This is a genomic window from Chitinophaga nivalis (genome assembly GCF_025989125.1).
Classification (GTDB): domain Bacteria; phylum Bacteroidota; class Bacteroidia; order Chitinophagales; family Chitinophagaceae; genus Chitinophaga; species Chitinophaga nivalis.
This window is the reverse complement of record NZ_JAPDNR010000001.1, coordinates 1320329-1377999: the sequence shown is the minus strand read 5'-3', so window position 1 is coordinate 1377999 and position 57671 is coordinate 1320329. Positions and strand designations below refer to the sequence as shown.

Genomic DNA, 57671 nt, shown 5'->3' with positions numbered 1-57671 from the left:
ATGCTGCTTCATTTCCTAGTAATTATATTTTTCTTTCCAAAGCTGTTTCAGATAACGGCGCAGCTCATCTTCCCGGGCATTGCTGCCAGGATTATAAAAGCGCGTGCCTTTGATCGCATCCGGCAGAAATTCCTGCTCAACAAAGTTATTGGTATAATCATGCGCATAGGCATACCCCTTGCTGTATCCCATCTCCTTCATCATTTTCGTAGGGGCGTTCCTGATATGCATCGGCACCGGCAGATCACCCGTTTTGGCAACGGTAGCCTGGGCCATATTGATCGCCATATAGGAAGCATTGCTTTTAGCAGAAGAAGCCAGATACGTCACACACTGCGACAGGATAATCCGGGATTCCGGATAACCGATCAGGTTCACGGCCTGAAAACAGTTGGTAGCCAGCAACAACGCATTGGGATTGGCATTGCCGATATCTTCGGAGGCCAGTATCACCAGCCGGCGGGCAATGAATTTTACATCCTCTCCGCCATCAATCATACGGGCAAGCCAGTATACCGCAGCATTGGGATCGCTTCCCCTGATAGATTTGATAAAGGCTGATATGATATCATAGTGTTGTTCGCCGCTTTTATCGTAAATGGCTACACGCTGTTGTGCAATATCCATTACTTTCTGATCGGTAATCACCACCGGATCTTCCTGTAAAGTACCTACTACCAGCTCAAACAGGTTCAACAGCTTACGGGCATCTCCCCCTGAAATATTAAAGAGGGCAGTTGTTTCTTCCAGGGTAATATTTTTGGAACGCAGCCAGGCGTCCCGTTCCATCGCCTGCTGCAGCAACTGCATCAGCTGGTCGTTGCCCAGTGGTTTCAACACATATACCTGACTACGCGACAATACCGCGGCATTCACTTCAAACGAAGGGTTTTCCGTAGTAGCGCCGATGAGGGTGATAATACCTTTTTCCACGGCGCCCAGTAAGGCATCCTGCTGGGATTTATTGAACCGGTGGATTTCATCGATGAACAATACGGCGTGTCCCTGTTTACGGGCCATTTCTATTACTTCCCGTACTTCTTTTACCCCCGCAGCGATGGCGCTGAGGGTATAAAAAGGTACCTGCAGGGTATGTGCAATAATATTGGCAATGGTTGTTTTACCAACACCGGGAGGACCCCACAAAATCATGGAGGGTATTTTCCCCTGCTGGAGGGCTTTCCGTAAGATGCTGTCTTTACCTGTAAGATGTTCCTGCCCCACCAGTTCATCCAACGTTACCGGTCTTAACCGCTCTGCTAATGGTTGCATATGCTTTAATTATTCGTTATTTGCCCGGCACTACAGGAATGTCGCCGTTATTGCTGGCTGCCGGATGATTGATCCGGTCCATTTTCAGCGCCATGATACCTTTGATGGATCGGGCGCGGGTAATCGCTAAGGACGCCTTAGTACCGGTAAACAATTCATGTACCGTTGCTTCAAATAATTCCAGCCAACGGTCAAAAAAGGCCGGCTCCAATGGTATCAGCTTATTCAGCCGGAAATGAGGTTCCATGGCATTGCGGCCATAGTTGTGGCTGTCCAGCAACAGGCTTTCCCAGAAGTTATACATAATGGGCAGGTGGTGCGACCAGTCTACCCGGGCAATGTCATTAAAAATAAACCCGATGAGGTTATCTTGTTGTACTTTTTCATAAAAACTATCCACTAACAGGATCACATCTTCCCTGTTGGCAATCTCCCGCTGTACCATAGCTGTGCTTTATTTTAGTGCTGGTCCTGGTCCCTGCCTTCCTTGTTTTGCTGCCATTGGCGCAGAAAGCGGAAAGAAAGGGTCGCATTCAATATCAGTAATATCCCTGTCAGCAAGCAAATGACACCGATGGTTTTGATGATCGGCCCCTGGATGATCGTCTGCTGATCTGTTGGCATTTCCTTCGCAGCTTCCGCAATCATTTCCGGCGTAGCGGCTACACAGGCGAGGCCACCAAACAGCATTACCAGGGCAAATGCCATGACAATGGTACCCATAATCCGGATCCCGCCCGGCGTGTTTTCTTTCAGCGGCATGTCCGGCATCAGTAAGCTCCGCTGCAGGTATAACGACAGTACACTATGAATAAAACAAGCGCCCCAACTCATAAATGACAAGAGCAAAACGGTGTTGGCCCCGATAAACAATACCGTAGAAAGGCCCATAAATGCAAAAAAGCCTGATACTATTAACGTAATTGCCGTAGTTATCCTGTACAATTTAAACCTGAAATTCATTCAACGCGTGTTTTATAGGCTACAAACCTACCTAATTATTTAGAGATTCGATACCACAACTATACAGAATTTGCACCACCGGTTGCCGCTCATAAAAAAGGGTTAACATAAGCTGACCTGTTTTCCATAACTTTAAATACTAAACCTGTTTTAAATATGGATAAAACAAATGCGGTAAAACTACCGTTGCTGGCTGCCATGATCACCTTTGCAGCGTGCAATTCCAACAACTCCCCGCAACAACAGGCTGCGGATTCAACCAAAGTTCCGGCATTTAACCTGGCCGACATCGACTCCAGCTTCAAAGCGTGCGATGACTTCGATAATTATGTAAACGGTAACTGGCGGAAAAACAATCCCGTTCCTTCCACAGAAAGCCGCTGGGGCGCTTTTGGTATCCTGGATAAAGAAAACAAGGAAGTACGCCTGAAAGGCATCATTGCTGAAATCACCAGCAAAAAAGACCTGAAAAGCGGTACAGAAGAGCAACAAATCGCAGACTACTACACTTCTTACCTCGATACTGCGACTATTGAGCAACGCGGTATTACGCCCCTGCAACCTTACCTCGACAAGATCAACGGGATTAAAACCCTCGCTGACTGGGCAAGCGTAACAGGCGAACTCCAGAAGATTGGCGTATCCAGCTTCACCGGATTTGGTGCAGACGCAGATGCCAAAGACAGCAAAATGAATGTGCTGTACCAGGGCCAGGATGGACTGAGCCTCGGCGAAAAAAGCTATTATGAAAGACAAGATTCTGCTACCAAAAATGTACGCAGCGAATTTGTCACCCACGTTGATAAAATGTTTAGTCTGGCAGGTTTCCAGGATGCCAATCCCGGTAAAACCATCCTCGACTTCGAAACCAAACTGGCGAAACTCCAGTTATCCAATGTAGAGCTGCGCGACCCGGTTAAAAACTACAACAGGGCTGCTTACGGCGAACTGAAAAAACTGGCGCCGGACTTCGATTGGGATGCCTTTACGCAAAAACAGGATATCAAAACCGATACCCTCGTACTCCAGAACAAAGCATACCTGACCAATGCCAGCAAACTGGTAAAAAGTACGCCACTGGAAACCCTGAAAACCTTCACCAGGTTCCAACTGCTGAGCACTGCTGCTCCTTATCTCCCGAAAGCCTTTGAATCAGAAAATTTCCATTTCTTCGGTACCGTAATGACCGGTAAAAAAGTGCAGAAAACCCGTATTGAACGTGCGATCCGCTCTACCGATAATCAACTGGGTATGCCACTGGGCAAACTGTTCGCAAAGAAATACTTCCCGGAAAGCAGCAAACAGAAAGTTTCCGAGATGATCGAAAACGTGCGTAAAGTTTATGGCGAAAGAATCGATAAACTCTCCTGGATGAGCGATTCTACCAAACAAATGGCACATAAAAAACTGGCTTCCTTTACCTATAAAATCGGGTATCCTGATAAATGGAAAGATTATTCTTCCATTACCATCGATAAAGGCAAACTGCTGGAAAACGCCGTTGCTGCCAGCTTATATCACCACAAAGAAAATGTTGAAAAAATTGGCAAACCGGTTGATAAAAGCGAATGGGGTATGACACCTCAGACAGTGAATGCTTACTACAACCCGTTGAACAACGAAGTAGTATTCCCTGCAGGTATCCTCCAGCCTCCTTTCTACAATGCCAATGCGGATGACGCGATCAACTACGGTGGTATCATCGCAGTAATCGGTCACGAATTCTCTCATGGTTTTGATGATCAGGGTTCTCAGTTCGATGCAGACGGTAACCTGAAAAACTGGTGGACTAAGTCTGACCGCGACAACTTCGAGAAACTGGCTAAACGCTATATCGATTACTTCAGCAGCATTGAAGCAGCTCCTGGCTTTAAAATCAATGGTGCCCTCACTATCGGTGAAAACATTGCCGATCTGGGTGGTTTAACCCTGGCATACTATGCACTGGTTAAATCTTTCGAAGGTAAAGGCGAACCTAAACCTATTGATGGATTCACCTGGCAGCAGCGTTTCTTCCTGGGCTGGGCACAGGTTTGGCACGGTAGCATTACCGACGCCGGTCTGCGCAATCAGATCCAGACAGATCCACACTCTCCGGCAAGATTCCGTATCAACGGTCCGCTGCCTCACCTGAAAGAGTTTGAAGCCGCCTGGGGTTGTGCTCCTGGCAGCAAGATGGTACTGCCTGATTCTGCCAAAATCGTTATCTGGTAATAACGGGTAATCATCCCTGATAAATAAAAAAAGCCGGCCTGGAAATGATGAATTTCCGGGCCGGCTTTTTTAACACCTTCATTTCATACTTTTACAGCGCTTTTTATATTAATCATATTCAATAAAAAATATATTTTATGGGACAGTTGTTTAAACAATACCAGAAAGAATTAAGGAATATATTGATACTGGCGCTGCTGATAGCATTATCTTCTTATCTGCCGCAACTCCTGCATTTTGCCAAAACCTTTGCGGGCACCATGGTATGTATGGGCATTATCTGCGGATACATCCTGGGGATGAGCCTGAAAGTCTATTACCGCATTGTCGTGATGCGCATCAAACAGGAGACCGCCCTGTAATTACCCGTATTATAAAAACCATTCATGATGAAACATATATTCCTCGCAGCGGGAGCTGTACTGTTATTTGCCTGTGGCCAGACCGGAAAGCCGGCTGCATCTCAGGAAGCGCCAGCCGCAGACACCACGCAGGCAGTTGCTGCTGTCAGCGACAAATTCCCGGACCCGGTATGTGGCATGCCTTACGACACCAGCTATAAAGAGTCTATGGTATTTCACGGCGACACCCTTCATTTCTGCTCCGTTACCTGTAAGGATGTATTCAGCAAGGCGCCGGAAAAATTCATGGCTAAACTGAAGCACTAAATATCCCGTTTCGCTTTCGTTTATACTTTAACGTTATAACCTGTATCTACAAAAAAAAGCCGTCCCGGAAAAATCCGGGACGGTGTAAATACAGCTTATGAAATCTACGTTAAAAAACTATTTGTTGGCGAATTTAGTCCAGCCTTTGAACCAGGTATCACCTGCAGCTGCAGCACCTACGTAAGTAGTAGTGGTAAATGCACCGCCACTCAGTTTATCTTTGGTGAAGTCAGCACCGGTCAGTAACGGAGAACCAGTAGCAGGAGTTGGATCAAAAGTAGTATAACCCGTGTTGGTCAGCAGTGCTTCGTTGGAATTCACCAGTATTCTGTTAGCAAATACAGCAGTATTCAACCAGGTCAGCAAATTGAAATTTTCATTTTTACCTGGTGTAATAACAGTTGGGCAACCAGCGATTACGTTGTTTTTATATTGCAGTGCAGTAGAAGCTGCCAGGCTTTCTGAACCCGTTCCGTCAATGAACAAGCCTACAGGCCATCCGATAAATACAGAGTTGAATACAGAGAGGCTGCTGTTTCTTCTGATGTGTGCACCTCTTTTAAATGGATCAGCAGGTTTTGCTGCGTTTACCAGTGGTCCTACGATGGTCATGTTGCTGAATACCGCAGAAGTCTGTGGTGTTTTTTCAGAACCATCCGCATCGTTGTCAGATTCAAAACCGTTGGAAGCACCACTTGGTCCGAAGTCTGCGATGGCGGCATCACGCAGGGAAATACCAAACTGGATTTTTCCGGAGAAACCGTTATCAGTATCGAAATCATCATCTGTACCACGGTAAGCGATGAGGTGTTTACAGTTTACGCTACCACCAAACCACTCAAAGGAATCATCACCGGAGTGACTTACCTGTACATAATCAATTGTAGTACCGGAACCAACACTACCGAAAGTCAGACCATTGATCTCATCATTGGTAGCGAAAGCAATACCTGGGTATTCAATACGTACATACTTCATGATACCGGAGTTATCATCCGATTTTTTACCACCGTGTAAGCCATATCCGGTAGCGGTTTCATTCACACCACCTTCGATAGCCTGTAAACCGGCGATACCATCTTTAACACCGTTGGTGAGTGCATTACCCAGCAGGATCACACCACCCCAGTCACCACTGTTCGGTGTAGCCTCGTTGGAAGTAAATACGATTGGTTCAGCAGCAGTACCCTGTGCATCAATTTTACCATTTCTGGTAATGATCAGTGTACCCTTACCGGATTTTAATCCTTTAATCGTAACACCTGGCTCTATTTTAATAGTAGCACCGTTCAGTACAAAGGTAAATTCTGCCAGAATGTAAACTTTGCCTTTTTTCAGTACAGTGTTTGAAGTAATCAGTTTAGGCAGTGTAGCAGGAGCTTCCTGGTACTCGCTGTTGTTGGTAGTTCTTTCAACTGTTGCTTTTGTCATGTCAGTCGTAGTGTTACCATTGGGATTCGGCGTAGGCGTAGTGTTACCGTTATCATCACTCTTGCTGCAAGATGCGATCACTACAGACAAAAACATTAAAGGAAACAAAATTTTTTTCATGTCAGATGGATTGAGTGCAATTTTTAAACTTAATTGTTAGCTGAATATTAACTAATTACGAGACTAAAATTTATAAGAGAAGGACAGGTTTACGTTGGTGCCGGTTTTAGTGCTTATTCTCAGGAAATCACTGTTTTTGTCATATTTTCCATTATCGTTGATATCCTGATAAAAGTTAGCAGACTGATTGAGTATATCGCTTACCGTGAGTTTGATTTCTCCTTTGCGGAAGATGCGTTGAGACACCATGAAATCGAGCAGTGAACGCGGTGCTTCGTATACATCCGGTTCTGTATCATTACCCACAATAAATATTCTTCTGCCGATACGGTTAAATAATACATTCGCTACAGTACCGGTGGATTCTTTCTCAAATTGCAGCCCTGCGTTAATCACGTAAGGTGACTGCCCCTGCATAGGACGTGACTTCAACACTTTTTCCTTTTCAAACGATACTTTGTTGTAGATATAGGAAATGTTGGAGAACACTGTGAAACAATGCCAGAATCCGGCGTTGCGGCTGCTCAGGAAATCCAGGTTCTTTCTGAATTCCACTTCTGCTCCGGCGCTGCTGGCTTTCGGTGCATTCAGGTAGGTTAATCCTACAGAACCGGCGCCGCTGTTATAGAATCTTTCAATCGGTGATTCAAAATATTTGTAGAAAGCACCTACCGTAAATACTTCACCGGAACGTGGATACAGTTCATAGCGCAGATCCAGGTTGGTTACCTTACTTCTTTTCAGATTGGTGTTACCGGATTCGGTAGCCATCAGATCGAAGTTGTAGAAGGCAAAAGGCGCCTGCTCACGGAACTCTGGTCTGATTACGGTTTGTGATGCACTTAAACGGATATTTGTTTTTGCATTCAACAGGTAAGCCAGATTCACGGATGGCATTACATCTGTTACCGTGGTTTTATTGTTTTTCTCTCCGTTCTGTTTATACTTAATCGTCTGATCAAAATTTTCTACACGCACCCCCCATACAATACGCCATTTATCACGGATGCTGTTGTCGAACTGTAAGTAGCCGGCATTCAGCAATGCGTTGGCGCGATAAGCATCTGGTTCGTTGGTGATTTCATCCAGACGTAATAAACGTGGAGTGAAATTTTCCTGTGAAAACAGTTTGTCCGGTGTTAAACGAATAAGCTCACGGGCATATGGATCACTGGCATCAAATAAGGTATAACCTAGTGCACGTGGTGCAAAATCACGGTCTTTGCTTTGAATCAGGTAGCCCAGTTTAATTTGTTGCTGCTGGTTACCGATTTTCACAAAACGGCTCATATCAACGCTTCCGCCATAAATATTGTCGTTCAGTTTGGAAAAGAAACGGCCGGAACCTGTGATGGTAGCAGAACCGCCGGAAGAGATGTTAGCATAAAAGTCATTCTTTCCGGATGCACTGTTGTAGCTCAGTCTGCGCAGATCCGGTACATCCTGGCGCATGTTGGTATAGCTACCATTCCATTTGATTTTCACTTTTGCTTTTTCCCAGAAATGATCACCGGTTAACTGAGACGTATAAATTTTATTGCTGTTAAAGCCCAGCTCGTAGGATCGTACATCAGCTTCTGCAGGAATATCATCACCGGTACGTACCGTAGTGGAAACAGTAGAGTTTACACTGTACAGGTTTTTAAAACTGAGTTTATTTTTTCCGAACTGATAAGACAGGTTCGCCAGTCCACCCCACAATACATTCTGCGTGGATTTTTTATCATAATAGTTATAGATCCTGGTACCATCGTTATCAAAGTCCGAACGGTACGTATCATTATTACGGTTATTGCGGTTGTAGCTTAAAGAGAATACCGCACCAAAGCGACGGCCTTCTTTGCCTTTATTGATACCGCCGGCCAGCTGAAAGTTGGAGTTCAGCGGGGCACTTTTCGTAGTAGTTTCCCAGATGTTGGGGAATGATTTGGAGGCAGCCAGTTTCTGTTCTGTACTTAAAGCGTCGTATGCTGTTTTAGAACCGGGGAAGCCGGCAGGCAGCGCTCTGGTACCGTCGTCATAACCGAGCCAGTCTCTGTTACCACCTTTGTAGGTATAAAAATCCTTTCCGGCAGACTGGGTATTGAAACCAGTACCCGCCATCACTGTCAGGAAGTTTTCGGAAGGAATATCTTTAGTATTTACCTGTACCAGACCACCGGCAAATTCGCCGGGTAATTCAGGAACAGCAGCTTTATTGATCACAATATTTTCTACGATATTGGAGGGGAACAGGTCGAAGGAAAATGATTTCCGGTCTGGTTCCGTGCTGGATAATAAGGCACCGTTAACGGTAGCCTGGTTGTATCTGTCTGCAAGTCCGCGTACCACCAGGTATTTACCGTCCTGCATGGAAGCGCCGGATACTCTTTTCAGTACTTCGCCGGTATTTCTATCCGGAGATTTACGGATGGCTTCAGCGGAAACTACCTGTGCTACAGTGTTTGTATTTTTTTGGAGGGTGAGGAGCGAGTTGATGGTTTCTTGTTTGGCAGTACCTGAAATCACTACTTCTTTCAGGCTTTTGGAGCTGCGTTCTTCCATGACGATATCGAGGTAGGTAGGTTTACCGGTAGTTACAATTACCTCTGCTACAGACTTGGTCTGATAGCCCATGAATTTGAATTCCAGGGTGTAGCTGCCTGGTTGTACGGATAAAGTATAACGGCCTTCGACATCGGTTACGGCGCCTTTACCGGCTCCGGTGATCATGACAGTTAACCCGATGAGTGGCTCTCCTGATTTTTTATCTGTTACTTTACCTGTTATTTTAGATGGATCTCCTGCGAGTGCTGCATTTCCGATCAATAATAATACTAATACCCAAAGTTGTGCTGGTAGGTTGCGTTTCACGTACAATCTGATTTTGCGTTAATACGGTTTTAATTCCGTTTTAATGTTGGGTGCAAAACTATCAGCACGGAATTACCGCAGTGTTACCACAGTATTACCAGAATGTTAATTGTTAAAAAATCTTTATTGAATTGTTAACTGGGATGACTATACGAAAATTGGTTAGCGTACGGACATAGGCGAAAGGATAGCAGTAAAGGGTGAATAAAAAGCAGTGGGTGTTGATCAGGAACCGGTTTGCCACATATTCTGGGGTGGCAGCTGGCGGTTGTTGATCAGCATATCCAGGGAGATGTCCAGCTGAGGATTGCGGTCTTCATTTCTGACAGGTCGCATACCGGCAAGCTGGAAAAGGTGCTGGCTTTTATTCATAAACGGTTTATGGTCCTTATTGCAAAGTTCCAGGGTGAAGTTGAAGCGTTCTTCCACTTCTTCTTCAAATTCGCGCAGGCTCATGGTTTCATCAATAGGGAATTCCACCAGCGTGTCTTCCTCAAAGCCAGCTTCCTTCAGGGTATCGAAGGTATTGGCGAGTGAGTTGCGTACATAAACGGCTACATTGCAAAACAACAACCGTTGTACCTGCATTTGCAACAAGGAAATTGTCATCAATGGATGTAACTTCAAAATTTTCATCGGATACTAGTCTTCATTTCCAAATGTGTCAATATGGTCACACTTCATTATTTATCCAGCAAACTTAGCAGTCTACCTTTAATTTAATATTAAGCACTTGTTATGATTTTGTGAAAATAATATTAAACTAAAATTACATACCTCTGCCGGAAGGTATTAAATCAGGAGTTATCAGGGTGCAGGGAAGGTAATAATGCGGGTAGGGTCCCAATCGAGGGAAGCATCGTCTTCGTCTTCAGCCAGTACTATTTTGGTTTTCGTCACAGGGTGTTGGTACAGGGCCCATTGCTGGTTGGTATATTCCAGGGAGGTAAGGCTTTCTACCCAATCGCCGGAATTGAGATAGGTAACGGTTTTATCGCCCACCTGCATTTCCTTGATCAGGGGTTGATGGATATGACCACAGCATACCACATCAAATCCTTTATCCACGGCTATTTCCGCCACGGTTTGTTCAAAATCGGAAATAAATTTCACGGCAGACTTCACGCCTTGTTTCACTTTTTTGGAAAAAGACATCTTTTCTCTTCCCAACCCTTCCAGGAGGTGATTGACGAGGCGGTTCAGGATAATGAGGAGGTCGTAGCCTTTTCCACCCAGCTTGGCGAGCCATTTGGAGTTTTTCATGGTTACGTCGTACACATCGCCGTGGAAGAACCAATGGCGTTTGCCATCTACTTCCAGTACCAGCTTGTTATCGATCATGAAGTTGCCCAGTTCGAAGCCGGCGTATTTACGCAGGGCTTCATCATGGTTACCGGTCAGGTAATACACCTCTGTACCTTTACCGATCATCTTCAATATTTTCCTGATTACCTTGGTGTGGGCTTTGGGGAAATAACGTTTACTGAATTGCCAGATATCAATAATATCCCCGTTCAATACCATTATCCGGGGATTGATACTGTCCAGGTATTGAATCAGTTCTTTTGCGTGACAGCCGTAAATCCCCAGGTGTATATCGGAGATCACGACTATATCTAATGGGCGTTTTTCAGACATCAATTGCTAGTATATACAGGATGTAGGTTCCTGTTTCATGATTATTATTTTCAATACAAAGGAAAAATCGCTATATTACTTTTATATTAATCCAGTGTTAAGGAATTATTAATTCGCGTTTTTTACTGGCTCCGATAGATTCAGAAGGCTATTTTTGCGGCAAATTTCTAAACTCAAACGTATGGGAGGCTTCAATTCCTTTGTAAAATTATTCATGCCGAAAGACCGGGTATTTTATTCTTTGTTTGAAGATGTGGCTTCCAATCTTGTAGAAATGGCAACTGTTCTGAACGAACTGGTCGCCACTACTGATCTGGCTGTAAGAAAAGATAAAGTGCATCTGATAGAGAGGCTGGAACACAAAAATGACGACTATACCCACCGTATATTTGTAGAATTAGGCCAGAACTTCATCACGCCTTTTGACCGCGAAGACATTCACTACCTGGCTGCTACCCTGGATGACGTAGCTGATTATATCCATGGCTCCGCTAAGAGGATGGATCTCTACAAAGTTCACTACATCAACGACAGCATCCGCAAGCTGGCTGAGCTGATTCTCCTGGGTGTAATGGAACTCCACAAAGCTATTCCGGAACTGCGCAACATGCAGAACATGCGGGTGATTACAGATGCCTGTGTAAAAATCAACAGCCTGGAAAACCACGCAGATGATATCTATGACAGAGCAATCGCTGACCTGTTTGATACCGAACAGAATGCAGCGGAACTGATTAAAATGCGGGAGATCTACCAGGCACTGGAAATCGCTACTGATAAGTGCGAAGACTGCGCCAATGTGATTGAAACCATTATTATCAAATACTCCTGATAAAGGGGAATCTGTTTAGAACACGTAATTCTCCTGGAATCATGACTTTACTTGTAATCATCATCATACTGGCGTTCATCTTTGACTATATCAACGGGTTTCATGATGCCGCCAACTCCATTGCCACCATCGTTTCCACCAAAGTACTTACGCCCTTTCAGGCAGTACTGTGGGCCGCTGTTTTTAACTTTGCCGCTTTTTTCATTGCCAAATATGTAGTGGGAGAATTTAAAGTTGCCAACTCCGTAGCCAACTCCGTATTCGAGCAGTTCATTACCCTGAAGGTAATCCTGTGCGGTCTGGTAGCGGCTATTTCCTGGAACCTCTTTACCTGGTGGCTGGGTATTCCGTCCAGTTCTTCCCATACCCTGATTGGTGGGTTTATCGGAGCGGCTGTAACAGCTTCCGGTTCACTGGATGTTATTAACTATCATAAAGTATTACCTACCGTATACTTCATTGTACTGGCCCCGCTGATCGGGATGGTGGTTGCTTTCATCATCACACTCATTATTGTGAATGTATGCCGCAAAGCCAACCCCTACCGGGCAGAAAGCTGGTTCAAACGCCTGCAGCTGGCATCTTCCGCTGCACTGAGCCTTGGCCACGGCAGTAACGATGCCCAGAAAGTAATGGGTATCATCTCTGCAGCCATGGTAGCAGCCGGTCATATTCCCAACATCAAGGCGATGCCCGACTGGATTCCGCTGGCCTGCTTTACCTGTATCGCATTAGGTACAATGAGCGGCGGCTGGAAGATCGTTAAAACAATGGGTACCCGTATCACCAAAGTAACACCGCTGGAAGGTGTGGCAGCGGAAACCTCCGGTGCCGTTACCCTGTTCCTCACCGAACACCTGGGTATCCCGGCCAGTACCACGCACGTAATTACCGGTGCCATCATGGGTGTGGGTGCTACGAAAAGGTTGTCTGCCGTACGCTGGGGTGTAACCGTAAGCCTATTATGGGCATGGGTATTAACCATTCCTATCAGCGGACTGCTGGCAGCGATCACTTACTTCATCGTGAGCCTCTTTATCTGATAATAAGATATACTGACATCATTTAACAGCTCTCCGTGCTACACGGGGAGCTTTTTTTTTATAAAAAATAGGGCCGCTATCCCAGATGCCCTATTTTTGTGCGGTTTATATTGAAAAACAAATTGGTGACCTATTAAAAGTGATCACAGGAAAAATGAAAGGAATTATCCTCGCCGGTGGCTCCGGCACCCGATTACACCCCATTACGTATGCGATCAGCAAACAAATCATGCCGGTGTATGATAAGCCCATGATCTATTATCCGCTGTCTACGCTGATGCTGGCAGGGATAAGAGAGATCCTGATCATTTCCACGCCACATGACCTGCCTGCTTTTCAACGACTGTTTGGAGATGGCAGCCAATTAGGCCTGCAACTCAGCTATGCGGAACAACCACTGCCCAACGGGCTGGCACAGGCTTTTGTGATTGGTGAAAAATTCATAGGAAAAGATAGTGTAGCCCTGGTGCTGGGAGATAATATATTTTACGGTGCCGGTTTAGGGACCCAGCTGGCCAACAATACCGCACCTGATGGCGGTATCGTATATGCCTACCAGGTATCCGACCCGGAAAGATATGGAGTAGTGGAGTTTGCAGACGATAATACCGTGCTTTCAATTGAAGAGAAACCCACACAGCCTAAATCCAACTTTGCGGTACCAGGCTTGTATTTCTACGACAACAGCGTGGTGGAAATCGCCAAAAATCTGGAACCCAGCCCACGCGGTGAATATGAAATCACCGACGTAAACAAAGAATATTTGCGCCGCGGAAAATTAAAAGTTTCTATCTTACCACGCGGAACAGCATGGCTGGATACCGGCACATTCGACTCCCTGATGCAGGCATCGCAGTTTGTACAGGTCATCGAACAACGACAGGGTATCAAAGTGGCTTGTATCGAGGAAATAGCATACCGTAAGAAATTTATCAGTGCCGCACAACTGAAAGAATTAGCCAAACCTTTGCTGAAAAGCGGCTACGGAGACTATCTGGAAACTGTGCTGCAGCAAAAATTGATCTGACATATAAAAAATCGTAAATCTGAAATATCATGAAGGTTCTTGTTACCGGTGGTTGTGGCTATATTGGCGCGCATACTATTGTAGATCTAATCAATCATGGCTTTGATGTCGTGTCTGTTGACAGCAACATCAGAAGCAGCACTCAGCTATTGGATGGTGTTGAAAAGATAACCGGGAAAAAGATCCGTAATTACAAAGTAGACCTTTGTAACCTGGAAGATACCCATGCGGTTTTTCATGAAAACAGGGACATTGTGGGAGTTATCCACTTCGCTGCACTGAAAACCGTTCCCGAATCAGTAGCTGATCCACTGATGTATTTTCACAACAACCTGACATCATTGATCAATGTGCTGAAATGCATCAAAGAATTTAATGTTCCCAACTTTGTATTCTCTTCTTCCTGCTCTGTATATGGTAATACCAAAGCCTTACCGGTAGTGGAAGAAACACCGCTGGGCGAAGCCCAGTCACCGTATGCCCGCACCAAACAAATGGGCGAGCAGATTATTGAAGATTACAGCAGGGTAAACGATACCCAATCCATACTGCTGCGTTACTTCAACCCGGTAGGCGCACACCCTTCCGCACTGATTGGAGAACTGCCACTGGGCCGACCAGATAACCTGGTACCGGTGATCACGCAGACTGCAATCGGAAAAATTCCTTCACTGACCGTTTTCGGGGCCGATTATGATACCCGTGATGGTTCCTGCGTACGCGATTACATCCATGTAACCGATATCGCCAATGCACATACCAAAGCTTTACAATACCTGATAGAAAACCGCAATGACCAGAACTGCGAAGTATTCAATCTGGGCACCGGTAACGGCGTAACCGTGCTGGAAGCGATTAAGGCATTTGAAAAAATATCCGGTGTAAAAGTAAACTATACCTTAGGGCCACGCCGCGACGGTGACGTGATTGCTATTTATGCCAATAACACCCGCGCCAAAGAAAAACTGGGATGGGAGCCTCAAATCGGTATTGAAGATTGTATGCGCACGGCGTGGCAGTGGGAGGTGAGCCTTCGTAATAAGGTACTGAGCAACTAGAATCGTCACTTTAAATAGTTACTTTTACGCTTCAATTTTAAATTAACCACTATGGTAAAAGATATTCAACCACTCAATGAAAAAGAAACCCGTGCAGGGTTTGGAGAGGGCATATTGGAAGCTGGCCGTAGAAATCCTAATGTAGTAGCACTCACAGCAGATTTGCTGGGTTCTATGAAACTGCAGGCTTTTATTAAAGAGTTTCCGGACCGTTTTGTACAGGTAGGTATTGCTGAAGCTAATATGATGGGGGTTGCAGCCGGTTTAACCATCGGCGGTAAAATTCCGTACACCACTACTTTCGCCAACTTTTCTACCGGAAGGGTATATGACCAGATCCGTCAGTCTATTGCCTACTCCAATAAGAATGTGAAAATATGCGCTTCCCACGCAGGTCTGACCCTGGGTGAAGATGGCGCTACTCACCAGATACTGGAAGATATCGGTATGATGAAAATGCTGCCTGGCATGGCAGTGGTAGTTCCTTGCGACTTTAACCAGACCAAAGCTGCCACCATTGCTATTGCAGACCATGAAGGCCCGGTATACCTCCGCTTCGGCCGTCCGAAATGGCCTAATTTCACACCGGAAGACCAAAAATTCGAACTGGGTAAAGCACAGATCCTTCATGAAGGTACTGACATCACCCTGTTTGCCTGTGGTCACCTCGTGTGGATTGCCATTGAAGCCGGTAAAGTACTGGAAGAAAGAGGCTACAGCGTTGAAATCATCAACATACACACCATTAAACCACTGGACGAAGCAGCAGTAATTGCTTCCCTGACCAAAACCGGTTGTGCTGTGACTGCTGAAGAACATAACGTACTGGGTGGCCTGGGCGACAGCATCGCACAGGTAGCAGCCCGTCACGTACCCGTGCCTATTGAATATGTAGGTACCAATGATACCTTCGGTGAAAGTGGTACACCCAAAGAACTGCTGAAAAAATACGGTCTTGATACAGATCATATCGTAGCAGCAGCAGAGAAAGCCATTCAGCGCAAAAAGAAAGCCTGATCATCACTTTACCCATAAAGCCATGGAAGCGAAACCATCTGCCCCGTAACGGCCGGTCCGTTCGCTTCCATGTTGCTCTCCCACTCCCTATCTGTCTCCCCATTAAACCTTCTCCCAAACAAGCAGTCATAACAGGGGGTTTTTACCTAATTTCATTTCCATAAAAACCTGTCAAGAACCATTTAACCTATGGCCGTTTCACAGGACGATAAAGCTTTACTGGCATTATTTCATCTCCCGGAGACCAGGGAAAAGGGATTTACATTGATTATCCGAAAGTACCAGGAACGCCTGTACTGGCACATCCGCAGGTTGGTAATTGACCATGAAGATGCCAATGATGTACTCCAGAACGTATTCATCAAAGTGTGGAAAAACCTGGAAAATTTTCGGGAAGATGCCCAACTCTTTACCTGGCTGTATAAAATAGCTACCAACGAATGCCTGACATTCCTGGAACAACAAAAACGGAAGCAGGCAGTCTCCCTCTCTGATGTAGCGTCAGGTCTCAATAATAAATTAAAGGCAGATGCTTTATTCGATGCGAATAAACTGGAATGGAAATTACAACAGGCCATCCTGGCATTACCGGATAAACAACGCATCGTTTTTAACCTTCGTTATTACGATGAAATGCCATACGAAGAAATGAGCCGGGTACTGGATACCTCAGAAGGAGCACTTAAAGCATCCTATCATCACGCTGTAAAAAAAATAGAAGAATTTATCCGTAATAGCTAAACCACGTGTTAATAGCTGATCATTTTAATCTGTTTTTAAAGATTTTTATTAAAAGATTAAAATCTCATTAAACTATTAAATCCTGTTACTGTCTAAAAAACAGTGTATGAACAAACGAGAGGACATAGCAAATGAATTGCGCCGGATAATACCGGATGTACATTGGCCAGCATATACTCCATATACTGCGCCGGTGGGCTATTTTGAGCATTTCCCTGAAACGGTTATCACACAAATCCGTTCTCAGGAAAGCCCGGCATCTGCATTACCTCCTGTCACGCCACAGCTGTTTACCACACCTGCCGGTTACTTTGATGCTTTACCGGCAACAGTACTGCAACGCGTTCGTACACTGGAAGCAACACCAGCAGCAGAACTGACCGAACTATCACCTTTCCTGGCTACCTTATCACGCCAGACACCTTTTTCCATACCGGAAGGATATTTTGAGACATTACCGGTTCCACTCCATGCAGCCTCACCCACACTCCGGGTACACCACCGGAAACGGAATGGCTGGATAAAATGGGCAGCAGCAGCCTGTTTAAGCATATTTGCAGGTACCAGTACACTCCTGTTTCTGGAACATGAGCACACCAACAGTATTGAAAAACAGCTCGAAACAGTCAGTGACCAGGAAATCGTTAATTACCTGCAAACGCATACAGACGCTTTTGATAATGAAGCTATTTTTACTACAATAGCAAATACTGGTATAGCTCCATTATTGTCTCATCCACTGCATGAAGATGTGCCGCTGGAAGCTATAGAAACATACCTGCAACAATCCGATTTACCAAAAGAGGTGTTACCTCATCAGTAATCATAGATGAAACGTTATCGCATTATATGGATTGCCTTGTTAGTTTTGTGTACTGCCTCACGTACCAGCAGCGCACAACAACAAACAGTGGCTGCCGATGAAGCAAAAGAAAAAATTAAAGCCATTCAGATCAAATATCTGGCGCAGAAGCTGGACCTCACTGCAGAGGAAGCCCAAAAATTCTGGCCGGTATACGATAATTATACCCGTGAAGTAGAACTCCTGATCGCAGAACGGCACCAGCGAAAACAACAGGAAAAAATTTCCGGGCCGGATGCAGACAATATTGCCCGGACCAATATGGATAAGGAACTCGACTACGAGAAGAAAATGCTGGATATCCGCTCCCGCTACACCAGCGAATTTCAACGGGTACTACCTGGCAGAAAAGCAGGTATGGTATTTAAAAGCGAACGGGAATTCCGCAGTATCATGCTAAACCATCTCAGAAATCAACGGCTCAACCGGATCAGGCCAGGGATGAGCCCCGGCACTGATACCAGAAAACAATACTAAACCTATTGCGGCATAGGAGGCGCTGTGACCCGCCATGGCGAAGTAGTAATAGACTCCAGAAAAGCAATGACCGCATCCCGCTCTTCTTTATTCAGGCCCAGTTTTTTTATCAATGGATCCGTTTTCGGGAACAAGGTATCCTGCTCCTGACCCGGCCGGGGTTTGGGCTGCGCCATACCGGCATTGTATAAATTCAATACCCCTTCCATATTATCAAACAAACCATTGTGAAACCAGGGGCGGGTACGCATAACATCCCGTAAACCCGGCGTCTTGAACTTGCCTACATCCGCCGCTCTTTTGGTGATATTATACATCCCCAGATCTTCATACTTCCGGCCATAATAGGTAAGTCCCAGGTTGTGAAAATCACCATCTGTAAACAACGGTCCATAATGGCAATTCATGCAACGCGCCTTGGTCCGGAAAACATGTAATCCCAGTATCTGCTGATCATTCAGGCGTTTTTTATCTCCCGCCAGGAAATAATCAAAATCACTTTTCCGGCTTACCAGGGTTTGCTGATACACAGCCAATGCCCGGGTTATTCTCTCCTGCGATATCTGCGGATCACCAAAAGCTTTTTTGAACAATACGGCATACCCTTTTATTTCCTTCAATTCTGCCGGCAGGGTAGCAATTTCCTGGTGCATTTCTATCATAGAACCAATAGGTCCTAATGCCTGTTCTTCCAAACTGGCCGCACGGCCATCCCAGAAAAGTTTTTTGAATACCCACACATTATTCAGGGTAGGGGCGTTGCGGGTATTGGAAGCATGGTCGTGCCCGATGGATACTCTCCGGCCATCTGTCCAGTGCATATCCGGCGCGTGACAGCTGGAACAGGAAATCTGGTTGGAGCCGGATAAACGCGGATCAAAAAACAATGTCTTTCCCAGCTGTACCACACCTTTCAGGGAATCATTATTTTCTGAAACAGGCGCGTCCGGCAGGATGCCCATTTCCGTATAGGCGACACCGTTATCAATGGTTGGTTTGGGCCATTCTCCTACCGGTCTTTCATAGAACGTACGCAGGGAATCCAGGTAGCTACCGGAACTGCCTGCGGGCGTTTCCTTAAATGAAAATATAATCACCGCTGCCGACACCACGGCAACTGCTTTTCCCACATGCTTCATATTATCAGAAATAGAGATTAAAACTACACGAAACTCCCAAACGATGGCCATTCACCAACCGGTCATTCATCAAAGGATGATCGGGCACCTGCAGCGCTTTGGTATACTGTACACCCGCTGTAACACCGGTATTAAACTGCTTCAGCAACCTGCCGGTAATATAGGTAAAATTAGCCCGCACTGCTGCCAGCGTACTACCGGCATAATAATAATCAGGATACACTACGCCCTGTGTAAATGGCCTCGGGGACGATTCCAATGTCGGGTCCGGTGCGGTTAACTTATTGTCTAACGGCAATTGTACCGATGGCCAGATATGTACTGCAAAGCGGTCGTGATACCTGTTATGGGTATATACCCCCGCATGTAATTGCGGCAACACGTAGCTATAGTTCGTGATATGCGATCTGGTTACATCTTTACGCTGTGTATTATCATACGTCAGCAGGAAGCCCAGCTCCGGTTGCCAACGGCTTTCTTTTCGCCACAGGTGTTCATAACCGGCATATACATTCCGGTGATGAAACCGGTAGCTGCTACCATTCAACGTGGTATTACGGTCTTTACCATTATCCTGTGTCATACCGGCATATACCTGCCGGGAACTGTTCCTTTTTTGTTGTTGCAGCAACAGGGAAAAAACGGTTTTATCTTGCTGATAAGTAGCAAAAAGGGTATCGGTTGCGGAGCCCGGCCGGTTAAACAGGTTAGTGATATGCGTAACAGTATAATCGAGGTTCGCTTTTATCGTCCAATCTTTCCACTGCCCGGCATAATAGCCGCCAATACCGGAATATTCCTTTTCTCTTTTGAAAGCTTCTTTCATTTGCTGGATACCGGCATATCCCTGTACCATGTAATTAATACGATCCGGATAAAAGGATCCTGTTTCAAACATGCCATTTTTGTAGGCCACTTGCGTGCGTTCGTCGCCATAACCTATTAATGCAGCTACACCTACCGTATGACGGGCGCTGCGCCAGGTAATACCCGGGCGGGCCTGTAACCGGAACTCATTGACTGCAGGCCGCGGATCTACTGATCCGGTGGCCGTATTATAATAATAATTCAGGTCGGTACCTATATACAGCTTCTCACGGATAAGGCTATACGCTACGATACCGCCAATATTATAGTTGGCACGTTCAAATACGCCTGCTTTAGGGGTGGCATAATAATACGGTGTGCCATCATCTATTCCGTCTCCCCGCATATTCCATTGCAGGCTATCTTCCCAGTTGCGGCTGAAAGCAAAATTACCCTGCAGCCGGAAACGGCCGAGGGTACGTACTCCCTGCGTATACAACGAGGCAATTGTGGTCGTTTGGGCCACCTGTACGGGACGTAAGCCTCCACTGATATTTTCTACCCGTAAACCTATTTCTGCTGCCTGACGTATATCCGACGCCGTTAGTTGCGTCATATTCCCTGAAATAAAATCCAGTTGCCGGACAGACTGCCGGTATAAAAACAGGGAATCGGCAGCATCCCCGTTTTGAGCGGAAACTGCTGCCGGCGCCAGTAATAACAATACTAATATTTTCCTGATCACACTATTCATGCGCTTTCACTAATCTTTAAATGCTTTTTTGGAGGCATCCGCTCTATCCAGAAATCCGAAATCATTGGCGGAGTTGTTGGTATCCTGCAGCGTTCTGCGGCCATTCACCACCTTCGCTGTTTTGCGGATGAGCGACTGGGAAGAATAACTACCGGCAGGTACAAAGGTCTCGCTGGCGTCTACGGCATCGATCATACGTTTAGGCATTTTTTTGCTGGGTACCGCTTGCTGCAATCCAATCCCGTCAATCACCCAGGAAACCGGAATCTGATTGAATTTACGGGTTTCGGCCGTTACTGTTTTCTCGTCCGGGGAAGGGTATTTTTTCCAGCTAACATGAGTTTCTGCCGTTCTGAAAATCACCACGCCATCGCGGCCATTGTTGTCGATCACAAAATCACGGTGACCACCCCGGTCTATCACATCCGCATTAGGCGCCGGCATATCCAGGTCGGTAGCCAGCGGATTGATACCCGGCTGATTACCCAGGTAAATTTCCAGGTCTGCCTGGCTCAGGTCTACCGTCAGGGAAGGATCCTGTACACTGTAAGGTTTGCCGTTGATATCTACAAAAGGTGTTTTATGGTTCAGGGCTGTTTGCGCAATGATAAAGCTGGCACCCGGCTGCACCGGGAAACGGTTACCAGCAGCATTGCTGGGCACCCGATACACAGAAGCCATGTATACATAATTGGTATTGGCACCGGCATCACTCATCCCAATAGACTTCAGCCAGTTCCACTGACCGGAAGGCAGATAGAAACCTTTGGTTTGATCCAGCGTCGCCAGGGGAGTGTTCACCCCTTCCACCAGGCCAAAATACAGACTATCTGCATATAATACTTTATTGGAATTGTTATACAGCTCAATGAACTGATCCCGCTGTACTGCACCTTTTTTGGTATCAGAGCCGGCATAATACACCTGTTTAATCATCCAATCCCCTACACGGGCTGCTTTCAGCTGCAGATCTACTTTCAGATCCGCAACCAGCCGCTGACTGGTCAGACTCACGTTAAAGGTTACACTGTTTTCTACAGCGATACCGGTTTTTTCTTTATAAACCGCAGCAGCTATTTCCTGCGTAGCCACAATATCATAGGAGCCCGGATACAAGCTGTTAAAAACAACTACCCCGGCCGCATTGGCAACGCCGGTATATTCTTCCCGGTTACTTACATTTACAATCTTCACCTTTGCATTGGCTACTTCAAAACCATAAGGCTGCGTTTCTGCATCATATTGTACCTGTACCTGTAATGATACCGGCTGTACATCAGCACCCTGATCTTTTTTACAGGAAGCTACCAGGCCTACGATACCTGCCAGTAAAAATAATTGTAGCAATCTCATATCTTCTTTTGTTTTAAATAGTATTAAAATTTGATGGACATCTCAGCCCCTACATTCACCGGGCTATTATATACTCTCAGGATGCGGCTATCTTCAAAATAATGTTTGGGCTGCAGGTTCAGGAAGTTATAGGCATACACGGAAAAGCGGATCTTTTGCCGGATTTCCTTGGCTACCCGTAACGACATGTTGCTATATACAAAAGGTAACCGTTGCCGGTTATCAGACCCGGTGCGGCGGGTCAGGTGACCATAATCCGGATTAGCCGGATCAAAATGGGCAATCGGGAAAATGGTACCGGTAGCATCTACATAAGCATGTGGATAATTACTACCATTGGTAAAGTCTTTCGCATTCTGCCAGTATATATCTGCAGAAAGCGTGATCAGGAAGCCCAGCTGCGGAATATGGGTATCTGCAGATAGCTTGGTGGTCAATGACCAGCTCTTGTTACTGTCATTATCATAAATACCAAACCAGGCTTTTTTCCCCTGGTCGATGCTACTCTCGCTGGCGGCTACCATCAACGTACCTTCTTTTCTGTAGGTACCGGAACTATAGGAAGTACTCAGGTTAAAGCTGGTGAGTATGGCTTTAATCTTCGGGGTGGAAATAAACCACTCTGCCCCAAAAGTACGGTCAGACAGGTTATTCGTGAGTTGTATCCGCGACAGATTCAGGTATGTTCTGCTTTTATTTGTCGGGAAATACACAGGTTTCTGCCCGGGTATCCGCTGATAATCATATACCGGTAATGTCTCCGGAGAAAATAAAGACTGCTCTCCAAATCCATCTGTATTGTTCTTAAAGTATACAAAAACGGAAGAGCTAAACCCATGCTTGCTGTAGCTCACACCCGCTTCTACCTGCGCCGATTTTGCCGGCTTCATATTACGGTTGTCCGGTATTTCCTTCCGGGTATATACGAGGTACATACTTTCTCTCACATCTCCCGCATAGGCATTTACCAATGGAATATCATAATATACCGGCGCCGGATAACGGTGCGCCATGGTAGGTGACTTGGAAGCAATACCATACGCCATATTCACGCGCCAGTGCTTATCCAGCTGATAAGACGCATTGATACGGGGTTGTAAGGACGCGAATCCATTCTGTAAATCATACCGCATCCCGGCCTGTACCCGCAATTCTTTTCCCAGCAGGGGTATCAGCATGTTATCTTCTGCATAGAATCCGTAGTTAATAAGACTTGGTAACAGGTTAAAGTCATACGGCCGTTCATTTTTATATCCCTGATTGACAAAACGGGGACGGGTAGGATCAATAACAATCCCTTTTCCATTATTGCCGGTAACATTCACATTCACCCCGGCACTTACGCCATGCCGGATACGTCCGGTCATCCATTCATTAGACAGCTGCAGGCTACCGCTAAAGCTGGACGGGCGGCCTATAATATGATCCAGCGCCAGGTAATTACCGGGTATATAATAGCCTTCATAAATACCGGTGGTATCTTTATCTGCCATTGCTTTAGGAGCGCCATTCAGGTAAAGTTGCCGGTAAGACTCCTGATACGAGCGGTCATAGCTCATGGTGAAGGAAATGTTTTTCAGCCACGGTTGATTCACTTCCACTGCCATCCGGTTGCTGAACGCAATACGACGGTCTTTGGAATAGGTACGCTCCTGTGCATTATCATCCGGGTCCTGTTTGGCATTATCGATCTTGGTGCCGTAGTCCAGGGAGAACGTATTTTTAATGCCTTTGGCCAGGTAGGTGGTCCACATCAGACCAGCAGTCACCCGGCTGAATATTTTCATTTTATCGCGTGGGTCCTGGTTGCTGTACAAGTAATTGACATTGACGTTTAATGCGCCCAGCTTAGGTCCCAGGCTATAACCTTTAGAAAGGGAAGTATTGACGGAACTGCCGTTGAAGCGCATGCTGTACCGGTAATCTGTTTTACCCGCCTGCCGGTTTACAATGATGGCGCCATCCGTGATCTCGCCGTATTTGGCAGCAGCTACACCGGATATCACTTCAATGCTTTCAATGTTATCAGCCGGAATATCGCGCAGGTCGATGCCGCTGAAAGCCACATCATAACTCGGGTTACCTGCAAAAGGGTCTTTGTGGTTGGTTAACAAGGAACCGCCCATACCCCACTGGCTGGCACTGCGGCTCTGCATATTACCATCATTGGAACGACGTACCCCATCTACAATAATGGCTACCCCCAATGAGTTGTTGCGGGCAAACTGGTCGGTACTTTCACTCCGGAGGGTAATCTGTTGTTTATATTGTAAGTCGGGTGGCGCCATGGTTTTACCCGGCAACGTACGTAACACGTCGGCCAGGCTATAAGCTTGGATTTGTTCAATGGCCTCCCGGTCGTATACAATAGAAGAGTTGGAATTGGTATTATTTTTCCGCGTAGCAGTTACCTGCAACATACTGAGCGACAAACTCAGCTCCTGCATCATAAAGAAAAGCGGCGCCGGCTGTGATACGGCTACAGTGGTGTCGATTGATTTTTTCCCTACATAAGTAATCCGCAGGGATACCGTTTTTGCATATATACTGTCCACCCGCAGGTGAAAACCACCGGCAGCATTGGTATAGGTGACCTGCTCCAGATCCGGCAAGGCTACCGTAGCAAAAGCAATAGGTCTGCCCCGCAGATCTACCACCTTCCCCTGCAGCCATTGTTCTCTTTGTTGGGCGCTACCTAATACAGGAAATAACAATAATAAGAATACGTACAGTCTATACTTCAAAACACAATAATAAACTTACCAGAAATCACAGGTAAATTTGCATAGGATAGTAACACTCCTGTATCATTGTCAGGAGAATACAAAAGTAAGGAAGGCCAGACCGGGCGGTTTTTCGATTCGGGAAAAAGATTTACGGAATAGGGAATAAAAGCGGGCTATTTGTAATGCGCCCGTACTTCCTGGATTTCACCGGCTGCATTGAGCACCATCATTTCTGCACTCAGCCGGTTGCCTACACTTTTATAATACAATACCACAGAGCTTACCCCTTCCAGGATATGATACAACTCAAAATGCAGCTCCGGATATACCGTGAGGGCCCGGCTGAAATAGGCCCGCAAGGCTGTTTTACCATGAATACAACCGGAAGGGTCATTATTCACCTGTTGAATAAAAGGGGAGTAGAATACCACGTCATCGGCGTAGTGCGATAAAATGTCATCGAGTTGGTGGCTGTTCCAGGCGTCGAGCCAGGCCTGGCCAAAGGCAGTCAGATTTTCCATTTTTTTTTACTGCAAAATAGCCGTTTGCCAGGAGCAGTTATTTGCTGAAAAGATCACTTTCGCTTTTCCGCCATTGCAGGGGTGTTAACAGAAAACTTTTCCGGAACAGGCGGTAAAAGTGGGTTATATCTTCAAATCCGGTACTGTAGGCTATTTCCGGCACCGTCATCTCTGTGGTACGTAACAGAAAACCTGCCAGCTGCAATCTTTTTTCCCATATCCAGTGCATCGGGCTGCAGTTGTATACCTTTCTGAAACGGCGTTTCAGGGTGGCCGTACTCATATGGCCCATAGCCGCTACTTCTTCCAGCAACCGCACTTCCGGCAGGCAGGAGCTGAGTGTTTCCATGACCTGGGGCAGGGGATACCGGCTGTTTTTAGCCAGCATGGCGCCCACATGTGCACCAGCAGGACTGTGCATCATTAATTTCCACAATTGTGTAATAACGGCAGGATGATCGGGAGCGGAGGCGCCGGCATCCCGGAAGTGTTGCAGCAGGGAGCGGGTAAACGGATGCCATTCCTGGCGGGCGGGTAGTATCAGCGCTGCTTTTACGCCGGCGGCATTGTCATCGTAGTTGCGTGGCGGGCCATAGGCCGCGATGTTGTCTGGTATGACCAGATTGATGCTGCTGTAATGTTGTTGCGGGCAGAGAATTTCAGAACAAATCAGCGAGCCGGCGGGTATCAGGAATACGTCGCCGGCCCGCAGGTGATGTACCTTGTTGCCATCGTACATCCGTTTTTCACCCCGCACCACCAGGTTCAGGATGGTTTGAGGTACATATAACTGATGTGCGGCAGCCTGCAGGTAACGGCTATACGCTGCCCAGCTGTGGTGCTGCTCCTGCCAGGTGGTTACCTGGTGTTGTCCGGGCAGCGACCAGTTATCGTACCGGGTATACATGGTTTACAATCAGAATTGTGTAAACGGTGTTTTGGTATCATGGTAGAAGAGGAATGTCCAGCCGGCTTCCTTACCGCGTTCCATGAATTCCTGGCGCAGCTCCATACTGCGTTTGCCATCATAGTCGTATTTGGCGGCAAAGCGGCTCTTCATCTGGGATATCTGGGGGGCTACGTCTCCACCGAAGAATACTTTATCTTCTCCGTCATCAATCAGGAATACCTGGTGATAAGGGCAGTGGCCGCCGGTCAGTTCGTAATGAATATAGCCGTCGATCGTACCGTTGCCGGTAGTGAAGATGACATTATCCCGTTGCTGTAATAATACAATATCTTCTGCGTGATAGGATTTACCGGCATGCTCCATGGCATACAGCATTTCCTCATTATTCACATAATAGGTAGCGTTGGGAAAAGTGAGGGTGCGTTCGCGGGTGATCGGGTCTTCCGCCGATACACCGCCGGAGTGATCTTTATGCAGATGGCTCATCAGCACCTTGGTGATTTCCATGGGATTAATACCATGGTCTATCAGGTGTTGGTGAATCTGTAATACGCCGTCCGGGTTACGGAAACCCAGACCGGTATCCAGCAAAATATAGTCCCGGTCGGTGATGACCAGAAACGGCTGTATTTCTACCAGTAACGAGCCATGCGGACGATCCTGCATGCTGTCTGTTCCTGGTTTGAAAGGAATGAATTGTTTGGTCCCGTCTACGGTAAATGACCCTTCTGATAATGGAATAATACGTGCCATGATGCAAAGATAGTATATGCTATCTTAATACCATTTGCCTGTCGGCATCCAGGCGGAGCATAATAAATATCAGCATGGTAAAGGTCATCAGGGAGGACCCGCCATAGCTCACCAATGGCAGGGGAATCCCGATTACGGGCGCCAGACCGATGGTCATGGCAATATTAATGGCCAGGTGAAAGAAGATAATACTGGCCACCCCATAGGCATACACCCGTGTAAAGGTCGATCGCTGTCGTTCGGCCACAAAGATGATCCGTAAGAGCAGGGCTACATAGATGCCCAGGAAAAGTACACTGCCGAAGAAGCCAAAATCTTCTCCGATGGTACAGAAGATAAAGTCTGTACTTTGTTCCGGCACAAAGTCGTAGCGGGTTTGGGTACCTTTCAGGTATCCTTTGCCCCAGAAACCACCGGAGCCAATCGCAATCATACTTTGACGGGTATTATAAGTTGCTTTCGGATCATTTTCTTTTCCCAGCATTACTTCAATACGACGTACCTGGTAGTCTTTCAGCACTTTGGTAAACGCAAAAGGCACGATGAACATCACAAAGAGCGAGCAAAAGGCATATACGCCCAGTATCACCAATAACCGGGAACGCTTTCGTTTTATTTCCCGCCGGCTGAAATAGATAACAATGGCGGTAATCACCGTAAAGATGGAAAACAGGATAATCTTATCTACCAGCAGGGCCGATAATACCAGTACAATAGCGGAAAAGGCAATCACCAGCAATACACCAGGTAGTCCTTCGCGGAACATCACCAGGAAGAAAGAGAAATACACCAGCGCCAGTCCTGTTTCATCCTGCAGGATGATAATACCTGCCGGTATCAGGGCGATGGCGGCGGCTATGAGCCGGGATCGTAATTTATTGAAGTCTGTTTCCTGCGAGGAGAGGTATTTGGCCAGGGCGAGGTTGGTACACAGCTTGGTCAGCTCTGCGGGCTGAAACTGGAAACCGCCTATCACCAGCCATGAATGCGACCCTTTTACATCCTTCCCGATACCGAGTACCAGCAGCAGCAGGAGCAAACCGCCGGCATACATGAGGTTGGAGGTGGCCGTAAAGAACTTACTGTCGGTCAGCCAGATCACCGATGCCAGTACAATAGAGATACCGAACCACATCATCTGACGGGAATAGTTCTTACTCACATGGATGATATCCTGCCATACGTTATCATCCCCACGGTATTCCGCAGCGAAAATAGACATGATGCCAATAATCACCAATGCGAGATACAGGCCTACTATAGGCCAGTCAATCCCTTGTGTCAGTTTGGCTTGTGCGCGGTTCATTATCGGTTTATTCGTTTATTGGTTAAGGCTTTTTCTGTTTGATAGACGCAGCTCTGTTCAATGAGTCGAGGTGTGATTTCGCCAGCATAGCCGGGTCAATAGTCACCGTTTCTATCACCGTCTTCATCTGTGCCTGCCGTTTTACGGAAAGGGTATCTTTCAGGTACTTCTCCATCATAATACCCGCAATCGGGCCGGCGTAGCGGGCACCGTATCCGGAGTTTTCCACAATTACGGCGATGGCTATACGTGCATTCTCCGCAGGGGCAAAGGCCACAAACATCGCGTGGTTCTTGAGTTTGGTTCTCACTCCGTTTACAAAACCATAGTTTTCTGCCGTACCTGTTTTACCACCCACTTTGACGCCTTCTATCTGCGCAACACGGCCGGTACCGCTTTCCACCACATCGGTCATCCCGTTGATTACCGCACGGTAAGCTGTATCGGAAATGTGTGCCACATCGTGTTTTACTTTGTATTTATCCAGCAGACGGGTATCGTCGTTATCGATACTGCTGACAAAATGCGGAATATAGTAGGAACCGCGGTTCGCCACAATACACATCGCATTGGCCATTTGCAGCGGCGTCAGGAGCAGCTCTCCCTGACCGATGCCCAGAAATACGGAAGTACAGGAGTTCCAGCTTCCTTTATAACGGTTGTCGTAGTATTTTTTATCCGGCACCAATCCTCTTCCTTCACTGGGGATATCGATACCTATCCGGTGTCCGAAGCCGAAGTTATTCATATAGTCGGCCCATTTCTGCATACCACCTACCTTGATACCTCCAAACTTGCCGGCATCTACACTCAACCGGTATACATGCGAGAAGTAGGAGTTACAGGAGTGGGATAATGCCAGCCGCAGATTAGCGGCGTGTCCTGCATCGTGGTGCTCGCACTTGATAGGGCGGTTACAACCATAGTAGGCACCGCCGCAGGGGTAACCAAAGCTCGGCGTGATAACGCCTTCGTCCAGGCCTACCAGGGCAATCATCGGCTTGAAGGTAGATCCCGGCGGATACATCGCCTGAATAGCACGGTTAAATAACGGTTTGGTCGTATCTACATATAATTTGCTGAAGTTGGCACTGCGATAGGAACCTGTCAGCAGGTTCGGGTCGAAGCTGGGGCCACTCACCATAGCCAGGATGCCGCCTGTTTGCGGATCGATGGCAACGATACTGCCGCTTTTTCCCTTCATCAGTTTTTCACCCAGTTGCTGCAGTTCTATATCCAGGGAGAGGCGGAGGTTTTTACCTGCTACTGCGGCGCTGTCAAACTCTCCGTTTTCGTAGGCGCCCTGCGGCCGGTTCAGGTTATCTTTTACCAGATATTGAATACCCCGTTTTCCCATCAACACCGATTCATATGTTTTCTCCAGACCGGTGAAACCCAGGTAATCACCGGAGTTGTAGGAAAAATAGGCAGAATCTTTCAGCATACCGGGGGAGATTTCCGCGATATACCCCAGGATGTTGGCCGCTGCCGCATAAGGATAGGAGCGGATCTGACGGGGTACCAGTTCAAAGCCGGGTTGAAACAGGTACATACTTTCCTGCAGCTGCCCAAATACATCAGGCGCCAGCAGGGGAGCAAAAACAGATTGTCTTACCCGGCCATTTTTCACGATGGCGTTGATAATCCGTTTTCGAAATTCTTCTTTATCTATTTTCAGAATATTACACAGATAGAGGGTATCTATATTTTTAGCACTGGCGGGGGTTACTACCAGGTCATATAATACATCGTTGCCGAGGATACTGCGGTTTTGCCGGTCGAAGATAATACCCCGGCTGGGATATACTACCTTACGGAGCACAGCATTGGCATCCGCCAGCTTGGCGTATTTCTTTTCCACAATCTGTAAGAAGAATAACCGGGTGATGATCAACACCACCATCCCAAGTATAATCAACTGTATAACTCTTTTCCTGGGCTGATTAAATACAGACATGCTATTAAGGACGGATATATTTTAAGATACAAACCTACACTAAAATTACTTCAGGCAGTAAGCCGGGTCATACCTGTTCAGGTACTTACCGGCAATTCCCTTAACGGACCTGTATTACTTTTTTGAAAAGAAAAGTAATTCATAGAGCACGATGAGAAAAAGACTGGCAAGGGTGGACAGGAGTATTTTTAACAACAGGTACAGCGGGTTGGCAAACCCAAATACTTCCAGTGTAAAAAAAACAGTATGGTGAAGAAATACCAGGATCGCTGCGTAAATCAGGAACTGTGATACTCCCATGCTGGTCATAGAAGGCGTTTTCTGGGTAGTTTCAAAACCACCCTGCGGAGAAAGCACATTGATAATAAACGGGCGCAAATAAGCAATCAATACACAGGCAGCAGCGTGCATACCCATGGTATTCATAAACATATCCAGCGAAAGGCCCATGAGCAGGCCCATTAACATGAGTACCGGGCGCGGCAGGTTAAAGGGCAGCGCCAGTATAAACAGCATATACAGATATGGACTCACCAGCTGGTGCAGGAGTACTTCATTGAGTACAAACACCTGAATCAGCAGCAGGAGTACAAAACGGATAATATTTCTTAACAGTATACTCATTTAATCAACTTATACGTTGAATCCTCTAATCGTTGTTGTTCTTCCTTCAGCAGGTTTTCTATCACATACACATATTGCAGGTTGAAGAAATTGGTCGCCAATTTCAACCGGATCGTGTAGGAAGTACTGGCCTTATCACCCACTGTGATCCCATCTACATAACCAATGGGAATGTTTTCGGGGAACAGGGCAGAGAAACCGCTGGTTACCACGGTATCACCTTTGTTTACCTTCGCACTTTTGGGAATATCCTTCAGCAGGGCATAGCCGGCATTATCGCCGTCCCAGTGTACCGATCCCATTTCCTTGCTTTGACCCAGACGGGCGCTGATGGATACGGAGTTGGATTTGGACAGCATGGATAATACAACGGAGTAGTTATCACTCACGCTTCTTACCACGCCTACCACACCATTGGTGCTGATAACGCCCATATTGGGGCGGATTCCCTGCAGGCTGCCGCGGTGTATGGTAATATAGTTAACCGGTTTATTCAGTGTATTGTTGATCACTTTTGCCGCAAAGTATTCATAGCGGCGGATTTCAGTACCGATTACCTTGTGAGCGGTGTCATCGCTGTATTTGCGGATGGTATCTGTTCTGAAACCGTTGGTAGTGATCATGCTGTCGAAGCTGGTACGCAGCGCATTGTGCAGGCGCATATTTTCAGCGACCAGGCTGTCATTGGTGGCTTTCAGGTGAAAGTAGTATTGTACATTGTTATACTTGTCGTATAACCTGCCACTGATATTATTGGCGGAGTTAACGTAGGCTGTTCGCTGGAAGTTATTATTCTGGAATACCAATACAATACAAATCACTTCCAGCAGCAGAAATAAGAAGAAGTTAAAATATCGCCTAAAGAAAATGATTAGATTTCGCACAAGCGCGCACTATTTAGAAAATGGATATTCAGATATTTTGCTGTTGGGGAATGGCCGGTAGGGCTGTTCCTGCCCGGCAAAATATCTGAATAACTAAATAAGTTTATTGCATCAGGAACGGATATTTACCCACATGTTTCAACGCAATGCCTGTACCTCTAACCACCGCACGTAACGGATCGTCTGCTACATGAACAGGCAGTTTGATTTTCTGGGCAAGGCGTTTATCCAGTCCGCGCAGCAGTGCACCACCACCGGTCAGGTATAAACCGCGTCTGTAAATATCTGATGCCAGTTCCGGCGGCGTGGTTTCCAACGCTTTCAGGATGGCTTCCTCAATTTTGAAGATAGATTTATCCAGGGCTTCGGCGATTTCCTGATAAGATACCATGATCTGTTTCGGGATACCTGTTACCAGGTCACGACCATTAACCGGGATGTCATCCGGTGGGTTATCCAGTTCTTTCAGGGCAGAGCCGATATGGATTTTAATTTGTTCTGCGGTTCTTTCCCCAATCAGGAGGCTATGATAACGACGGAGGGCTTCCATGATGTCGGCAGTGAATTCATCACCGGCAATACGGATACTCTGGTCGCATACAATACCTGCCAGGGCTATTACAGAGATACCGGTAGTACCACCACCGATGTCAATGATCATGTTACCCACTGGTTCTTCCACGTCAATACCAATACCCAGTGCTGCTGCCATGGGTTCATGAATCAGATAGACTTCCTTCGCACCGGCCTGCTCAGCGGAGTCACGTACAGCTCTCTTTTCCACTTCCGTAATACTGGAAGGGATACAGATCACCATACGCCAGCTTGGCGCAAACAACGGTTTCTTAGGATAAATCATTTTTATTAATTCCCTGATCATTCCCTCAGCGGCATTAAAGTCCGCTATCACACCATCTTTCAGGGGACGTATAGTACGAAGATATTCGTGTGTTTTTTCGTGCATCATCATAGCCTTCTTTCCGACAGCTACAATTTTGCCACTAGCCCGTTCTATCGCTACAATGGAAGGCTCATCCACTACCACCTGGTCATTATGAATTATCAGCGTGTTCGCTGTACCAAGATCAATCGCGATTTCTTGCGTTAAAAAATTAAAAAATCCCATTGTTGATACGGTCAAAAATTAGAATGCAAAAATGAATATTTCCAACGAATATACGATGCAAAAAATGGATATTCTTGCAATAATACGGCTAAATATTAAAAAATCTTATTTGTTGTCCAAACGGCATAGTAACTGCTCTCTTTACGCTCCGGCCAGATGAACGGATTTAGTCCGTTTTAATTGTTCCTGACGCTAAAAATTACGCCTTACAAGTCCCGCTTTTCAAATGTCCTGTACCAGTCCTCCCCCCTGTAAATTTTGGATACCCTTACCTGTTGTACTGTTGTTGCCGGCGCCGTTAAACAACCGGCAACCACCAGGTCTTATCTGCACGGTTTAGATGAATTCGTATCCGATATCGCGGCGATAAACTTTTCCGTCAAAAGCAATCTGCTCAGCAGTTTGCACGGAATGCGCCAGTGACAGGGACAGGTCAGCTGCCAGGGATGTAATGGCCAGTACGCGGCCTCCGTTGGTCAGCACCGTTTCACCTTCGTGTCGGGTACCTGCGTGAAAAACAATCTGATCACGTGTTGGAGCAGGAATACCGGTAATTACCTTATTCTTCTCATATGCTTCCGGATAGCCTTTGGATACCAGCATCACGGTAGCGGCTGCACGTGGATCGGTATAAATGGTTTGTTCCCCGAGTGTACCTGCTGCTACTGCACTAAACAGTTCCAACAGGTCATTCTGTAAACGTGGCATTACTACTTCCGTTTCCGGATCACCCATGCGACAGTTGTATTCAATCACGAAAGGCTCCCCAGCTACATTAATCAGGCCAAAAAAGACAAAGCCGTTATACGGGATGCCTTCCTGCGACAATCCATTGATCGTTGGCCGGATAATCCGGTCTTCTATTTTTGCCATAAAAGCCGCATCTGCAAAGGGTACAGGAGATACTGCCCCCATGCCGCCGGTATTTAATCCGAGGTCGCCTTCGCCGATTCTTTTATAATCTTTTGCTTCGGGTAATATTTTATACGTATGCCCATCAGTGAGGGCAAATACAGACAGTTCAATACCTGTGAGGAATTCTTCTACTACTACCGTTTTACTCGCATCACCGAACTTGGCAGCTTTGATCATCTGCTCAAATTCTGCTACAGCATCAGCATGATTATCCAGGATAACCACCCCTTTACCAGCGGCCAGTCCATCGGCTTTCAACACGATAGGTAAAGTATGCTGTTGCAGATAGGCCACCCCTTCTTCGTAGTTATCCGCATTAAACTCCCGGTAACCTGCCGTAGGAATCTGGTGCCGCTGCATAAACAGCTTGCCGTACGACTTGCTGCCTTCCAGCTGCGCTCCTTCTTTGGATGGGCCCATGACCGGTATATGCTGTAACGCAGCATCTGCGCGGAAGAAATCAAAGATACCGTTTACCAGCGCCTCTTCGGAACCGGGCACTACCAAATCTACTGCATTAGACAGGCAAAATGCCTTGATTTTCTCAAATTCACTCACCCCCATGTTTACATTGGTACCACATAAAGCGGTTCCGGCATTTCCGGGTGCAATAAACAATTGTTCACATAACGGGCTTTGTGACATTTTAAGGGCCAATGCGTGTTCCCGGCCACCACTTCCAAGTAATAGTATGTTCATATGAATTGCCTAATAAATGCAGATGCGAAAGAAAATGCAAAGAAAGATCAAAAAAGCTCAAAAAATGAGCATTCCTACCATTTTTTTACGCAGATAGCCGATTTTCTTTAACTTGCCACCCTAGAACTTAACAGAACCTTAAAACAACTATTGCTAAAACTAACCAATTTATGATGCAAACTGCTGTTGCACAAGATGCTCCGGTCGCCTCGTCGAAGGGGCATCCCAAGGGGCTATCGGTCCTATTTGCCACGGAAATGTGGGAACGGTTTAACTTCTATGGTATGCGGGCGTTATTAACGCTCTTCCTGGTAAATGCACTGGCCTTCTCTGAAGCGGATTCCTCTTATATCTATGGTGGTTTTTTAGGATTATGCTACCTCACCCCTATGCTTGGCGGATACATATCCGACCGTTACCTCGGTAACAGAAACTGTATTTTATTAGGTGGTTTTGTCATGGGCGTTGGTCAATTATTAATGGTACTCAGTGCCACGATCTACGCCAGCAACGTTGAAACAGCCAAAACAATCGTATGGCTCGCCCTCCTGGTGATCATCTTTGGCAATGGTTTCTTCAAGCCTAATATCTCCTCTATGGTGGGTCAGCTGTATCCTAAAAACGATGGCCGTCTGGATTCCGCTTTCACAATCTTCTACATGGGTATCAACATGGGCGCCTTCCTGGGGATGTTCATCTGCCCGATGCTGGGAGATAAAGTAGACCTGAATGGTTTCAGAATGGTCAGCGCCTTCAAATGGGGCTTCCTGGCTGCCGGTCTGGCCATGTTCCTGGGTACTTTCCTGTTCTTCATCCTGAAAAACAAGTATGTGGTGACGCCCGACGGCAAAGCGATCGGCGCTAAACCTGATTTCAGCAAATCTTCCGCAGCTGCGGCTACCGGTGAAGCTGACAAAGCCAAATTTACTACGCCTGCCATCATTGGTGTACTGGTATTACTCGTTGTACTCTTCTTCGGAATTCACTTCCTCTCCCTGGATCCCAATCCAATCAAATCATGGCTTTATCCTTTCATCTATGCATCCGGCATCAGCCTGGCTGTATTGATCCTCACCGATAAATCCATCACTAAAATCGAAAGACAAAGAATCCTGGTGATTTACTTTGTTGCCTTCTTTGTGATCTTTTTCTGGGCCTGTTTTGAACAAGCCGGTTCCTCCCTCACCTTTATCGCGGACTATCAGACAGATCGCCGCCTCTTCGGCTGGAATATGCCACCCAGCTTTGTACAAAACGCCAATTCAGTCTTCATTATCGTATTTGCACTGCCTTTTAGCTGGTTATGGTTAAAACTTAACCAGCGTAGCCTGGAGCCGATTTCTCCCGTTAAACAATCACTGGGTCTCTTTTTACTGGCCTTGGGTTTCCTGATCATTGCCTTCCAGGTGAAAAACCTGGGTCCTCATGATAAAATCGGCGTAAGCTGGCTGATTCTGATGTATCTCTTCCATACCCTGGGTGAGTTATGTTTATCTCCGATCGGTTTATCACTGGTATCCAAACTGGCGCCACACCGTTTCTCCTCTCTGCTGATGGGGGTATGGTTCCTGGCCAATGCTGCCGGTTATGCACTCGCAGGTACCCTCGGTGCCCTGTTGCCGCCTACCAGCGATAAATTTGACCTGGCCAGCAAAAACGGGATCAACCTGCAAGGTATCCTGGATGGCACCATTACCGCTACAGCCCAGCAGCTGGATAAACTGCATGAGCTGAAACTGGCTACTCATTATCCAACCTTTGCCGGCTTCACCATCCACAATCTCTACGAATTCTTTATGGTGTTCGTGATTTTGCCAGGTGCTGCCGCCGTTTTATTATTCCTGTCTACCAGCTTCCTGAAAAAATGGATGCACGGTGTTAGATAATTACAGGTACTTTACCTGTACTGCAGGCGATCACTAAAATGCCTGTACCAGAGAGCTATTGAAAAGAAGATATCAGCGATTGTCCCTTATTTCGCCCGGTCTTCCTTCAATAGCTTTCTGCTTTCTATACAATCGCTATATTTACGCATTACACTGTATTCAACAACATAACACCTTGTAATTAAACATTCTTATGTCTGACAACCATTTTAAACCATTTGTTCCACCCGGTGCGCAAATGAAAGAGTTCACCCTCAAATCCATTTTGCTCGGTTGTATTTTCGGTATCATTTTCGGCGCAGCCACCGTATACCTGGCGCTGAAAGCCGGTTTAACCGTTTCCGCATCAATTCCTATCGCCGTTATTGCCATTACTTTAGGCAGAAAATTTTTCAACACCACCATTCTCGAAAACAATATTATTCAGACAACCGGATCTGCAGGTGAATCCATTGCAGCCGGTGTGGTGTTTACCCTCCCGGGATTCCTCTTCCTTACTGATGGTGGAGGCGCTAACTTTTTCAACTACTTTACCATCCTTACCCTGGCCATTTTTGGCGGTGTACTTGGTACCCTCATGATGATTCCCCTGCGGAAATCCCTCATCGTAAAGGAACATAAAAACCTCCCTTATCCGGAAGGTACTGCCTGTGGTGATGTATTGATTGCCGGGGAAAAAGGTGGTGATTTCGCCAAAACGGCCTTCTATGGGTTGGGCTTTGCCTTTGCCTATGCCATTCTCCAGAAAATCCTGCACGTGATTGCAGAAACACCGGAGTATATGACCCGTCAGACCAGCAAATTTTTCCCTTCTGCTAAAATCAGTGCCGATATCACACCAGAGTATATGGGTGTGGGTTATATCATAGGCCCCCGCATTGCCGGGGTACTGGTAGCCGGCGGTGTACTGTCCTGGCTGGCGCTCATTCCCCTGCTGGCATCTCTGCTGCCAGGTGATGTGATTGCCTCCCAGCTGGTAAAAATCGGTTACCTCGCCAACCTCCAGACACCAGGCGGTCAGGGTGGCTGGGATCCGGTTGCCCATACTTTTGCTGATTATTCTTCCGCTGTATATTATGCATACGTACGCCAGATCGGCGCCGGTGCAGTAGCTGCCGGTGGTTTTATCACCCTGCTCAAAACTATTCCTACCATCATCTCTTCCTTTAAAGGCAGCATAGGCGCCATTAAAAACAATGGTGGCGATACCGCTGATACACAGGCTGTGCCAAGAACCGACAGAGACCTGAGCCTGAAAGTAGTATTGTTTGGTAGTATTGCCCTGGTACTCCTGATGGCTTTCCTGCCGCAGCTACCTGGTGATTCCATCGGTAAAAAATTACTGATAGGCTTACTGGTGGTAATATTCGGTGCATTCTTCGTGACGGTATCCAGCCGCATTGTAGGACTGATCGGCTCTTCCAACAATCCTATTTCCGGTATGACCATCGCTACCCTCATGGGTACCTGCCTGGTATTCATTGCAGTAGGATGGACCGGTAAAGTATACGAGCCCCTCGCACTGGTAGTAGGTGGTATGATCTGTATTGCTGCTGCCAACGCAGGCGCCACTTCCCAGGATCTCAAATCCGGGTATATCGTAGGTGCTACGCCGCGGTACCAGCAATTAGCCCTGTTTATCGGCGCAATCGTATCTTCTGTAGTAATAGGACTCACTGTAAAATTCCTGGATAAACCTACTTCTGAAATGATCAGCAAGGGGATTACGGAACATGCGATCGGTAGTGCATACTATCCGGCGCCACAAGGTACCCTCATGGCTACACTGGCTAAAGGTATCCTGTCTTTCAACCTCGACTGGCAGTTTGTACTGGTAGGCGTATTCCTTTCCATTACCATGGAACTGTGTGGTATTAACTCCCTTTCCTTTGCGGTAGGAGCGTACCTGCCATTATCCACTACGTTGCCTATATTTATTGGTGGCGCTATCCGGGGCGTGGTAGATAGCAAACAGAAAAAGGAAAACAAACAACTCAAACCGGAAGAAGAAGAACTGGGCAAAGGCAACCTGTTTGCAACCGGCCTGGTAGCCGGAGGTGCTGTCGCCGGGGTGATTATTGCCATCCTCGCCGGCTTTGATTCCACGGCAGCCATACTCGCTAAATTAAACACCACAGCCGGCCTCACCGGAGCGCTTGGTCATGGCGGTTACTATATATTAGGCGTTGGCTTCTTTACCTTTATGGGTTGGTATCTTTACCGTACTGCCCGCAAAGCATAAACAAACAAAATTGTTCAACATAAATAAGATGCCGGTACAGGAGTAACAATCCTTACCGGCATCTTATTTTATGTTGAAAATGTTTAATTTTAACGCAATTTCAATAAACCGGTCATAACTTACCTATGCGCATATTTGTAACATGCTTATTGAGCCTTATTGTTTTGTCGAATGTGTCCTGCAAGAAAAGTGAGGACGACAACAGCCGGCAACGCAGATTCGTGTCCTTTAAACTGGATTCGAAAATCTATCTCGCTGAAAATCCCAAAGGAACTATTTATGTTCCCAATTTCAGCGATGATAATCCCTTGAATGATTTTCCGAAAATGGAAATCACCGCCCAAAGCTATACCGGTGATGTGATCACCTTTACCCTGGCCACAGCCGCCTTACCTTTTAAACCAGGTACCTACCCCTGCACCAAAAAAGGGAACAGCATGCTGATTGCCTTGAATAATTCTATGCGTATAGCGCTTTCTTCCAAGGCCAGCACCGATTTCTACATTACCATTACCCGGATAGATAATATTACGGTGGAAGGTACGTTTGCCGGCACCCTGGTAGATACCACCATTTCCAGCATCACTAAAAAAGCTACTGATGGCGCTTTCCGGGCTGTTATTACCCAGGTAAGCCAATAATAAAACAGGCCGCATTACGCATCTTCACCAGCTATCCGGCACCTGATGCGTAATGCGGCTGGTTAAATAAAATCCAGCATATCATAGCGTTGCCCTAATATCGTATGATCGTCGGCACCCAGCCACTTGTTTAACACCGTTGCATATACGCTTTTAAAGTCTACCTTATATTGTAAATCCCCTTCCCGCAGATCAGACAGGTCAGGTCCTTCATTGATCAATCCCGGCTTTTTCAAACCACCACCCATCAAAAACACATTATTGGCTGTACCATGATCGGTGCCACCACTTGCATTCTGGCTTACCCGCCGCCCAAACTCTGAAAAGGTCATGATCAGCACATCTTCAAAACGCTGCTGCTGTTTCAGGTCGTCCGTAAATACCGTCATGGCATCACCCAACTGTTGAAACAGGCGTTGCTGCTGGTCTTGCTGGTTGGTATGGGTATCAAAACTACCATGTGACACATAATATACTTTGGTGTTGATATCGGAAGCTATCAGGCTGGCAATGATCCGGAGGTGTTTCCCCAGGTCGGTATTGGGGTAGGAGGCACCCGACGGCCGGACTTTATACTGCTGGCGGATATAAGCTGCAGAAGCCATCGTATCTCCCATTACCTTATACAGGTAATCTGCAGCATGATCTGTGGCGCTGCCGGCAGTTGCATGCTGTTGCAGCAAGTCATTGAAATAACGGTCATTACTGGTACTAAAAAGCCGTGCGGGATCTGTCATCGCCAGCCCGTTGGTATGTACCCCTTTGAGGGCCAGACTGAGGGTATCATCTATTTCCAGCGCCTGCGTAGGTTTATCACATCCCCGGCACTGGGCGTCGAGATAACGGCCTATCCAGCCATCGCTGCGGTATTCACTGGCTTCGCTGGCGGTGTGCCAGATGTCCATTGCACGGAAATGGGAACGATCCGGATTGGGATACCCTACATTATTGAGGATACCCAGCGCGCCCTCATCATACAATCCTTTCAACCCTTTCAGCGCCGGATGGATGCCCAGTTCATCATTCAGCGACAAGGCAGCTTCCCGTTCGATACCCAGTGAAGGACGGGAGCGGTAATAAATATCATTGCGATAGGGAATCACAGTATTCAACCCGTCGTTGCCACCGGATAGCTGGATCACCACCAGCACTTTGTTACCGGGAGGTACCAGCGCTTCTTTTTCCATGGCTTTGAGAAACCGGGGCAACATGACCGATGTAGCCGCCAATGAACCTACCTGTAAAAAACGGCGCCTGTTAAGAATCAGCATAGCATATAAAGTTTATGGTGGGTAAATAGGATCCGGCAGCTTAACACAGCTGATATTCCGGTGTACTCATGACATCGATGGTGATCGTTTTGATATAGTTTTCGCGGGTACTGCTGTCGGCATATCGTTCCAGTAATGACCGGCTGATACCATTGGTTTGTTGCAACAATACGCCGGCAATTTCCGTAGCCAGGTTTTCCCGGGACACGCCGGTATATCCTTCTACGTAAGGGTTCCAATCGATACGGGCATTTACTTTTTTAGCAAACTGCTTTTTGAGAAAAGCATTGATCTCCAAGGTCATTTTATAGTTAGCGCCTTCTCCCATTTCCGGCATCAGCGCTTTGGGTTGTACATCCAGTGCCTGAGAATAGAGGATGACCTGTGGTACCCGCAACCGGAACATCAGGCTGGAGCTGTCTATCCAGCTACGGCCGCCTGGCCATCCGGCTACATTGGGCGGATAAAAAAGTACTTGTCCCAGTATCCGCTGAAATACCAGCATCACTTCATCCTGCTCAAAAGCCATAGGAATCGTTCGGCGTAGTCCTGTCAGCAATTCTACCGGTGATTTGATGCGGTTACCCAGGTAACGGCGGTCGTAAAACCAGTCTGCCAGGAAGAGCTCCTGCAGCAGCTGTTGTATATTGTAGCCGGATTGATAAAAATTTGCGGCCAGCTGTGTTACCCGTTCCTCATCGGGTTGATCATCTACAAAAAATCTGAAAATTTTCGCCGTAATAAACCGGGCTGTTTGTTTTTCTTCCAGTAATATTTTCAGGATATCATCGCCATCGAAATGTCCTTGTTTTCCGAGAAATGTTTTGAGCCCATCGTCATGTTGTCCTTTACGGAATACAAATTGACCTGTGGCATCAAATCCCCATCCGGTAAAGGCCCTCGCAGCTTCTTTCACATCGGGTTCAGTATAATGCCCTCTTCCCATGGCAAACAGTTCCATCACTTCGCGGGCAAAGTTTTCATTCGGATGTTGTTTGCGGTTTTGCTGATTATTGAGGAACTGGAGCATCGCCGGACTTTTAGACACGGCCTGCAGTAAGGTGCCGAAGTTGCCCAACGCATGTTCACGGATGACTTCCAGTAGTTGCTGATTGAATAAAACATTTTGGGTACGGCAGGCAAAGTGACCATGCCAGAAGAGACTCATTTTTTCGCGCAGCGGATAGGCACTTTTCACCATCATCTGCATCCAGGCAACATTCAGGTCTTTAATACCCTGGTTGTTCATTTGCTGTAAGGCTTTCTTTTCCTCCGGCATCATGGTTTTCACCTGCCGGTAGTCGGGCAGGTCTTTGGCTGCGATTACATTTACTGATTCAGGAGTTGTTTTTACTGCGCCGTTCACGACTTCATGTACCACTTCCCGGCGGCGTTGCTTCATCCATCCGGCAATGGTGGGAAGCGTTGTGCCAAAACCTGCACGCCAGGCTAAATGCTGCAGCTGGATTTTTCGGTTATCTGTGCCCATCAGCAAAATGTTTCCTCCTAAGACCGTTATTCGCCCACAGGGTTTAACGGAACCGCCATAAGGGATAGACATTCCCTTCCTGAAACTGGGCCGTATCTGCCGGTAAGGCCAGGAATCCATCGGCCTGCAGGAGGCTGGCCAGATCCCCGGAACCATGATAGGGCTGTGGCAGTGCTACCAGTGAACCATCGGGCGAAGCCGTCAGCTTCACCGGCAGGTAATATTCCAGGGCAGGTTCAAAGGAGACCGCTGCTCCCAGTACGGCATATGCCGGAGCGCTGGCTGTCAATCCCATGGCCGCCTGCAGCCAGGGTTGTACATACCGGTAAAAACACATAAATCCGGATACCGGATTACCAGGCAGCGCAAATACCACCGGGCCATTTTCAAAGGCACCAAACAGGAAAGGTTTACCCGGCCGTTGCTGTACTTTATGAAAGATGGTTTGCATGCCCAACTGCTGTAATACTGCCGGCAAATAATCATACTTTCCTGCAGACACAGCTCCCGAGCTAATCCATACATCTGTTTCGTATAGTAGTGGCCGTAGTTGTTCTTCCATCGCCTCCTTATCATCCGGCAAGTGTATATAACGTACCGGCAGGCCCAGCTGTTGTAAAGCAGCTACCAGGCTGTATACATTAGACATCCGTATCTGGTGGGGCTCCGGCATGGCACCTACCGGTACCAGTTCATTGCCTGTAGCCATCACCACTACCCGGGGCAACCGGCTTACCTGTACCGTTGTTTTACCTACACTGGCCAGTACACCTGCTTCTGCAGGCCCCAGCAGGGTACCGGGTTGGAGCAGTACAGCGCCGGCTGCTACATCCGACCCTTCGGTATGAATATGTTGTCCTTTTTTCACAGTTCCCACTATGGTAAAACGGCGGAATCCATCATGCTCAGCAATGGTCAGCTGTTCATAGGGGATCACGGTATCCGTCATTTCCGGCAATATTGCGCCGGTCATCACTTCTATACAATTAGCGGTATTCGACAGCTGTAACTGGGGCGTACCGGCAGCCTGTATATCTTCCACACCAAAAATGTGCTGCCCACGGGCGAAGCTGTCGTAATTCACCGCAATGCCATCCATCGCAATCCGGTTAAATGGCGGAAACGGGCGGTCTGCAGCTACCGGCTCCCGTAAAACACGGCCGGTGGCCATCTCAAACGAAATGGTTTCTACATCTGTATCGCGCACCGTTTGCATCACGGCAGTAAACGCAGCAGCTACACTCAACATCATTTTGAACTATTTTTGTGAAAGAGAAGATGACTAAATTTATGCTTTTATGCCCAATCAATCAAGCAGCGGATTTTCACATCTCAATGCAGATGGTCAGCCGTCGATGGTAGACATCAGTGATAAAAATGATACACATCGTATAGCCATCGCCGAGAGTCGTATCTATCTGCCGGATATTATCCGGGAACAATTCCGCGACAACGACATTCAAACCCGCAAGGGCAGCGTATTCCAGACAGCCGTTATTGCCGGCATCATGGCCGTAAAAAAAACACCGGAGCTGATTCCGCTTTGTCATACCCTGCTGCTGGATAACTGTGATGTACAGATACACCTGGAAGGAACAGAAGCCATTATACGCTGTACCGTTAAAACCACCGGTAAAACAGGCGTGGAAATGGAAGCCTTGACAGGCGCCAGTATTGCGGCACTCACCATCTACGATATGTGTAAAGCTTTTTCCCAGGAGATGATTATCCGGGAGACAAAACTCATCAGTAAAACAGGCGGTAAAAATGACTACACCCGATAATACGTCTCCACTGAAAGGCCTGATCTTATGCGGTGGCTACAGTACCCGCATGCAGGAAGATAAAAGCCAGATCGCCTATCATGGTATGCCGCAATGGCAATACGTGCAGACTTTATTAGCAGATCTGGTAACCGAAGTATTTATTTCCTGCAGACCGGAACAGGCCATTCATTTTTCCACGGCGGCACTTATTACTGATCAGGTGACCTGTGGCGGCCCTGCAGCGGGGTTACTGAGCGCGCATTTGTTACAGCCGGCTACAGCCTGGCTGGTCGTTGCGTGCGATCTGCCGTTCGTCAGCCGTCAAAGCCTGTCGTTGCTGTATACCGCAAGAAATCCTGCCAAAGCCGCTACCGCTTTCATCAGTCCTTTCAACCAGCACCCCGAGCCACTGCTGGCCATCTGGGAGCCAGCCGGCCTTACCGCCCTGCAGCAACAGGTGTTAACCGGAAAAATATGTCCGCGTAAAACGTTGTTGAACAGCGATATTGCCTTATTGGAAAATCCTTATGTGGCGGAGCAGTTCAATGCCAATACCCCCGACGACAAAGCCTTTGCGATGAAAAAAGGGTAGTGGGCTATATCACCGTTCCATCTGCAAAAAATTCTTTCTTCCAGATAGGTACCGTTTCCTTTAATGTATCGATGGCAAATTCACAGGCATCAAATGCAATGCCCCGGTGCGCACTGGCTACCGCAATCACCACGGCCACCTCGCCGGGATATTTATCACCGATGGCATGTAACATCGCCAGTTTTTTGATGTCCCATTGTTCCTGCACCCTACCGGCTATTTTATGCATTTCTGCCAGCGCCATCTTTTCATAACACTCATAAAACAACCTGGTGACGGCCCTTGCTCCCGTAAGGTTACGCACTGTTCCCACAAAAATCACTTCTCCGCCGCAGGCGGGCGTTTGAATAAAGTCCAGCGCTTCCTGCACAGTGATCAGCGCGCTGATTTGTATTAATACATCCATACCAATGGTCTTTTTTTAGGGAATAAGCAGGGGTGGGTTATCCACCGCTCACCGGTGGAATAACGGCGATTTCGGCGGTCGCATCCAGCAACTGATCGTCTGTAGCGTAGGTGCTGTTAATGGCAATCATCAATGATTTCAACTGCTGCAGGGAAGGATAGGTAGCATACAGCCATGCTTTCAACGCAGCTACGTCCTGCAGCTCCTCCGGCACTGTCAGCACCGGCACCCCTGCCGTATCCTTTACCACACCAAACAACAATACATGCATAACCTTTTAAAATTGTTACTTAAATCTACAATATAGCCCTGAGAAAGTAGTAAATTTAGTACAACGGCTAAATCATTTTTTATGAAGATCAGGCTCAGGGACAACAGCATACGGTACCGGCTGGACAAAACGGATATAGAACAGTTACAGGCAACCGGTAAAACCACTTCCGATACAAAGATAGGTACGGGTGCCCTCCACTTCTGTATACGCGGAAAAACAGTCACAGCGCCGCTTATTAAAATGGAACCGGATGGCATTCATCTGGTATTGCCACTGTCCCAACTCGATGCCTGGTATGTACCGGACCAGGTAGGATTTGAACTCGTATTTCCCAATCCGGACGGCTCCCAGCTAAAAGTACTGGTGGAAAAGGATTTCAAATGCCTGTCGCCCCGTGAGGAAGACGACAGCCAGGCATTTGACAACCCTATGAATGGTAAAAATTGTTAAGCACATGCTTACCGATGCACATCATCGTATAATCGATTACGTTAGACTGGCGGTAACAGACCGCTGCAATCTGCGATGCACTTATTGCATGCCGGAAAACATGCACTTTGTACCTTCACAGGCACTGCTGTCTGACAGTGAAATACTACGCCTGTTGCAGATACTGGCAGCCGCAGGTATTTCCAAAGTGCGGATCACCGGCGGAGAACCTTTTCTGCGGCCAGGCTTACTGGCTCTCCTCGAAAAAATAACTGCCATTCCAGGTATACAGGAAATAGCCATCACCACCAATGGGGTCTTAACCGCTCCTTTTATTCCGGCTTTACGCGCACTGGGTATCACACATATTAACCTGAGTCTGGATACCCTGCAGGCGGCACGCTTTCAGCAAATCACGCGTCGCAACCGGTTTACAGCCGTCATGGATACGCTGCATCAGCTATTGCAACACGAGCTGCACACAAAAATAAATGTGGTAGTGATGGAAGGCGTGAATACCGATGAGCTGCTCGATTTTGCAGCACTCACCCGGGAGCAGCCGGTATCGGTGCGGTTTATTGAAGAAATGCCTTTTAACGGTCAGGGACATACGTTTTCCGGTATCAACTGGCATTATCAACGAATACTGGAACATATCGGCAACCGGTATCCCCTGCATAAAATACCCGATGCCCCGCATGCTACGGCATTAAACTATCATATCCCTGGTCACCGGGGAAATATAGGCGTTATACCAGCCTATAGCCGCACTTTTTGCGGCACCTGCAATCGTATTCGTATATCCGCTACCGGTAGTATGAGAACCTGCCTGTATGGCAAAGATGAATTGCATATTAAACCGCTGCTGCAGGATACCTCCAACAGCGCCTTGTTATTATCCGCCATAGAGGCGGCCATACAAGTTCGTTATGCCAACGGCTTTGAAGCAGCACAGGCTTATCAGGAAGAAAACAGGGAAAGCATGTCTGTGATTGGTGGATAACTATTGTAGCAGCATCCGTACACCCGCATATAAAATCAGCACGGCCGTAGCGCCGGCTACCCATCTGGGCGATAATACCTGTGCACTCATCCGGGCGCCTATCTGCCCGCCCGCAATTACCGCTATCAGCAATGGGCCGGCAAAGGCCATATCAAATACAATCGCCTGTTTGGCTGCCTGCCCCAGCAAACCAGCCACCGAATTCACCAGTATAAAAAAGCTACTCAGTCCGGCGATATTCTTCGCCGTATCATATCTGCCCAAACGCAATACCGGCGACAAATAAATACCGCCGCCAATGCCCGTCATGCCCGACAATAGCCCAATGGCGCCGCCAATGAGACCATACACTTTACCATTACCCCGTTGCACCGGTTCCGGTGCTTCCTTTCCTTCAAAAAACAAGCGGTAACACATACACACTGCTGCAATGGTTAATGCAATGCCCAGCAACAGGAAAAAGGTAGCCTGCTTCAAGGGCAGATAGCTACCTGCAAAAGCCAGCGGCACACTGACCAGCGATAACTGCCACGCCTTTCGCAGCGGCAGATGCCCACTACGATAGAAGTGATACACTCCGCCTACTACCACGGCAATGTTGCACAGCAAAGCGGTGGATTTCATCAGCTGAAAATCAACCTGCCAGAGGGCCATCAAAGCCAGGTAGCTGGAGCCGCCGCCAAAACCGGCCGCTGCATACAACAAGGCTACCACGAAAAAGAGGATACATAGTTCTGTAATCACGGATTAATAGGTTTGCATCTGGCGATCGATGGCAACAGCCCACGCATGAATACCACCTTCTACATTGTACACGGCTTTAAAGCCCAGCTCCACCAATCGCAATCCTACGGCACGGCTACGCATACCATGATGGCAAAGCACTGCCAGCGGGGCTTCCGGCCGTAAGGCGGTTAACTGCTGCAATACCTGCGACATCGGAATATGCTGCGCCTGGGGAATATGACAGATGTCCCATTCCTCGTCCTCCCGCACATCCAGCAACTGCAGACCATTATTTTTCTGCAGCCATTTGTGCAACTGCTGAACAGATAAGGATTGCAGGCCGGCTACTGCACACACGGGCTGTTCATACTGTGGTTGTAACGACGTTAACTGCCGGTTGGCAGCTACCGGTATAATCTGAAATACCTGATGCGTGTTATGTAAAGTGTCAATCGTCAGCAATTGGTTGCTAAGCGGCGTACCGATACCGGTGATCACCTTCACCGTTTCATTGGCCTGGTAAGCACCAATAATGCCAGGTAATACGCCCAACACGCCTATTTCACTGCAGTTCAGCATCTCTCCGCTTTCCGGTGCTTCCGGAAACAAACAACGATAGGTGGCACCTTCCTGGTAATTGAATACGCTTACCTGTCCTTCATATTTGTAGATGGCGCCGTATACCAGTGGTTTGCCGGCAATAACAGCGGCATCATTGACGAGGTAACGGGTACCGAAGTTATCAGAGCAATCCACCACCACATCGTAGGCACGAATAAGGTCCACGGCATTTTCCGGCGTGATCCAGGTATCATGTATGCGGTGTTGTACTTCGGGATTCAGCTGCTGCAGCCTTTGAGCGGCTAATTGCACTTTCGGTTTTCCTTCATCGGCAGTCGTATATAATACCTGTCGCTGCAGGTTGGTAATGCTCACGGTGTCATGTTCCACAATGCCAATCGTACCTACGCCCATGGCCGTCAGGTATTGCAATACCGGTACACCGAGTCCGCCAGCGCCTATTACCAGTACTTTGGCCTGTTGCAGCAAGGCTTGTTTTTCCGGGCCAAATCCTTCCAATCTTGTCTGTCGGTCATATCTCTGCATATTGATTCATTTTGGAAGATAAAGTTAGGCGTAATTATGCAGGATTCCATCCGGTAAATGCAGGTGGAAATACAGCCTGCATCAGGGTCTGATACGGCGGTACATGGTTATAAGATCGGTATATACACCAGGGCGCAGCATGATGCCCTGTGGCAGGCGGCCACATTCCTGGAAGCCGAAGTTGCGGTAAAGCTGCAGGGCCTTTTCGTTGGAAGCATATACCTGCAGGAACACGATTTCCAGATAGGGATGCGCTTCCGCCCAGCGGATCAGGATGGTGATCAGGCGCCGCCCGATACCCAGGTTATGCCATGGTTTTTCAATGGCAATACCCATTTCGCCTGTATGTGCCTTTTTCGTATGGCCGGTATGCGTGAAGTTAACAGAGCCGATGATTTTCCCATTTACCTCCGCCACCAACAACAGACGGTCGGGATCATCGAGATAAGAGGCAATAAATTCCCGCTCGGATTTCACATCAAGGTCGAGGGATTCAGCATGGGTTAATAATAGCTGATCGGTTTCTTTGGTAAGTTGTTGAAAGTTGGCCAGGAAGGCTGGAGCATCCGTTATGTCAGGTATCCGGATAATCAGTTCATCCCCGTTGGGCAGGTGGTATTTTGATTGTTGATCACGCATAAAAGCTTGATAAAAACGGCAGGGTGGGGAGACGGATTATTCCGTTTTTGCAGATATCTCCCCACCAGCCGGTTATTGCTTCATCCGCAATACGTATTAGTTATTTTAGATCATATGATGTCCGAAATAAGGCTGCAGTACCGTAGGTATCTGGATACCTTCCGCGGTCTGGTTATTTTCCAGCAGACAAGCCATAATACGCGGTAATGCCAGGGAGCTGCCATTCAGGGAATGTACCAGCTGTGGTTTACCATTATTTTCTTTGAAACGTATTTTCATGCGGTTGGTCTGGTAAGCTTCAAAGTTGGTCACGGAGCTTACTTCCAGCCATTTCTGCTGTGCGGCGCTATACACTTCAAAGTCGTAGGTCAGTGCACCGGTAAAGCTCATATCGCCGGCGCATAAACGCAGAATACGATAGGGCAGTTGCAGGTCGTTCAGCAGTGTTTCCACATGCGCTACCATTTCTTCCAGCACTTCGTAGGATTTATCCGGATGTACCAGCTGTACCAGCTCTACTTTATCGAACTGGTGTACCCGGTTCAAACCACGTACATCTTTACCGTAAGATCCGGCTTCCCGGCGGAAACATGGCGTATAGGCCGTCATTCTGATAGGCAGGTCGGTATCTTTTACGATTTCATCGCGGTAAATGTTGGTCACCGGTACTTCAGCTGTAGGAATGAGGAAGTAGTTTTCTTCCTTCACGTGATACATCTGACCTTCTTTATCCGGCAACTGACCGGTACCACGGGCAGACGCTTCATTCACCAGGTAAGGTGGTGCATATTCCGTATAACCTTTGCTGGTATTGTAGTCCAGGAAATACTGGATCAGGGCGCGCTGTAAACGGGCGCCTTTATTTTTGAATACCGGGAAACCACTGCCGGTGATTTTATTACCCAACTCAAAGTCAATCAGGTCGTACTGTTTGGCGAGGTCCCAGTGAGGTACCGCTCCATCGTACAATTCAGGGATCTTGCCGCCGCCGCGCACTTCCACATTCTCTTCCGGTGTTTTACCGGGAGGTACTGTGGCTGCAGGCAGGTTAGGCAGTTTCAACAGGGTATCTGTCAGGGCTTCTTCCGTCGCGTTGAGCTGCGTATTTACCGGACCTAAACGGTCTTTCAGTGCCGCTACGGCCGCACGTTGCTGCTCCGCTTCTTCTTTTTTGCCCTGGCCCATCAGCTTACCGATTTCTTTGGACAGGCTGTTTACCTGCGCCTGGGTTTCATCGTATTCCAGGGTAAGTCTTTTACGTTCATCATCCAGCTCCAGCACTTTATCTACCAGTTCCAGCTCTTTAAAGTGTTTAAAGGCCAGGCGTTCCAATACTAATTCTTTATTTTGACGTATAAACGGTACTTGTAACATGTTGATTGATCTAAAATTTTGGCAAATATATTTAAAATAGTCCTTAGGTCTTAGCTAAGGTATTTCCCTACTATCGGTACCCTGCGACCCACACCAAAGGCCTTGGAAGATACTCTGATAATCGGGCAGAACTGATTACGTTTGTATTCATTGGTGTTCACCATCTTTAAGGCCCGCGAAATTAAAGCCGGGTCAAAGCCCATTGCAACAATCTCCCGTGGTCCCTGACGGCGTTCTATGTACTGATACAAAATCCGGTCGAGGATGGCATAATCAGGCAGGCTGTCGCTGTCTTTCTGATCCGGCCGCAGTTCTGCAGAAGGTTCCTTCTCAATGATATTCACCGGAATAATTTCCCGGTCGCGGTTAATATAACGCGCCAGGGCATATACCTGCATCTTATATACATCTCCCAATACAGATAAACCGCCGGCCATATCGCCATAAAGGGTACCATAACCGGTAGACAGTTCACTTTTATTGGAAGTGTTCAGTAAAATATAGCCAAATTTATTGGACAATCCCATCAGCAGGTTCCCCCGGATGCGGGATTGGGTATTTTCTTCCGCCACATTAAATGGCAAGCCTTTGAAATAAGGCTCCAGCGTGGTGAGGAAGCTTTCATAAATATCATTGATGCGGATAATATCATAGGGATTATCCAGGTTTTTGGATAAAGCCACAGCATCATCCACAGAATGTTCTGTAGAGTAGGGAGAAGGCATGAGTACCGCCCGTACATTATCTTTCCCCAGTGCATCGCAGGCAATAGCCAGGGTCACTGCGCTGTCGATTCCACCGGAAGAACCCAGGATGGCTTTTTTAAAGCCCATCTTCCCGAAATAATCCCGGATACCCATTACCAGTGCATCATAGATACGATCGGTATTGTGGTCGAACACCAGTTCGGTCAGCGGCGTAAAAACTGCCGGCTGCACTGGCGCCAGGTGGCTGCCCGTGAGTGTTTCCAGGTCTGCACCGCCCATGGCTTCTTCAAAGTAAGGCAGTTCTTTTACAATATTTCCTGCTGCATCATAAATCAGGGAACCGCCATCAAATACGATTTCAGTCTGGGAACCCACAGTATTGCAGTAATACATGGGTAATTTATATTTCAGCACATTGGCGCGGATAATTTCTTTTCTGTCTTCGTCATGATCATAATCAAAGGGAGAAGCAGACAGGTTGATCATTACATCCGGCTCCTGCGCCATCAGCAGGTCCATGGGACATACCCGGTACAACGGGTTATCGCCGAGGTTCCAGATATCTTCACAGATGGTGACCGCCAGTTTTTTCCCTTTGAAAGGAATCACCTGCCATTCGTAGGAAGGTTCAAAATAACGGTATTCATCAAATACATCGTAGGTAGGCAGCAGCGTTTTATGCACAATCTGTTTTACAGCTCCTTCATGCAGGAACCAGGCGGCATTAAACAGGTCTTTTCCTTCCCGCTGCGGATTGCGGGCAGGGGCGCCTACCAGTACGGCTATCTGCTGTGTATGCGCTTTGATGGCATCAATTGCCCGATAGCTCTGTACAATGAAATCTTCAAACTCCAGGAAGTCACGGGGCGGATAGCCGCATACACACAGTTCAGAAAATACCACCAGGTCTGCACCCTGGGCTTCTGCCGCTTTAATGCCCTCAATAATCTTGGCTGTATTCTGTTCAAAGTTGCCTATATGATAATTCTGCTGTGCCAGTATAATCTTCATAACAATCAAAAAAATTAATGCTCCTTAAAAATAAACACCGAGACGAAGGGCCAAACTATTCATGTTGATACGGCCATCGTTCCATTTTTTGTTCCGGGTCACATCCACAAATCCGTTCTGATAGGTGATGCCTACCAGGCCACGCAGGGTTTCGCCCAACGGATATTCAATTCCTGCCCCCAGCAGCAGGCCTACATTCACCCGGTTCATATCGGATAATATATTCACCCGGTCATGGGTTTCGTTCAGCGTGGTAATACCAGCCCGGCCACTCACCGGGAAATTAATGTAGGTACCAAACTGTCCCCAGTAATTGATTTCTCCTTCTGTATTGGTTTTCAGCTTCAATGCCAGCGGTATTTCAATATAGGTGAGCTTCATATTATATTCTGCCGGATTGGCTTTATAATCATTCAATCCTTTACCTGCATCATATTTTAGTTTACTGCCGCCCAATACTACCTGAAATCCCGATGCCAATGCATAGCTACCGCTTTCATTCAGGTTGAAATCTGCCATGAGGCCAAAGTTCAGACCAGCTTTGGAGCTGTTGCGGTTCACGCCCGACTCCTGAGGCTTCAGCATCGATATCATAGGACTGATCGTAAACCCGAGCCTGACTTTCCTGTTCAATCCATGATACCCCTGTTGCGCTATAGCTGCGTGCCCCACCCCAAACATTGCCAATAAAACCAAGATGCGTTTCATAAAAATCATTTTGCTGGATAACTTAATTCCGGTGAAAAATTACAAAACAGTCAGGATATACGGGCAGATGATCTTTGCGGATGTCTGCCATCGGTTATTCCTCCCTTTATCTGAAATTCGCAATTTCTCCCATATATTGCTGGTTAATTATAATAATTTTGTTTTCGTTTAGTTTTAAAAGAGATGCAAAGTTACATTAATAAATATACCCTGCTGATCAGCTGTTTGATGGCCCTTTCCGGCATCACCGCCTGCCATTCCGGCCAGAAAGCCCCGGATGTAAGCCATATTCCTATGACGGTAAACATCTCGCGGTTTGATTCCGCTTTGTTTACCATCGACACCAATCAAATACAACCAGGCCTGCAGCGGCTGCACGCCGATTACCCCGTGTTTCTGCCGTTGTATGTTACAGACATCCTGAATCTGGGCGCCTATTCCGACAGCAGTGCGGCCATACACCAGCAGCTACGGTTGTTCCTCACAACGGCCGATTTCCGGCAGCTGGAAAAAGCCGTTCAGCAGCAATACGGCGATGCAACGGCACTCAAAGAGCAACTGGCGCAATGTTTCCGCTATATCAAATACTATATTCCGGCTTTCCATCCACCTAAAGTGGTCACGTTTATCTCTGGTATTGCCAATTATGGTGCCATCACAGTGGATTCTATCCTCGGTATCGGGCTGGATATGTACATGGGAGAGAATTTCCCGCCTTATGCACAGATCCCGGATTATCCGGATTATATGATTCACCGTTTTGCTCCTGCCTATATTGCTACCAACTGTATGCAGGTACTGCAGCAGCAACTGTATCCACCTGCCCGCAACAGCGGTGGTTTGCTGGAGATCATGATAGAAGCCGGCAAACAACAGTATTTCCTCGATAAAGTATTACCGGCTACACCGGATACTATCAAACTCGGCTATACGAAAGAACAACTGCAGTGGTGTCATGATAATGAACAGATGATCTGGCAGTTCTTTGTACAAAACAACCTGTTGTATTCAACAGACTGGCAACAGATCAATCATTTTATCGGAGATGGTCCTTCTACACAGGGGATGCCGGAAGGCGCTCCTGGTAAAATAGCCAACTTTGTGGGCTGGCAGATCATCAAAAAATACATGGAAGCACATCCGGAAGTGTCTTTGCAACAACTCATGGAATCCAAAAATCTGTTGGATATCTTCAAGGCATCGAAGTACAGACCCAAATAGCGCAGTCAGGATTGCTACTAAAAAAATAACGCATTTCCGGGAAGATGAAAGTTGTTACTCTTCCCGAAAATGCGTTTTTTAATACGCTAGCTATGTTACAGCTTAATTAAGCTTAAATGGCACCACCATTTGAAATTCCGGGATCTTTACTTCCAGTAGTTTCTTATCCAGCTGGTTCTCCATTTGATAAGTACCGTACATTTTGCCTATTTCGGTGCGAAGATTCGATCCCGAGACATACTGGTACGTTTCGCCGGGAGCCAGTAATGGCTGAACTCCTACAACGCCTTCACCTTCCACCTCGCGGTGGGTACCGTTAGAATCAATAATATACCAGTGACGACGGAGTAATTTGATGGGGAAAGTGTTATTATTCTCAATGGTTATACGGTAAGCAAACATAAATTCGCTTCCAATAGGATTTGAATAATCCGGCTGGTAGAATGTTTCCACGCTAATGGTGATGCCCTCAGTTACCTTCTTAACCATATAATCAACCTTTAACGTAAAAATAAGGAAAATAAAGCCAGTGGTTGTAAAAAATATGTTATTGGGTACACTTTAACGATTCTTTAAACTATTTCGATATCGTCGAGTATGTATGGATCTGCTTCTGCTGTCCTCGCTGCGACCTCAAAGCGATTCATATAATATCCCCGGCGGAAGTATTCCGTCAGATACAACCAAAGAAACTTTATCATGCCATGTTCCCGGTATTGTTTGATATGGCACACCTCATGTCGTACCCAGTAAGTATCTGCCATAAAAATATGGCGGGAGCTACCATGCAGATGAATGGTACTTCCCACCACCATGGCTATCTGCTTCACGCCCATTTTACGGGCGGCGATCGCAGCCAGCCAGGAACGTTCCTTTATGCGGCATCTTATTTTTTCCAATCTTTTTTCCCGAAGAGTGTAAATCTACGGGAAATATTGAAACCCCAGCGGAACTGTCCTTGTAGCCAGGAAGTGGTGGTTTCGGAAATAAACTGATTTTCCAGGATCGCTGTAGAGTTGGTAAAGGTTACGTGAAATACGTGTCCGCCGGTTTCTATTTCCAGTCCTATCCCCAGCGGCTGGTAATAGGTAGTGCTGCGGGAGGATTTGGCATAATCACTGGAAGCATTGGACCGAAACGGATAGTAATATTCAGCCAGGATGCCGATACGTTTGGATAATTTCAGCCGCCCGGCCGCTCCCAGTGCGAATATATTATTCATATCGTTGAAGGCTACCCGATTACGGTGTATGTAGGTAGGCAACAGCGTAAGCGACAGGCGGCGGCCGAATTTACGGGATACAATCGCCTGGGCTACATAACTCATACGGTCGGTAGTACTGCCAAAATAGCTCGCGGATGTTACTTCCTTCGCACTAGTCATCCCACTGATGACGGCATTACCAAAAAATGCCAGGGACACGGGAATGCTGTTGTCGGTAGATTGCTGCAGCAGCCGGTATTTCACGAGGCCTTCATAGAGTTGCTCCAGATCACCGCTACCTTTACTCCGGCTCACACCTACCATCAGGTTATCGGTAATACCATATTCAAAGGCGATGCGGATATCGGCGGCATTATCGACGCCAAAGAAGGTTTTGCTACCACCAAATTCACCGGCGGCATCTCCGAAACGGTGGGTCACACGGAAGTCCAGCTCGTGTGCCCGCAACATTTCGGTGGATTGTCCCATGACAATACGGGTGGACTTATAAGTATCCTTTACATAGGTACGGGGCGTACCTGTGCTGTCGAACAGTTTGCTCATGTCGTTCTGTGCCTGGCAGTAAGTGGCCATGGCAATGCTATATATCAGGAGGAAGGATCGTTTCATGGGAGATCGAGTTATTTGTTTACAATTTCATAGGCAGCTTGCACCGTGATGGCGACTACTTCTGCCACATTTTTCACTACCAGTGAGGGTATTTTGATGCGGTGGTCGGCTACGCGCACATTAAATGTCGCATTGACATTTAATGTATTTCCTTTCACGACCAGGGTACCTTTTTCCGTATAGTTTTTATCTACACCATGAATATTCAGTGTGCCCGTTACCGTTACCGGATAAGTACCGTCATTACGGAAGTCTGCAGCATCCTGAATGTTTCCTTTAAATTCTGCGAACGGATATTTTTCACTTTCCAGGTAGTTATCATTAAAGTGTTCTTCCATCAGCTTTTTCTTAAAGCGGAAAGAGGTAACCGGCACTTTAAAATAGACCACTTTTGTTTTTATGTTGATAGCAGATACACCCTGATCTGTTTTGGCTTCTATATTTTCCAGCGGCGCTTCCGAAAAGAAAGACAGGTGTACTTTCCGGCACGAATAAATATCCTGGGCCAGCGCCTGTGAGGCTAACAGACAAGCCCCTACGAAAAACAGCAGATATTTCATGTGTTTGTTTTTGGGAGTTATTGATCGGGCATTCCTTTGCTGATCCAGCAAGCGATGGAGTCTTTCATACCTTTTGTAAGGGGTGGAAACCGGGATGGCGGCATATTGGCCTGCGGTCCGGTAACCCTGGCTTCAAAAACAGCCCGGGAGTTACTGATGTAGGTTTTCAGTTTCTCGGGAGTGGAAAAGTCAGCCGCTACCGGCCCCCGGCCCGGGTGGCATTTACGGCTGGTACAATTAACCTGCAGGGCTTCAAATACATATGCCGTAGTAACCCTGGCTTTTTCACAACGAAAGGTAGTATCTACCGGGAGCACGGGAGCAGGGGCCTGCTCATTCTTACAGGCAGTCAGCCACAAACAGCCGCCCGCCAGCAACCATACAATTGTTTTCATAGGGTTCAGATTTTAGCTACTACCGGATACGAGGGATTGATAGAAATGGTTGCCTGGAGAGGCGGATTAAAATTGTTTAATATTACTATGACGAACCGCTTATTTTTGCACAAACATTACGCACCGTGAATATCGAACAGCTTTACAGCATCTACCAACAACACCGTAGTATCCAGACAGACACCCGTAAACTGCAACCCAACGATATCTTTTTTGCCCTGAAAGGAGGAAACTTCAACGGCAATGAATTTGCCGCCAAAGCGCTGGAAATGGGCGCCGCTTTTGCCGTAGTGGACGAAGCCCCTTATTTTACCGTGCCGGAAAAGATGATGCTGGTAACAGATGTACTCGACACCCTGCAACAGCTGGCCCTGTGGCACCGGCAGCAATTAAACATTCCTTTCCTGGCCATTACCGGCACCAACGGTAAAACCACTACCAAAGAACTGGTATATACCGCCCTGTCGGCCGGCTTTAAAACCCACGCCACCATCGGTAATCTGAATAATCATATCGGCGTTCCCCTCACGATTCTCAGCATACCACCCGACGTGGAGATAGCTGTAATAGAAATGGGCGCCAACCACCAAAAGGAAATAGCCAGCTATTGCCGGATCGCCTTACCCACACACGGGATCATCACCAATATCGGAAAGGCACACCTGGAAGGATTTGGCAGTGAAGAGGGCGTACGGATAGC

At 47.1% G+C, this 57671-nt stretch carries 56 protein-coding genes (1 of these 56 cut by a window edge); 20 read left to right on the top strand and 36 right to left on the bottom strand.

Annotated elements, in window-relative coordinates:
* Positions 1-15: 15 nt before the first annotated feature.
* Genes OL444_RS05695 through OL444_RS05685 form a run of 3 tightly spaced genes read right to left on the bottom strand, consistent with a single transcriptional unit; the run spans position 16 to position 2163 of the window.
* The gene (locus tag OL444_RS05695; RefSeq protein WP_264734194.1) at positions 16-1272 is read right to left on the bottom strand and encodes a replication-associated recombination protein A; all 1257 of its coding nucleotides are present in this window, start codon (positions 1270-1272) and stop codon (positions 16-18) included.
* Positions 1273-1288: 16 nt separating this feature from the next.
* Entirely contained in the window at positions 1289-1717 is a 429-nt protein-coding gene (locus OL444_RS05690; protein WP_264734195.1) for a group III truncated hemoglobin, read from the bottom strand.
* A 14-nt stretch (positions 1718-1731) separates the two neighbouring features.
* Positions 1732-2163 carry a hypothetical protein gene (locus OL444_RS05685; RefSeq protein ID WP_264734196.1) on the bottom strand — a complete coding sequence of 144 codons (432 nt, stop codon included), beginning with the start codon at positions 2161-2163 and terminating at the stop codon, positions 1732-1734.
* A 228-nt stretch (positions 2164-2391) separates the two neighbouring features.
* Between OL444_RS05685 and OL444_RS05680 the strand changes: the two genes are divergently transcribed.
* From OL444_RS05680 to OL444_RS05670, 3 genes are all read left to right on the top strand, one after another.
* Positions 2392-4449: a M13 family metallopeptidase gene (locus OL444_RS05680; RefSeq protein WP_264734197.1), complete on the top strand. Its 2058-nt coding sequence runs from the start codon at positions 2392-2394 to the stop codon at positions 4447-4449.
* A gap of 137 nt (positions 4450-4586) precedes the next feature.
* Complete coding sequence (locus OL444_RS05675; RefSeq protein WP_264734198.1) at positions 4587-4811, top strand: hypothetical protein; 225 nt, start codon at positions 4587-4589, stop codon at positions 4809-4811.
* A gap of 24 nt (positions 4812-4835) precedes the next feature.
* Entirely contained in the window at positions 4836-5117 is a 282-nt protein-coding gene (locus OL444_RS05670; protein WP_264734199.1) for a YHS domain-containing protein, read from the top strand.
* Positions 5118-5234: 117 nt separating this feature from the next.
* Here OL444_RS05670 and OL444_RS05665 read toward each other — a convergent pair whose 3' ends face one another.
* From OL444_RS05665 to OL444_RS05650, 4 genes are all read right to left on the bottom strand, one after another.
* Positions 5235-6668 carry a beta-helix domain-containing protein gene (locus OL444_RS05665; RefSeq protein WP_264734200.1) on the bottom strand — a complete coding sequence of 478 codons (1434 nt, stop codon included), beginning with the start codon at positions 6666-6668 and terminating at the stop codon, positions 5235-5237.
* 63 nt (positions 6669-6731) lie between these two features.
* A complete protein-coding gene (locus tag OL444_RS05660; protein WP_264734201.1) occupies positions 6732-9521 on the bottom strand; it encodes a TonB-dependent receptor in 2790 nt (929 codons plus the stop codon).
* A 225-nt stretch (positions 9522-9746) separates the two neighbouring features.
* Positions 9747-10157 carry a hypothetical protein gene (locus OL444_RS05655; protein ID WP_264734202.1) on the bottom strand — a complete coding sequence of 137 codons (411 nt, stop codon included), beginning with the start codon at positions 10155-10157 and terminating at the stop codon, positions 9747-9749.
* Between the two features lie 171 nt (positions 10158-10328).
* Positions 10329-11159 carry a UDP-2,3-diacylglucosamine diphosphatase gene (locus OL444_RS05650; RefSeq protein WP_264734203.1) on the bottom strand — a complete coding sequence of 277 codons (831 nt, stop codon included), beginning with the start codon at positions 11157-11159 and terminating at the stop codon, positions 10329-10331.
* A 181-nt stretch (positions 11160-11340) separates the two neighbouring features.
* Here OL444_RS05650 and OL444_RS05645 point away from each other — a divergent pair, with 181 nt between their 5' ends.
* From OL444_RS05645 to OL444_RS05610, 8 genes are all read left to right on the top strand, one after another.
* Entirely contained in the window at positions 11341-11991 is a 651-nt protein-coding gene (locus OL444_RS05645; RefSeq protein WP_264734204.1) for a DUF47 domain-containing protein, read from the top strand.
* A gap of 41 nt (positions 11992-12032) precedes the next feature.
* The gene (locus tag OL444_RS05640; RefSeq protein WP_264734205.1) at positions 12033-13034 is read left to right on the top strand and encodes an inorganic phosphate transporter; all 1002 of its coding nucleotides are present in this window, start codon (positions 12033-12035) and stop codon (positions 13032-13034) included.
* Between the two features lie 154 nt (positions 13035-13188).
* On the top strand, positions 13189-14061 hold the full coding sequence (gene rfbA, locus OL444_RS05635; RefSeq protein WP_264734206.1) for a glucose-1-phosphate thymidylyltransferase RfbA: 873 nt from the start codon (positions 13189-13191) through the stop codon (positions 14059-14061).
* Between the two features lie 29 nt (positions 14062-14090).
* Complete coding sequence (gene galE / locus OL444_RS05630; protein ID WP_264734207.1) at positions 14091-15119, top strand: UDP-glucose 4-epimerase GalE; 1029 nt, start codon at positions 14091-14093, stop codon at positions 15117-15119.
* A 51-nt stretch (positions 15120-15170) separates the two neighbouring features.
* Positions 15171-16136, top strand: a complete 966-nt coding sequence (locus OL444_RS05625) for a transketolase family protein (RefSeq protein WP_264734208.1) — start codon at positions 15171-15173, stop codon at positions 16134-16136.
* Between the two features lie 189 nt (positions 16137-16325).
* A complete protein-coding gene (locus OL444_RS05620; protein WP_264734209.1) occupies positions 16326-16877 on the top strand; it encodes an RNA polymerase sigma factor in 552 nt (183 codons plus the stop codon).
* Between the two features lie 106 nt (positions 16878-16983).
* Positions 16984-17700 carry a hypothetical protein gene (locus OL444_RS05615; protein ID WP_264734210.1) on the top strand — a complete coding sequence of 239 codons (717 nt, stop codon included), beginning with the start codon at positions 16984-16986 and terminating at the stop codon, positions 17698-17700.
* Between the two features lie 36 nt (positions 17701-17736).
* Positions 17737-18216 carry a hypothetical protein gene (locus OL444_RS05610; RefSeq protein WP_264734211.1) on the top strand — a complete coding sequence of 160 codons (480 nt, stop codon included), beginning with the start codon at positions 17737-17739 and terminating at the stop codon, positions 18214-18216.
* Positions 18217-18218: 2 nt separating this feature from the next.
* Here OL444_RS05610 and OL444_RS05605 read toward each other — a convergent pair whose 3' ends face one another.
* The 13 genes from OL444_RS05605 to purD all read right to left on the bottom strand — a co-directional run bounded on the left by OL444_RS05605 (position 18219) and on the right by purD (position 34690).
* The gene (locus OL444_RS05605; RefSeq protein WP_264734212.1) at positions 18219-19346 is read right to left on the bottom strand and encodes a cytochrome-c peroxidase; all 1128 of its coding nucleotides are present in this window, start codon (positions 19344-19346) and stop codon (positions 18219-18221) included.
* A 13-nt stretch (positions 19347-19359) separates the two neighbouring features.
* Positions 19360-20916 (bottom strand): DUF6850 family outer membrane beta-barrel protein, encoded by a 1557-nt coding sequence (locus tag OL444_RS05600; protein WP_264734213.1) that lies wholly within the window; start codon positions 20914-20916, stop codon positions 19360-19362.
* Between the two features lie 9 nt (positions 20917-20925).
* Positions 20926-22269, bottom strand: a complete 1344-nt coding sequence (locus OL444_RS05595; RefSeq protein WP_264734214.1) for a DUF4876 domain-containing protein — start codon at positions 22267-22269, stop codon at positions 20926-20928.
* Positions 22270-22292: 23 nt separating this feature from the next.
* The gene (locus OL444_RS05590; protein ID WP_264734215.1) at positions 22293-25013 is read right to left on the bottom strand and encodes a TonB-dependent receptor; all 2721 of its coding nucleotides are present in this window, start codon (positions 25011-25013) and stop codon (positions 22293-22295) included.
* Positions 25014-25168: 155 nt separating this feature from the next.
* Positions 25169-25516: a nuclear transport factor 2 family protein gene (locus tag OL444_RS05585; protein WP_264734216.1), complete on the bottom strand. Its 348-nt coding sequence runs from the start codon at positions 25514-25516 to the stop codon at positions 25169-25171.
* 37 nt (positions 25517-25553) lie between these two features.
* Positions 25554-26423, bottom strand: coding sequence for a helix-turn-helix transcriptional regulator (locus tag OL444_RS05580; RefSeq protein WP_264734217.1), 870 nt, complete (start codon positions 26421-26423; stop codon positions 25554-25556).
* A 9-nt stretch (positions 26424-26432) separates the two neighbouring features.
* Positions 26433-27179, bottom strand: coding sequence for an MBL fold metallo-hydrolase (locus OL444_RS05575; RefSeq protein WP_264734218.1), 747 nt, complete (start codon positions 27177-27179; stop codon positions 26433-26435).
* 19 nt (positions 27180-27198) lie between these two features.
* Entirely contained in the window at positions 27199-28485 is a 1287-nt protein-coding gene (gene rodA, locus OL444_RS05570) for a rod shape-determining protein RodA (protein ID WP_264734219.1), read from the bottom strand.
* Between the two features lie 22 nt (positions 28486-28507).
* Positions 28508-30442 (bottom strand): penicillin-binding protein 2, encoded by a 1935-nt coding sequence (mrdA, locus tag OL444_RS05565; RefSeq protein ID WP_264734220.1) that lies wholly within the window; start codon positions 30440-30442, stop codon positions 28508-28510.
* 114 nt (positions 30443-30556) lie between these two features.
* Positions 30557-31066 (bottom strand): rod shape-determining protein MreD, encoded by a 510-nt coding sequence (gene mreD, locus OL444_RS05560; RefSeq protein ID WP_264734221.1) that lies wholly within the window; start codon positions 31064-31066, stop codon positions 30557-30559.
* Positions 31063-31950, bottom strand: a complete 888-nt coding sequence (gene mreC / locus OL444_RS05555; protein WP_264734222.1) for a rod shape-determining protein MreC — start codon at positions 31948-31950, stop codon at positions 31063-31065. The genes mreD and mreC overlap by 4 nt, the downstream gene beginning before the upstream one ends.
* Before the next feature lie 103 nt (positions 31951-32053).
* Positions 32054-33076 carry a rod shape-determining protein gene (locus tag OL444_RS05550; protein ID WP_073078293.1) on the bottom strand — a complete coding sequence of 341 codons (1023 nt, stop codon included), beginning with the start codon at positions 33074-33076 and terminating at the stop codon, positions 32054-32056.
* A gap of 336 nt (positions 33077-33412) precedes the next feature.
* Positions 33413-34690: a phosphoribosylamine--glycine ligase gene (gene purD, locus OL444_RS05545; RefSeq protein WP_264734223.1), complete on the bottom strand. Its 1278-nt coding sequence runs from the start codon at positions 34688-34690 to the stop codon at positions 33413-33415.
* A gap of 170 nt (positions 34691-34860) precedes the next feature.
* Here purD and OL444_RS05540 point away from each other — a divergent pair, with 170 nt between their 5' ends.
* The 3 genes from OL444_RS05540 (at position 34861) to OL444_RS05530 (ending at position 39459) form a co-directional block, all read left to right on the top strand.
* The gene (locus OL444_RS05540; RefSeq protein ID WP_264734224.1) at positions 34861-36576 is read left to right on the top strand and encodes a peptide MFS transporter; all 1716 of its coding nucleotides are present in this window, start codon (positions 34861-34863) and stop codon (positions 36574-36576) included.
* A gap of 193 nt (positions 36577-36769) precedes the next feature.
* Positions 36770-38818 (top strand): OPT family oligopeptide transporter, encoded by a 2049-nt coding sequence (locus tag OL444_RS05535; RefSeq protein WP_264734225.1) that lies wholly within the window; start codon positions 36770-36772, stop codon positions 38816-38818.
* A gap of 149 nt (positions 38819-38967) precedes the next feature.
* On the top strand, positions 38968-39459 hold the full coding sequence (locus tag OL444_RS05530; protein ID WP_264734226.1) for a hypothetical protein: 492 nt from the start codon (positions 38968-38970) through the stop codon (positions 39457-39459).
* Between the two features lie 62 nt (positions 39460-39521).
* Here the strand turns inward: OL444_RS05530 and OL444_RS05525 are convergent, their stop codons facing one another.
* From OL444_RS05525 to OL444_RS05515, 3 genes are read right to left on the bottom strand one after another with little or no spacing between them, the layout of a single operon-like run.
* Positions 39522-40730 carry a DUF1501 domain-containing protein gene (locus tag OL444_RS05525; protein WP_264734227.1) on the bottom strand — a complete coding sequence of 403 codons (1209 nt, stop codon included), beginning with the start codon at positions 40728-40730 and terminating at the stop codon, positions 39522-39524.
* Between the two features lie 40 nt (positions 40731-40770).
* The gene (locus tag OL444_RS05520) at positions 40771-42219 is read right to left on the bottom strand and encodes a DUF1800 domain-containing protein (protein WP_264734228.1); all 1449 of its coding nucleotides are present in this window, start codon (positions 42217-42219) and stop codon (positions 40771-40773) included.
* A 43-nt stretch (positions 42220-42262) separates the two neighbouring features.
* Complete coding sequence (locus OL444_RS05515; RefSeq protein WP_264734229.1) at positions 42263-43471, bottom strand: molybdopterin molybdotransferase MoeA; 1209 nt, start codon at positions 43469-43471, stop codon at positions 42263-42265.
* A 46-nt stretch (positions 43472-43517) separates the two neighbouring features.
* Here OL444_RS05515 and moaC point away from each other — a divergent pair, with 46 nt between their 5' ends.
* Together moaC and OL444_RS05505 are read left to right on the top strand one after the other, a co-directional pair.
* Positions 43518-44003 (top strand): cyclic pyranopterin monophosphate synthase MoaC, encoded by a 486-nt coding sequence (gene moaC, locus OL444_RS05510; RefSeq protein ID WP_264734230.1) that lies wholly within the window; start codon positions 43518-43520, stop codon positions 44001-44003.
* Entirely contained in the window at positions 43987-44577 is a 591-nt protein-coding gene (locus OL444_RS05505; RefSeq protein ID WP_264734231.1) for an NTP transferase domain-containing protein, read from the top strand. Before moaC ends, OL444_RS05505 begins: the two co-directional genes overlap by 17 nt.
* A 4-nt stretch (positions 44578-44581) precedes the next feature.
* Here OL444_RS05505 and OL444_RS05500 read toward each other — a convergent pair whose 3' ends face one another.
* Together OL444_RS05500 and moaD are read right to left on the bottom strand one after the other, a co-directional pair.
* On the bottom strand, positions 44582-44983 hold the full coding sequence (locus OL444_RS05500) for a molybdenum cofactor biosynthesis protein MoaE (RefSeq protein WP_264734232.1): 402 nt from the start codon (positions 44981-44983) through the stop codon (positions 44582-44584).
* 37 nt (positions 44984-45020) lie between these two features.
* Positions 45021-45254 (bottom strand): molybdopterin converting factor subunit 1, encoded by a 234-nt coding sequence (gene moaD / locus OL444_RS05495; RefSeq protein ID WP_264734233.1) that lies wholly within the window; start codon positions 45252-45254, stop codon positions 45021-45023.
* Positions 45255-45335: 81 nt separating this feature from the next.
* Here moaD and OL444_RS05490 point away from each other — a divergent pair, with 81 nt between their 5' ends.
* Together OL444_RS05490 and moaA are read left to right on the top strand one after the other, a co-directional pair.
* Positions 45336-45707 (top strand): DUF7009 family protein, encoded by a 372-nt coding sequence (locus OL444_RS05490; protein ID WP_264734234.1) that lies wholly within the window; start codon positions 45336-45338, stop codon positions 45705-45707.
* On the top strand, positions 45691-46689 hold the full coding sequence (moaA, locus tag OL444_RS05485) for a GTP 3',8-cyclase MoaA (protein ID WP_307734782.1): 999 nt from the start codon (positions 45691-45693) through the stop codon (positions 46687-46689). The genes OL444_RS05490 and moaA overlap by 17 nt, the downstream gene beginning before the upstream one ends.
* Here moaA and OL444_RS05480 read toward each other — a convergent pair whose 3' ends face one another.
* The 6 genes from OL444_RS05480 to OL444_RS05455 all read right to left on the bottom strand — a co-directional run bounded on the left by OL444_RS05480 (position 46690) and on the right by OL444_RS05455 (position 52961).
* The gene (locus OL444_RS05480; protein WP_264734236.1) at positions 46690-47433 is read right to left on the bottom strand and encodes a sulfite exporter TauE/SafE family protein; all 744 of its coding nucleotides are present in this window, start codon (positions 47431-47433) and stop codon (positions 46690-46692) included.
* A gap of 3 nt (positions 47434-47436) precedes the next feature.
* On the bottom strand, positions 47437-48522 hold the full coding sequence (locus OL444_RS05475; RefSeq protein ID WP_264734237.1) for a HesA/MoeB/ThiF family protein: 1086 nt from the start codon (positions 48520-48522) through the stop codon (positions 47437-47439).
* Between the two features lie 81 nt (positions 48523-48603).
* Positions 48604-49161 carry a GNAT family N-acetyltransferase gene (locus OL444_RS05470; protein ID WP_264734238.1) on the bottom strand — a complete coding sequence of 186 codons (558 nt, stop codon included), beginning with the start codon at positions 49159-49161 and terminating at the stop codon, positions 48604-48606.
* Positions 49162-49266: 105 nt separating this feature from the next.
* Entirely contained in the window at positions 49267-50535 is a 1269-nt protein-coding gene (gene serS / locus OL444_RS05465) for a serine--tRNA ligase (protein WP_264734239.1), read from the bottom strand.
* Positions 50536-50585: 50 nt separating this feature from the next.
* Positions 50586-52253: an NAD+ synthase gene (locus OL444_RS05460; RefSeq protein WP_264734240.1), complete on the bottom strand. Its 1668-nt coding sequence runs from the start codon at positions 52251-52253 to the stop codon at positions 50586-50588.
* A gap of 24 nt (positions 52254-52277) precedes the next feature.
* Entirely contained in the window at positions 52278-52961 is a 684-nt protein-coding gene (locus tag OL444_RS05455) for a porin family protein (protein ID WP_264734241.1), read from the bottom strand.
* Between the two features lie 183 nt (positions 52962-53144).
* On the opposite strand from OL444_RS05455, the gene gldB reads away from it, so the two are divergent.
* Positions 53145-54182, top strand: coding sequence for a gliding motility lipoprotein GldB (gldB, locus tag OL444_RS05450; protein WP_264734242.1), 1038 nt, complete (start codon positions 53145-53147; stop codon positions 54180-54182).
* Positions 54183-54284: 102 nt separating this feature from the next.
* On the opposite strand, the gene apaG is transcribed toward gldB, so the two are convergent.
* The 5 genes from apaG to OL444_RS05425 form a co-directional block, all read right to left on the bottom strand.
* Entirely contained in the window at positions 54285-54671 is a 387-nt protein-coding gene (gene apaG, locus OL444_RS05445; protein WP_143304535.1) for a Co2+/Mg2+ efflux facilitator ApaG/CorD, read from the bottom strand.
* An 83-nt stretch (positions 54672-54754) separates the two neighbouring features.
* Complete coding sequence (locus OL444_RS05440; RefSeq protein WP_264734244.1) at positions 54755-55081, bottom strand: DUF4157 domain-containing protein; 327 nt, start codon at positions 55079-55081, stop codon at positions 54755-54757.
* Positions 55069-56016, bottom strand: a complete 948-nt coding sequence (locus OL444_RS05435; protein ID WP_264734245.1) for a DUF5777 family beta-barrel protein — start codon at positions 56014-56016, stop codon at positions 55069-55071. The genes OL444_RS05440 and OL444_RS05435 overlap by 13 nt, the downstream gene beginning before the upstream one ends.
* Before the next feature lie 11 nt (positions 56017-56027).
* The gene (locus OL444_RS05430; RefSeq protein WP_264734246.1) at positions 56028-56576 is read right to left on the bottom strand and encodes a YceI family protein; all 549 of its coding nucleotides are present in this window, start codon (positions 56574-56576) and stop codon (positions 56028-56030) included.
* 17 nt (positions 56577-56593) lie between these two features.
* Positions 56594-56971, bottom strand: coding sequence for a hypothetical protein (locus OL444_RS05425; protein ID WP_264734247.1), 378 nt, complete (start codon positions 56969-56971; stop codon positions 56594-56596).
* Positions 56972-57096: 125 nt separating this feature from the next.
* Here OL444_RS05425 and OL444_RS05420 point away from each other — a divergent pair, with 125 nt between their 5' ends.
* On the top strand, positions 57097-57671 hold the 5' end (the start) of the coding sequence (locus tag OL444_RS05420; RefSeq protein WP_264734248.1) for a UDP-N-acetylmuramoyl-tripeptide--D-alanyl-D-alanine ligase. The gene runs 706 nt beyond the window's last position; only the first 575 of its 1281 coding nucleotides appear in the window; it begins with the start codon at positions 57097-57099; its stop codon lies off the right edge, out of view.

Excerpts from the sequence above, each read along its gene's own strand:
- OL444_RS05695 (WP_264734194.1), bottom strand. The coding sequence starts at position 1,272 with ATGCAACCATTAGCAGAGCGGTTAAGACCGGTAACGTTGGATGAACTG.
- OL444_RS05690 (WP_264734195.1), bottom strand. The coding sequence starts at position 1,717 with ATGGTACAGCGGGAGATTGCCAACAGGGAAGATGTGATCCTGTTAGTG.
- OL444_RS05685 (WP_264734196.1), bottom strand. The coding sequence starts at position 2,163 with ATGGGCCTTTCTACGGTATTGTTTATCGGGGCCAACACCGTTTTGCTC.
- OL444_RS05680 (WP_264734197.1), top strand. The coding sequence starts at position 2,392 with ATGGATAAAACAAATGCGGTAAAACTACCGTTGCTGGCTGCCATGATC.
- OL444_RS05675 (WP_264734198.1), top strand. The coding sequence starts at position 4,587 with ATGGGACAGTTGTTTAAACAATACCAGAAAGAATTAAGGAATATATTG.
- OL444_RS05670 (WP_264734199.1), top strand. The coding sequence starts at position 4,836 with ATGATGAAACATATATTCCTCGCAGCGGGAGCTGTACTGTTATTTGCC.
- OL444_RS05665 (WP_264734200.1), bottom strand. The coding sequence starts at position 6,668 with ATGAAAAAAATTTTGTTTCCTTTAATGTTTTTGTCTGTAGTGATCGCA.
- OL444_RS05655 (WP_264734202.1), bottom strand. The coding sequence starts at position 10,157 with ATGAAAATTTTGAAGTTACATCCATTGATGACAATTTCCTTGTTGCAA.
- OL444_RS05650 (WP_264734203.1), bottom strand. The coding sequence starts at position 11,159 with ATGTCTGAAAAACGCCCATTAGATATAGTCGTGATCTCCGATATACAC.
- OL444_RS05645 (WP_264734204.1), top strand. The coding sequence starts at position 11,341 with ATGGGAGGCTTCAATTCCTTTGTAAAATTATTCATGCCGAAAGACCGG.
- OL444_RS05640 (WP_264734205.1), top strand. The coding sequence starts at position 12,033 with ATGACTTTACTTGTAATCATCATCATACTGGCGTTCATCTTTGACTAT.
- rfbA (WP_264734206.1), top strand. The coding sequence starts at position 13,189 with ATGAAAGGAATTATCCTCGCCGGTGGCTCCGGCACCCGATTACACCCC.
- galE (WP_264734207.1), top strand. The coding sequence starts at position 14,091 with ATGAAGGTTCTTGTTACCGGTGGTTGTGGCTATATTGGCGCGCATACT.
- OL444_RS05625 (WP_264734208.1), top strand. The coding sequence starts at position 15,171 with ATGGTAAAAGATATTCAACCACTCAATGAAAAAGAAACCCGTGCAGGG.
- OL444_RS05620 (WP_264734209.1), top strand. The coding sequence starts at position 16,326 with ATGGCCGTTTCACAGGACGATAAAGCTTTACTGGCATTATTTCATCTC.
- OL444_RS05615 (WP_264734210.1), top strand. The coding sequence starts at position 16,984 with ATGAACAAACGAGAGGACATAGCAAATGAATTGCGCCGGATAATACCG.
- OL444_RS05600 (WP_264734213.1), bottom strand. The coding sequence starts at position 20,916 with ATGAATAGTGTGATCAGGAAAATATTAGTATTGTTATTACTGGCGCCG.
- OL444_RS05595 (WP_264734214.1), bottom strand. The coding sequence starts at position 22,269 with ATGAGATTGCTACAATTATTTTTACTGGCAGGTATCGTAGGCCTGGTA.
- OL444_RS05585 (WP_264734216.1), bottom strand. The coding sequence starts at position 25,516 with ATGGAAAATCTGACTGCCTTTGGCCAGGCCTGGCTCGACGCCTGGAAC.
- OL444_RS05580 (WP_264734217.1), bottom strand. The coding sequence starts at position 26,423 with ATGTATACCCGGTACGATAACTGGTCGCTGCCCGGACAACACCAGGTA.
- OL444_RS05575 (WP_264734218.1), bottom strand. The coding sequence starts at position 27,179 with ATGGCACGTATTATTCCATTATCAGAAGGGTCATTTACCGTAGACGGG.
- rodA (WP_264734219.1), bottom strand. The coding sequence starts at position 28,485 with ATGAACCGCGCACAAGCCAAACTGACACAAGGGATTGACTGGCCTATA.
- mrdA (WP_264734220.1), bottom strand. The coding sequence starts at position 30,442 with ATGTCTGTATTTAATCAGCCCAGGAAAAGAGTTATACAGTTGATTATA.
- mreD (WP_264734221.1), bottom strand. The coding sequence starts at position 31,066 with ATGAGTATACTGTTAAGAAATATTATCCGTTTTGTACTCCTGCTGCTG.
- OL444_RS05550 (WP_073078293.1), bottom strand. The coding sequence starts at position 33,076 with ATGGGATTTTTTAATTTTTTAACGCAAGAAATCGCGATTGATCTTGGT.
- purD (WP_264734223.1), bottom strand. The coding sequence starts at position 34,690 with ATGAACATACTATTACTTGGAAGTGGTGGCCGGGAACACGCATTGGCC.
- OL444_RS05540 (WP_264734224.1), top strand. The coding sequence starts at position 34,861 with ATGATGCAAACTGCTGTTGCACAAGATGCTCCGGTCGCCTCGTCGAAG.
- OL444_RS05535 (WP_264734225.1), top strand. The coding sequence starts at position 36,770 with ATGTCTGACAACCATTTTAAACCATTTGTTCCACCCGGTGCGCAAATG.
- OL444_RS05525 (WP_264734227.1), bottom strand. The coding sequence starts at position 40,730 with ATGCTGATTCTTAACAGGCGCCGTTTTTTACAGGTAGGTTCATTGGCG.
- OL444_RS05520 (WP_264734228.1), bottom strand. The coding sequence starts at position 42,219 with ATGGGCACAGATAACCGAAAAATCCAGCTGCAGCATTTAGCCTGGCGT.
- OL444_RS05515 (WP_264734229.1), bottom strand. The coding sequence starts at position 43,471 with ATGATGTTGAGTGTAGCTGCTGCGTTTACTGCCGTGATGCAAACGGTG.
- moaC (WP_264734230.1), top strand. The coding sequence starts at position 43,518 with ATGCCCAATCAATCAAGCAGCGGATTTTCACATCTCAATGCAGATGGT.
- OL444_RS05505 (WP_264734231.1), top strand. The coding sequence starts at position 43,987 with ATGACTACACCCGATAATACGTCTCCACTGAAAGGCCTGATCTTATGC.
- OL444_RS05500 (WP_264734232.1), bottom strand. The coding sequence starts at position 44,983 with ATGGATGTATTAATACAAATCAGCGCGCTGATCACTGTGCAGGAAGCG.
- moaD (WP_264734233.1), bottom strand. The coding sequence starts at position 45,254 with ATGCATGTATTGTTGTTTGGTGTGGTAAAGGATACGGCAGGGGTGCCG.
- OL444_RS05490 (WP_264734234.1), top strand. The coding sequence starts at position 45,336 with ATGAAGATCAGGCTCAGGGACAACAGCATACGGTACCGGCTGGACAAA.
- moaA (WP_307734782.1), top strand. The coding sequence starts at position 45,691 with ATGGTAAAAATTGTTAAGCACATGCTTACCGATGCACATCATCGTATA.
- OL444_RS05475 (WP_264734237.1), bottom strand. The coding sequence starts at position 48,522 with ATGCAGAGATATGACCGACAGACAAGATTGGAAGGATTTGGCCCGGAA.
- OL444_RS05470 (WP_264734238.1), bottom strand. The coding sequence starts at position 49,161 with ATGCGTGATCAACAATCAAAATACCACCTGCCCAACGGGGATGAACTG.
- serS (WP_264734239.1), bottom strand. The coding sequence starts at position 50,535 with ATGTTACAAGTACCGTTTATACGTCAAAATAAAGAATTAGTATTGGAA.
- OL444_RS05460 (WP_264734240.1), bottom strand. The coding sequence starts at position 52,253 with ATGAAGATTATACTGGCACAGCAGAATTATCATATAGGCAACTTTGAA.
- OL444_RS05455 (WP_264734241.1), bottom strand. The coding sequence starts at position 52,961 with ATGAAACGCATCTTGGTTTTATTGGCAATGTTTGGGGTGGGGCACGCA.
- gldB (WP_264734242.1), top strand. The coding sequence starts at position 53,145 with ATGCAAAGTTACATTAATAAATATACCCTGCTGATCAGCTGTTTGATG.
- apaG (WP_143304535.1), bottom strand. The coding sequence starts at position 54,671 with ATGGTTAAGAAGGTAACTGAGGGCATCACCATTAGCGTGGAAACATTC.
- OL444_RS05435 (WP_264734245.1), bottom strand. The coding sequence starts at position 56,016 with ATGAAACGATCCTTCCTCCTGATATATAGCATTGCCATGGCCACTTAC.
- OL444_RS05430 (WP_264734246.1), bottom strand. The coding sequence starts at position 56,576 with ATGAAATATCTGCTGTTTTTCGTAGGGGCTTGTCTGTTAGCCTCACAG.
- OL444_RS05425 (WP_264734247.1), bottom strand. The coding sequence starts at position 56,971 with ATGAAAACAATTGTATGGTTGCTGGCGGGCGGCTGTTTGTGGCTGACT.